Source organism: Rathayibacter sp. AY1A5 (genome assembly GCF_002930875.1).
Classification (GTDB): domain Bacteria; phylum Actinomycetota; class Actinomycetes; order Actinomycetales; family Microbacteriaceae; genus Rathayibacter.
This window is the reverse complement of record NZ_PSTM01000020.1, coordinates 1-55,457: the sequence shown is the minus strand read 5'-3', so window position 1 is coordinate 55,457 and position 55,457 is coordinate 1. Positions and strand designations below refer to the sequence as shown.

Sequence of the window (55,457 nt, the reverse complement as noted above, 5' to 3'; positions counted from 1 at the left end):
AGGTAGAGGCTGGTTCCGGCGGTCAGCAGTGCGATGTCGATGTTGCCCCCGTGCGCACCGGGCGGCACGGAGTGCGGGCGCTCCTCCCCTGCGACGGCGACGCCCATGATCCCGAGGAACGGCCGGAGCGGGAACCGGGCGGCCCGCTCTCCTCCCGGCACCAGCGGGATCACGCCGCGGAGACCGCCCTGCGCGTCCTCGTCGACGCGCGCGAAGACGCTGAACGACCCCTCCTGCAGCGGGTACTCGCCCGGCAGCGCCCCGCGGCCGTGCCGGTTCGAGACGACTCCGTACGGCACGCGCGGCTCGGCCTCGAGGAGGGTCATCCGGAGCAGGTCCCCCGGCAGAGCTCCCCGGACCGCGATCGGCCCCGTGACCACGTGCGGCCCGTCCGTCCCGCCGTCGCGGAACGGCCCGTCCGCGGCGAGCGCGACCGCGTCGCGCAGCACCCCCTCCGGAGCGACTCCGTTGCGGCCGAAGAAGGCGACCGGATCGCGGCCCTGGTCCTCCAGCACACCCTCGTGGCTGAGCGTGTCGATGACGACCTCGGCCCCCGAGTCGACGGTGAGCACGGGCGCGTCCGCCGCGCACGGCAGGCGCCCCCACAGCACCGAACCCGGCTCAACCGGCAGGTAGTCGACCCCCGGCGGCACTCCCTCACCGGGCTGCACCGCCCACTCCGTCCACCGCATGCGCGTCCGCCTCCCGCGCGGCCCGTCCGCGCCGTCCGACCCTAACCGCGCCGTGTTTCGAGCATGTGCACGCGTGTGCCACGATTCTCCAGACCCGCCCCCGACGACAGGACTCCTGTGTTCCGACGCCTGCGCACCCGCTCCGAGGGCGCGACCCTCGGCCTGATGCTCGCCCTCACCTTCTCGACGGGCATCATCGACGCCGTCGGGTACCTCGGGCTCGACCGCGTCTTCGCCGGCAACATGACCGGCAACGTCGTCATCCTCGGCATGGCCCTCTCCGGCACGGCCGACCTGCCCGTGGTCGGGCCCCTGATCGCGCTGGGCGCCTTCATGATCGGCGCCGTGATCGGCGGCCGGGTGCTCCGCCCGGTGAAGAAGGGCTGGACCTCGCGCTCGACCTGGCTCTTCGCGGTGGTCGGCATCCTGCTCGGCGTCCTGGCGATCGTGCTCGCGGTCGTGCCCGAGCACCCCGAGCCGCTCGCCTTCACCGTCACCGGCGTGCTGGGCGGGGCGATGGGCCTCCAGGCCGCGACCGCCCGCCACCTCGCCGTCAAAGACGTCACGACGGTCGTCGTCACCTCGACGATCACGGGCCTCGCTGCGGACTCCCGCCTGGCGGGTGGTTCCGGTCAGCCGTGGTTCCGCCGCGCGGCGGCGATCGTCCTGATCGCCGCGGGTGCCGGAGTCGGCGCGCTCGCCCTGCTGGTCGGGCTCTGGCTCGGCCTCGCGATCGCCGCCGTCATCACGCTCGTCGCGACGCTGCTGGGCGAGCTCGTCGTCCACTCCCGGTACGCTCCGGCGCCCGCCGACGCCGCCGCCTGAGGCGGCGCCTCCCGGCGCGTCAGCGCGGCAGTTGCTGGCAGTGCGGGCAGAGGTGCGACGAGCGGTTCATGAACGGCACCCGCACGATCGCCGCGCCGCACCGGGCGCACGGCTTCCCCGTCTGCCCGTAGGCGTGCAGGCTGTGCGAGAAGTAGCCGGAGCCACCGTTCACGTTCACGTACTGCGCATCGAAGCTGGTGCCGCCCTCGGCCAGCGCCCGTTCGAGCACCGAGCGCACCTCGGCGAAGAGGCGGCGGATGCGCGCCTCGCCGAGCGACGAGCTCGGCCGCTCCGGGTGCAGCTCCGCCGCCCACAGCGACTCGTCCGCGTAGATGTTCCCGATGCCGCTCACGAGCGTCTGGTCGAGCAGCGCCCGCTTGATCCCGCTGCTCCTCCTCGCCAGCGACGCGACGACCGAGCCCAGGTCGAAGGAGGGGTCGAGCGGATCGCGGGCGATGTGCGCGACCTGCGAGGGCACGGCGCGCAGCCAGCCGCCTCCGCGGACCTCCTCGCCCGCGTAGCCGCCCGGCGCTCCGTCCGGGGTCGGCACCAGAGCGTCGACCGCCATCGAGCCGAAGATCCGCTGGTCAACGAAGTGCAGGGCGAGCTCGCCGTGCTCGGGGTGCTCGATCCCGATCCGGATGCGCGCCAGCCGCGGCAGCGCCGCATCCGCCGTGCGCAGCAGCACCTGGCCGCTCATGCCGAGGTGCACCAGCAGCGCCTCGTCGCGGCCCGCGGGCAGCCAGAGGAACTTCCCGCGCCGCACCGCCGCTTCGAGCCGGCGCCCGACGAGCAGGCGCTCGAAGGTCCCGTGCGGATGCACGTGCCGCTTCAGCGAGCGCTCGTCGACGATCTCGACGCCGGTCACCAGGGAGCCGGTGACCGCGGGAGCGAGACCCGCCCGCACCACCTCGACCTCGGGCAGCTCGGGCACGGTCAGTCCGAGACCGTGGGAGCGGCGGGTGCGCCGGGGGCCGCAAGACGCGTCCACGCGTCGAGCGCGGCGGCCATCTCGGCCGCCTTCTTGCTCGTCCCCTCGCCGCGGGCGGTGACGAGTCCGCCGACGATCACGGTGGCGACGAACACCTTGTTGTGGTCGGGGCCGGTGGCGGCGATCTCGTAGCGCGGGGCCGGCGCACCGCGCTCGGCGGCCGCCTCCTGGAGGCTCGTCTTCGGGTCCATCGAGACGCCGAAGCGGAGCGGATCGGCCCGCAGAGGTGCGATCAGGCGCAGCACCAGGTCGCGGGCCGCGTCGGGACCGGTGCCCAGGTAGACGGCGCCGATGATGGCCTCGACGGTGTCGGCGAGGATCGACGCCTTGTCGCGGCCGCCGGTCAGCTCCTCGCCGCGTCCGAGGCGGAGGAACTCGCCCAGGCCGATGCCGCGGGCGATCTCGGCGAGCGCGACGGTCGAGACGAGGCTCGCCCGGCGTTTGGCCAGGTCGCCCTCGCTGAGGGCGGGGTACTCGGTGTAGAGCATGACGGTCACGGCCTGCCCGAGGATCGAGTCGCCGAGGAACTCGAGGCGCTCGTTGTGCGGGATGCCGCCGTGCTCGAAAGCGAACGACCGGTGCGTCAGGGCGAGCTCGAAGAGCTCACCGTCGAGGCTCACGCCGAGCGTGGCCTCCAGACGCGACCGGTCGTCGCTGGAGGGTAGTGCGGAGGTCTGGTTCACCATGGACCGCGGTCCGTTCGTCGAGAGGCGGTGCGCCCCGCGCCGTGCGGACCAGGAGCGGGATCAGACGTCGGCGACCTTGCGGCCCTTGTACTCGAGGAACAGCGCGGTGCCCGCGGAGTCCTCGACGACCTTGGCGCGGTGGGGAAGGCTGTAGACGACCTTGCCGTTCTCGATGGTCTTGACGAGGGTGGGGACCTCGGCCTTCCACTGCGAACGACGGGCGTGGGTGTTCGCGCGGGACTTCTTCCTCTTGGGAACAGCCATGATTCTCTCTTCTCTACCTCTAGTCGGATTCGGTGCGGGCGGTCGCGCCCTCACCGCTGTCTGCGGAAGCTCTGTCGGTGGAAGCTCCGGGCGCTGCGGCCCCGCCGTCCTCCTCGCTCAACCCTGCGAGCGCGGCCCACCGGGAGTCGCGCGGCGCCTCGGGTTCGGGCGTGGAGGTATCGGCCAGCCGCTCCCCCGTGACGGGGTCGAGGCCCGGACAGTCCGGCCGGCAGACCGGCTGGAACGGCAGCGACAGAACCACCGCATCCCTGACCAGAGGTTCAAGATCCACGTGGTCGTCGTGAACCTCATAGTCGAAAGCTTCGTCAGAAGAGTACGCGAAAAGTTCCTGGAACTCGACATCGACAGGCAGGGAGATGTCGGTCAGGCACCGGCTGCACTCGCCGTCGGCCCTCGCCGACACCTCGACACTGGCCAGGATCCCCTCGTGCACGGACTCGAGCCGGACGTCGAGATCGACGGCCGATCCCTTGCGGACCGCGACGATCCCCTCGCCGAACTGCTCCGGCGCCTCGAGCTCGAGGCGGTGCTCGCGCATCTCGCCCGGTCGCCTCACGAGGTCGCGCACGTTCACGGTGAACGGCGTCTTCTTGAAAGTAGTCACGAGGGTCCAGCCTACCCCTCCCGGCCCCCTCCGGGGCCGGAGGGGCCGGGAGGAGCCGGGAGGGGCGGAGTCCGGGCTCAGGCGCCGCCGGCCTCCAGCGTCACGTCGATCGGCGCGTAGTCGGCACCGCTCGTGTCCACTCCCTCGTCGGCGAGCTCCGCGAGCGCCTTCTCGATGTACTCGTTCGAGTAGGCGGTGGCGGGCGGGTCCGCGCTGATGATCGTCGCGCCCGTCTCGTTCTCCGTCTCCTTCGCGATGTCGACCGTCTGCTGCCACGCGGCCTCGTCGATCATCCCGACGCCGCTCGTCGAGGGCCAGATCAGCTTGTTGACCTCGTTGGTCATCCAGAGCTGGTGGCTGGTGCCGAGCGTGGATCCGGCCGCGGTGACGATGTCGGCCGCCGCCTGCGGGTCGTCCTTCGCGAAGATCCAGCCCTTGATCGAGGCCTTGATGAAGGCGACCGTCTGCTCGGCGTACGCGTCGTCGTCGGCGAGCCTGCCCGCGTCCGCCCAGATCGCGTCCTGGAGCATCGCGGTGCCCACGTCGTTCCAGCTGATGACGTTCAGATCGTCCGGCCGGTACAGCTCGCCTGTGGCGGGGTTCACGGTCTCGAGGACCTGGGCGTACTCGTTGTAGGTCATCGCCTGGGCCGCGTCGATGTCGCCCGCGAGGAAGCCGTTCATGTCGAACTGCTGCTGCACCAGCGAGATGTCGTCGAGGGAGACGCCGTCCTTCTGCATGCCGGCGAACAGCTCCCACTCGTTGCCGTAGCCCCAGCTGCCCACGCTCTTCCCGGCGAGGTCGGCGGGCGAGGTGATCCCCTTGTCCTTGAAGGAGATCTGCGTGGTGGCGCTGCGCTCGAAGATCTGCGCGACGTCGGTGATCCCGGCCCCCTGCTCGATCGAGCCGAGGACCTTGGGCACCCAGGAGATCGCGTAGTCGGCGTCGCCCGAGGCGAGCACGTCCTGGGGGACGATGTCGCCTCCTCCCTCGGCGATCGTCACGTCGAGGCCCTCGTCCTCGTAGTAGCCCTGGTCGAGCGCGGCGTAGTACCCGGCGAACTGCGCCTGGGCCACCCACTGCAGCTGCAGGGTGACCGGCGTGAGGCCGCCGGAGCCGGAGTCCGACCCCGGGTCGGAGCCGCCGGAGGCGCTGCAGCCGGTGAGCGCGAGGCCCACGGCCGCGAAGGCGGCGGTCGTCGTCAGGGTGATGCGGGTGCGTCTGGTCACGGGTCCTCCTGGTGCGGTCTGCGGGGTCGCCGGTGCGGCGCGCCCGTGGTGCGGCGGTGCAGGTGGTGCTGTGGTGCAGGTGGTGCTGTGGTGCAGGTGGCGCCGATGATGCGGGCGGTGCGGATGGTGCGTCGGGTGGAGTCGGGAATCGGGAGTCGGGAATCGGGAGGACCGAGGAGGGTGCGGGGACGCGCGGCGCCGCGCTCAGCGCAGCCGGCTGCGGCGCAGCGCGAACGCCTCGAGCGCGGCCGTCACGCAGTAGAACGCGAGGCCGACGAGCACGGCGCCCAGGACGTAGGCGTAGGCGAGCGCGTAGTCGCTGCCCGAGGCCGCCGTCGTGATCGACTTGCCGAGCCCGCCCACGGGTTCGCCGAAGTACTCGGCGACCAGCGCCGAGATCACCGCGAGCGAGGAGGCGATGCGGAGCCCCGTGAAGACGTAGGGCACCGCTCCCGGCAGCGTGATCGTGCGGGCGGTCTGCCAGGGGGTCGCCGCGTAGGCCTTCAGCAGGTCGCGGTGCACCGGAGCGGCCTGCCGCAGCCCGCGCAGCGTCGTCACGTACACCGGCACGAACACGGCGAGCGCCGCGACGAGCTGCCTCGCGGTCTCGGCGTTCGCTCCGAACATCGTGTAGAGCACCGGAGCGAGGGCGACGATCGGCACGACAGCGGCCGCGGCCACGATCGGCGCGACCAGTCCGTCGAACACCCGCGCGAGCGCCGAGAGTCCGGCGACCACGACCGCCAGCACTGCGCCGACCAGCAGGCCGACCAGCGCGTTGCGGCCGGTCACCGCGCTGCCCTCGGCGACGGAGCCGAGGTTCGCGGCGAACTCCCGTCCGATCGCCAGCGGCGACGGGAGCACGAACGGCTGGATCGCCAGAGCGGTGACCCCGGCCTGCCAGAGCAGGACCGCGGCGATCCCGAGCACGACCGGCGCGAGCACGCTGCGCGCCAGCGCCGTCGTGCTCACCGGCTCTCCACTCCGCGCGGCACGGCGGCGGGATCGCCGTGCAGCAGCTCGCGCACGGCGCTCACGTCGCGGAAGAACGCCGTGTCCTCCCTGACCGCCGCGTCGCGCTCGGATGCTCCGGCGAGTCCGACCGGGAGGACGTCGCGGATCCTGCCCGGCCGCGGCGACATCACCACGACGCGGTCCGAGAGGAACACCGCCTCCGGGATCGAATGGGTGACGAAGACGACGGCGGCGCCGGTCTCGCGCCGGATCCGCAGCAGCTCCGTCTGCATCCGCTCGCGGGTCATCTCGTCGAGCGCCCCGAACGGCTCGTCCATGAGGAGCAGACGCGGGCTCTCGGCGAGCGCCCGCGCGATGGCGACGCGCTGCTGCATCCCGCCGGAGAGCTGGTCCGGGTAGGAGTCGGCGAAGTCGCCGAGCCCGACCAGCGCCAGCAGCTCGTCGACGCGCGAGCGCCGGGCGGTCGCGGCGACGCCGTGCAGCTCCAGCGGCAGGGCGATGTTCGCCCGGATCGTGCGCCACGGCAGGAGGCCCGCCTGCTGGAACGCGATCCCGTAGTCCTGGTCGAGCCTCGCCTGCCGGGCCGTCTTGCCGAACACGGCGATCGAGCCGGAGTCCGGCTCGTCGAGGTCGGCGATCAGCCGCAGCAGCGTCGACTTGCCGCAGCCGGACGGGCCGATCAGCGAGACGAACTCCCCCGCGGCCACCTCGAGCGAGACGTCCTGGAGCGCCGTGACGCTCGCGGCGCGGGCGGTGGTGAAGGTCCTCGTGACGGAGTCGACGACGACCGCGGATCCTGCAGGGCTCATGCGGGCTGCTCCCCTCGGCGGTACGGACGGAGGAGGGTGCCGAGCAGAGCGACGGAGCCGGCGGCCGCGAGGCCCACCAGCACCGCCCCGAGGATCGGCGCCCAGGGCTTGGCGGGGTCGCCCCCGGCAGCGGAGGCGAACTCGATGATCATGCGGCCGATCCCGCCGCGCAGGCCGATCGAGACCTCGGCGACGATCGTGCCGACGACGGCGCTGACCGCTCCGAGCCGGAGGGCCGGCAGCAGGTAGGGCACGCTCGCCGGCAGCCTCAGGCGCACCAGCGTCTTCCACCAGCCGACGCCGTAGACGTGCATCAGCTCGACCTGGTGGGCCGTCGGCGAGCCGAGCCCGCGGAGCGCCCCGATCGAGACGGGGAAGAACGCGAGGTAGGAGGCGATCAGGGCCACCGACATCCAGTTCTCCCAGGTCACCGGTCCGAGCTCGAGCTGCGACCCCCAGCGCCGCACCAGTGGGGCGATCGCGATCAGGGGCACCGTCTGGCTCAGCACGATCCAAGGCAGCACCGCCGACTCCGCCGTGCGGAACCGCTGCATCAGGAGAGCCAGGAGCAGCCCCACGACCGTGCCGACGACCCAGCCGACCGCGGCGATCCCGAGCGAGAAGGCGCTCGCCCCCAGGACGGCCGACCAGAGCGCCGGGGCGTTCCGCGCTCCGGTGACCGGCTCGCCGAGCCGGGCCGCGATCTCCCAGAGGTGGGGCATCGCGATGGCGCTCGTGCGCGGGAGCACCGTGACTCCTCCGACGACCACCCCGGCCTCGGGCCCGAGCGCCTTCCAGCCCTCCCACACGAGCGCGAGCAGGAGGAGCCCGCCGGCGCCGAGCACGAGCCCGCGCGCGAGGGCCGGTCTCATGCGCGGGCCACGATGTGCTCGCGCAGCTCCGGGATGACCCGCTCGCCGTACACGCGCAGCGTCTCCTCCTTGTTGTCGTGCTGGAGGTATCCCGCGAACTGCGTCACGCCGATGTCGGCGAGCGCCCGGAGCTTCTCGATGTGCTCGTCCGCCGTGCCCAGCACGCAGAAGCGCTCGACGATCTCGTCCGGCACGAAGGCGGTGTGGCTGTTGCCCGCGCGGCCGTGCTCGTTGTAGTCGTAGCCCTCGCGCCCGGCGATGTAGTCCGTCAGCGCCTGCGGCACCGCTCCGGAGGCGCCGTAGCGGCCCACGATGTCGGCCACGTGGTTGCCGACCATCCCGCCGAACCAGCGGCACTGGTCGCGCATGTGCTCCCGGTCGATGCCGATGTACATCGGCGCCGCGACGCAGAACTGCAGCGACTCGGGATCCCGGCCGGCGTTCGCCGCCGCCTCCTTGACGGCGCCGATCATCCAGCGCGCGATGTCCACGTCGGCCAGCTGCAGGATGAAGCCGTCGCCGACCTCGCCCGCGAGCTTCAGGGCGAGCGGGCCGTAGGCGGCCACCCACATCTCCAGGGACGAGCCCCGGCTCCACGGGAACTGCAGCGTCTGGCCGTTGTACTCGACCGGACGGCTGTTGGCGAGCTCGCGGATGACGTGGATCGACTCCCGCAGCGTCTTGAGCGTCGTCGGAGCTCCTCCGGTCACCCTCACCGCCGAGTCGCCGCGTCCGATCCCGCACACCGTGCGGTTCCCGTACATCTCGTTGAGCGTCGCGTGCAGCGAGGCGATGACCGTCCAGTCGCGCGTGGCGGGGTTGGTGACCATCGGGCCGACCGTGATCCGGTGCGTCCTCTCGAGGATCTGCGAGTAGATCACGTAGGGCTCCTGCCAGAGCAGGTGCGAGTCGAAGGTCCACGCGTAGTCGAAGCCGTGCGTCTCCGCGAGGACGGCGAGCGCGACGGTGCGCGAGGCGGGCGGGTTGGTCTGGAGGACGACTCCGAAGTCCATGGGGTTCCTTCTGCTCGATCAGGTGCTGGCTCGGATCGGGTGCCGGCTCAGATCAGGTACTGGCTCAGACCGCGCGGGATGTACGCCCCGTCGCCCTTCGTGCCGACGTAGGAGCCGTCGTCGACGACGACCCTGCCGCGGGAGATCACCGTGTCGACGTGGCCGTCGATCTCGAAGCCCTCCCAGGCCGAGTAGTCCATGTTCATGTGGTGGCTTCGGCCCTCGCCGATCCCGATCGAGGTGTGCCCGCTCGGGTCGTAGACGACGACGTCGCCGTCGGCCCCGGGCTGGATGACGCCCTTCCTCCCGTACATCCCGAACATCCGCGCCGGGGTGGTCGAGGTGAGCTCGACCCAGCGCGGCAGGGAGATCTGCCCCGACACCACGCCCTGGTACATCAGGTCAATCCGGTGCTCCACCGAGCCGATGCCGTTGGGGATCTTCGAGAAGTCGCCGATCCCCATGTCCTTCTGGCCCTTCATGCAGAAGGGGCAGTGGTCGGTCGAGACCATCTGGATGTCGTTGGTGCGCAGCGACTGCCACATGTGGTGCTGATGCCCCTCCGCCTTCGAGCGCAGCGGCGTGGAGCACACCCACTTCGCGCCCTCGAAGCCCGGCGCGCCGAGCTGCTCCTCGAGCGAGAGGTAGAGGTACTGCGGGCAGGTCTCCCCGAAGACGTTCATGCCGCGGTCGCGGGCCTGGGCGATCTGCTCCACCGCCTGCTTCGCGGAGACGTGCACCACGTACAGCGGCGCGCCGGTGAGGTCGGCGATCATGATCGCCCGGTGCGTCGCCTCCTCCTCCGCCTGCCAGGGGCGAGAGGTGCCGTGGAAGTACGGCGCGGTGTTCCCGGCGGCGAGGGTCTGCTTCACCAGTTCGTCGATGAGGGCGCCGTTCTCGGCGTGCATCATCATCATCGCGCCGTTCTCCGCGCCCTTCTGGAACGCCCGGAGGATCTGCCCGTCGTCCGAGAGGAACACGCCCTTGTAGGCCATGAACAGCTTGAAGCTGGTCACCCCCTCGCGCATCAGCTCGTCCATCGCGACGAGCGAGGAGTCCTGCACGTCCGAGAGGATCTGGTGGAAGCCGTAGTCGATCGCGCAGTTGCCGGCCGCCTTCTCCTGCCACGCCTGGAACCGGTCGACGACGCTCTCGCCCGGGTACTGCACTACGAAGTCGACGATCGACGTCGTGCCGCCCCAGGCCGCGGCGCGCGTGCCGGTCTCGAAGGTGTCCGAGGCGGAGGTGCCGCCGAACGGCATCTCCATGTGCGTGTGCGCGTCGATCCCGCCCGGGATGACGTACTTGCCGCGCGCGTCGATCACCCGGTCGACGTGGGCCGCCAGGTCGAAGCCCAGCAGCGTGGAGCCGGGGGCGAGGACGGCGGCGATGGTCTCGCCGTCGATCAGGACGTCTGCGGCTCCGGTGCCGGTCGCGTTGACGACCGTCCCGCCGGTGATGAGGGTCTTCATCGGTCTTCCCCGTCTCGGTCTGCGGTCACGGCTTCGGGATGCTGGTGTACGACTCCGGCCGGCGGTCCCGGTAGAACTGCCAGTCGTCGCGCATCTCCTGCACCATGTCCATCTCGAGGTCGCGGATCAGGATTTCCTCGGCCTCGCCCGAGCCCCGCTCCCCGACGAACTCCCCCCGCGGATCGATGATCTGGCTGGTGCCGTAGAAGTCGACCGCGAGGTCGCCGTACTCGTTGTCCTCCCGGCCGACGCGGTTGGGCTGCAGCACGAAGTAGCCGTTCGCCACCGCGGCCGCCGGGCCCTCGACCTCCCAGAGGCGGTTCGACAGGCCGGGCTTGGTGGCGTTGGGGTTGAAGACGAGGTGGGCGCCGTTCAGGCCCAGCTCCCGCCAGCCCTCCGGGAAGTGGCGGTCGTAGCAGATGTGGACGCCGACCTTGCCGACCGCGGTGTCGAAGACCGGGAAGCCGAGGTTCCCGGGCCGGAAGTAGAACTTCTCCCAGAAGCGGTCCAGGTGCGGGATGTGGTGCTTGCGGTACTTGCCGAGGATCGTCCCGTCGGCGTCGACCACGACCGCGGTGTTGTAGTAGACGCCGGTCTGCTCCTCCTCGTAGATCGGGAGGATCATCACCACGCCCAGCTCCTTCGCGAGGGCCGCGAAGCGCTGCACGATCGGCCCGTCGGCGGGCTCGGCGTAGCGGTAGTACTTCTTGTCCTGGGTGATGCCGAAGTACGGGCCGTAGAACAGCTCCTGGAAGCAGACGATCTGCGCGCCGTCGGCTGCGGCGTCCCGGGCCATCCGCTCGTGCTTGTCGAGCATCGACTCCTTGTCGCCGGTCCAGGTCGTCTGGGTGATCGCTGCGCGGACGATGGTCATCGGTACCTCCATGCTCGGGCGTCCCTGTCCGACTCCGGTGTGCTCCGCCGGGCGGTGCGGAGCCGGGGACGTGGACCCACTGTGGTCCCCGCCGGGCCCGAAGGCAATGACGGACCGTCAGGCTCCGGGGACAGGGCTTCATCGTCGGGGTTCGACGTTTCCCCGGTGTTTCCGGCGCGGATCCGCAGCATTAAGGCTCGCCGGGGGAGGAATCCGTCGGTGCCGCTAGCGTGGGCGGATGCGCATCACGATCCTGGCCGGAGGCGTCGGCGGCGCCCGCTTCACCTCGGCGGTCCGCGAGCACCTCCGCGATCTCGAGGCCGCCGGCGGCGAGGCGAGCGAGATCACCGTCGTCGTCAACACCGGCGACGACATGTGGCTCACCGGCCTCAAGGTCTGCCCCGACCTCGACTCGATCACCTACGCGCTCGGCGGAGTGAACGACACGGAGCGCGGCTGGGGGCGGGCCGGCGAGAGCGAGCGGGTCTCGGCCGAGCTCACCGCCTTCGGCGTCGGCTGGCCGTGGTTCACCCTGGGCGACCTCGACCTCGGCACCCACATCGCCCGCAGCTCGATGCTGCGCGACGGCCTCACCCTCTCGGAGGCGACCGCCCGGATCACCGCCCGCTGGCCGCTGGGGGTCCGCCTGCTGCCGATGTCGGACCAGGACGTCGAGACCCACGTCGAGGTCGACCTTCCCGGCGAGGGCGTGCGGCTCCTCCACTTCGAGGAGTGGTGGGTGCGGCTTCGGGCGTCAGCGCCCGCGCGCCGCTTCGTCCAGCAGGGGGTGGAGAGCGCCCGCCCCGCCCCGGGCGTGCTGGAGGCGATCGCCGACACCGACGCGGTGCTCGTCGCCCCCTCCAATCCCGTCGTCTCGATCGGCACGATCCTCGGAGTGCCCGGGATCGCGGACGCCCTCCGCCGGACCTCCGCACCCGTCGTGGGCGTCTCCCCCGTCATCGGAGGCGCGGTGGTGCGCGGCATGGCCGACGCCTGCCTCAGAGCGATCGGCGTCGAGACCTCCGCCGAGGCCGTCGGCCGGCACTACGGAGCCCGGAGCGGGGGCGGCCTCCTCGACGCCTGGCTCGTCGGCGAGGAGGACGCGGACGCGGTCCCGGCGCTCGATTCGGCGGGGCTCCGCGCCCGCTCCGTGCCGCTCTGGCTGACCGGCCGAGACGCCTCCGTGCGGCTCGCCGCCGACGCTCTCGCCGCCGCGAGGGGCTGAGCGGGGCCTCCTCCCCCGGGCCGCGCACCGCCTGTCGCAGCGCGGATGCGGTCACGCCTCCCACGGGGCGCCCCGTTCCCTTGTACGGTCGGAGGCGGACGAACTCCCCGATTCACCCCCGCATCGGATCCGGAGCCCCTCGGTCGCGCGCCCGACCGCGTCCTCACCACGTCTCCGAGCCCTGCGGAACCGCGTGCCGTCCCGTCAGGAGGACACCATGGAGCCCAGCTCGAGGATCAGCACCGAGCGGATCGAGCCCGACATCGTGGTGATCCGCCCCGTCGGCCGGCTCGACCTGTCCACGGCGTGGGAGCTCGAAGCGGTCCTCCAGCGCGCGCTCGAGGCGGGAGAGGTCCGCGTGGTCGTCGACCTGGCGGCCGTCGAGTTCCTCGACTCGTCCGGGCTCGGCGTCCTCGTCGCCGGACTCAAGGAGGCGCGTAAGGCGGGCGGCGAGCTGCGCGTGGCCGCCGCCGGCGAGCAGCCCGCCATGGTGCTCGGCCTGTCCAACCTCGACCGCCTGCTCGGGAGCGCCGAGACCGTCGAGGAGGCCTACCGTGCCTGAGCGCTCCTTCGTCGTGCGCACGCCGCCCGAGGACGGCGTCACCGCCGTCCACGAGGCGCTCGAGGAGCTGTGGCTCGAGGAGCCGGGCGTCGCGCCGGTCGACCGGATGTCGTTCGAGACCGCGCTGGTCGAGCTGACCTCGAACATCGTCCAGCACGCCCGGTCGTACCGGCACATCATCTGCCTGGTCGAGATCCGCGTCGACGCGACCGAGCTGCGCGCCTCGCTCAACGACTCCGCCGAGGAGGCGCCCGCCGAGGTCGCCGATCCCCGCGACATGCCGGACGAGTGGGACGAGGCAGGCCGCGGGATCCCGTTCATCCACGCCCTCGTCACCGAGTTCTCCTACCGCCGTGTCGACGGGCAGAACCTCTGGGCACTCGCCCGGACCCGCACGTGAGCGAGCCGACCGAGCGCGCCCGCCTCGCCGCGATCGCCGAGCTCGGGATCGGCCTGAGCACCCCCCAGGAGCGCTTCGACAGGATCACCCGCATCGCCCGCCGGCTCCTGCGCGTCCCCCTCGCCGAGATCAACATCCTCGAGGAGTCGACGCAGTTCACGAAGTCGCCCCAGCGCTCGGCGCGGGCGAGCAGGATGCTGCGCGCCGACTCGATGTGCGACGTCACGGTCCAGCAGGGCGACATCCTCGTCGTCGAGGACGCCACCGCCGATCCGCGGTTCGCCGACCGCGGAGTCGTCACCGGATCCCCTCACGTGCGCTTCTACGCGGGCCGCCCGCTCGTCGTCGGGGACGGCCTCCGCGTCGGCACGATCTGCATCATCGACAGCGAGGTGCGCGGCTTCTCGGAGGAGGAGCGCGAGATCCTCGAGGACCTCGGCCGGTGGGCCGAGCGGGAGCTGCGCGAGATCGCCTTCTCCGGACGCGCGAGCGAGACGCAGGAGCGGCTCCGGCCCCAGCGCCTCGACCTCGGCGAGTGGAGCCTCGACTCGCTGACCACGCCGCTGCACGACGTCGCCGGCGACTACACGGCGTGGCGCCGCAGCGGGGACGACCTCTCCCTCGAGCTGGTCGACGTGATGGGCAAGGGGGTCTCGGCGGCGATCGTCGCCTCCGCGATCCGCTCCGCGTTCCAGGCGCGGCCGGAGCTCCCTCCCGCGGCAGCCGTCGAGGCCGTCAACCGCCAGCTCCTGCCCGACCTGACCGCGACCGGGATGTTCGCGACCGCGCTGATCGCCCGGGTCGACCTCGCGAGCGGCGCCGTCGCGTTCGTGGACAGCGGCCACGGCCTCACCCTCCTGCTGCGCGCCGACGGCACCTCGGAGCGGCTCGCCTCCACCGGCGTCCCGCTCGGCATCGCCGCCGACGTCTCCTGGGAGGAGGAGCAGCGCGTGCTCGCCCCCGGCGACGCGCTCTTCTCCTGCAGCGACGGCCTGCTCGACGTCTTCGGCGGGCGCCTCGACGCGCTCGACCGTCTCGCCGAGCTGGTGCGGAGCAACGACGACCCCGCTCTCTTCGAGCGTCTGCATGCTCTCGCAGACGACGCGCACGACGATGTGACAGCGTTGGTGCTGCGGCGCTCCGCAGCGCCCGCCCCCTCCTGATCCTGATCGAAAGGACCTCCCCCATGCCTGGTGCACTCGTCCTCGCCGGCGGCGGCCTCGCCGGAATCGCCTGGGAGCTCGGCGTCCTCCGCGGCCTCGCCGACGCCTCCCCCGAGGCGGCCCGCCTCCTGCTCGATCCGTCGACGACCTTCATCGGCACCTCCGCGGGCTCCGCGGTCGCCGCGCAGCTGAGCACCGGCACCGGCCTCGACGAGTCGTACGAGGCCCAGCTCCAGGAGGAGTCCGCCGAGATCGGAGCGGACGTCGACGGTGAGCGCCTCCAGGCCCTCTTCGCCGCGGCCGTCGAGGGCGCGACCTCGCCCCAGGACGCGCGGCGCCGCATCGGCACCCTCGCGCTCGAGGCCGAGACGCTCCCCGAGGACACGCGCCGGGCCGTCATCTCGGCCCGCGTGGGCGACGCCGACTGGCCCGAGCAGCGTCTGCTCATCACCGCGGTCGACACGGCCACCGGTGAGCTGCGCGTGTTCGACCGCGAGAGCGGTGTCGGCCTCGTCGACGCGATCTCCGCCAGCTGCGCCGTCCCCGGGGTCTGGCCTCCCGTCAGCATCGACGGCGTCCGCTACATGGACGGCGGCGTGCGCTCCGGCAGCAACGCCGACCTCGCCGCGGGAGCCGACTGGGTCCTGATCGTCACTCCGCTGCCGGGAGTCGGCACGCCCGGCGCGGGCCTGATCCCGACCGGCGAGCTCGACGCCCTCGCGGACTCGCGGGTCGAGGTGCTCTACGCCGACGAGGAGTCGGTGCGCGCCTTCGGCCCGAACTCGCTCGACCCGGCCGTCCGCGCCGCCTCCGCCCGCGCCGGACGCGCTCAGGGCGCCCGGCTCGCCTCGCGGATCGCCGCGCTGGTCGGCGCCGAGTAGCCGGTCTCAGCGCCGCACGCTGTAGCGCGTGAAGACCGTGCCGTCGGCGAAGCGGTGCTCCTCGCGCAGGTCGAGGCGCGCGTGGAACCCGCACGGGAGGAAGTGGGTCCCGCCGCCCACCGCCACCGGCACCGTGTAGACCTGCACCTCGTCGACGATCCCGGCGAGCAGCGCGTGCCGGGCGAGGGTCGGCCCGCCGATCGAGACGTCGTGGTCGGCGGCGCTGACCTGCGCGGCGACGACGACCGGGTCGAACCCGCCCTCGACGCGGGTGCGGCGGGTCTCGGCCGACTCCAGTGTCGTCGAGTACACGACCTTGTCGGCCGCCCGCCACATCTCCTGGAAGTCGCGGATGAACGCGAACTCCTCCGCGAGGGCCCAGGTCTGCTCCCACGCGCGCATGACCTCGTACATGCGCCGCCCGTACAGGTACGTGCGCACCCGCCCCTCGCGCTCCGTGATGAAGCGGTGCACGGCGGGTCGCGGCTCCGCCCAGGCGAATCCGCCGTCCGCGTCGTTCACGTAGCCGTCGAGCGACGCGATCGAGCTGTAGATGAGCGCGCCCACGTCGGCCTCTCTCCGTGGCCGGCTTCGGGACCGCCCACGGGCGCGACCGTAGGCCTCCCGCCTCCGTCCGGCAATGTCCGCCGGGGCCTCTGGCGCGGATCGACGGGTCGCCGCTGCTCCCGACGGCGCTCCCGGCGGTCGGCGCCCCCTCCCGGACCGCGTACCGTGGTCGTGCCGCAGGGAGCGGCCGTGAAGGGTTCGGGATGAAGATCAGCCAGCTGCGCCACTTCGTGGCGGTCGCCGAGGAGCTGCACTTCGTGCGCGCCGCCGAGCGCCTCGGCATCTCGCGGCAGAAGCTCGACTCCTCCGTCGCCGCCGTCGAGCTCGACCTCGGCAAGCCGCTCTTCGAGCCCGGTGCCGCCGCCACGACCCTCACCGCGGCCGGGCGGCAGCGCCTCGCCTCGGCCCGCGAGGAGCTCGCCGCGCTCGGCGACGAGCCGGAGGCGGCCCCGAAGTCGGGAGGCAAGGCCAAGGCCTCCAAGGGGACCGGGCGCGCCCCGATCGTCAAGGGCCAGCCGAAGCCCTACAAGCGCCGCCAGTCCCGCTGACGCGCAGTGTCCGATCGTCGGATGTGGTGGGCCCTACCGGGCTCGAACCGATGACATCCACGGTGTAAACGTGGCGCTCTACCAACTGAGCTAAAGGCCCCCGTCGCGGGAGCACCCGCGGACGATCGACTCGATCCTACGGCAGGCGGAGCGGCCCCCTGCGGGCACTAGCCTCGGCACATGACCGCCGACAGCGACTCCCGGGCGAGGCGGCGCGCCGAGAGCCGCTGGCCCGCCTCCGCCGCGATCCTCGTGGCCGTCGCCCTGAACGTGGCCGGCCACAGCGCCGACACCTCGGTGGTCCGCCTCGTCGCCGCCGGCATCACGCTCGCGCTGCTCGTGCCGCTGTTCGTCGTCAACCCGCACCGGCTCGACAGCGAGACGCGCTGGTCGCGCGGGGTCTCCATCGCCCTGGCGGTCGTGCTCGCCGTGGCGAACCAGGTGAACGTGGTCGCCGTGGTGATCGACCTCGTCGACGGGACGGCCGACGGCCCTCCGCTGCTGCTCACCGCGCTCCAGGTCTGGGTCACCAACGTCGTCGCGTACGCGCTGCTGTTCTGGGAGCTCGACCGCGGCGGTCCGGTCGCCCGCGGAACGCTTACCCGCACCGAGCTGCCGGCGGCCGACTTCGCCTTCCCGCAGGACACCTACCGCGACACCGCGCCCGAGGTCGCCGCGACCTCCTCCGAGCGCGCCGACTGGCGGCCCGGCTTCGTCGACTACCTCTCGGTGTCGACGACGAACACCATGGCGTTCAGCCCGACCGACACGATGCCGCTGTCGAGCCGGATGAAGCTCCTGATGATCGCCGAGGCGTTCACCGGATTCGTCCTGCTGGCCCTCGTGATCTCCCGGGCCGTCAACATCCTCAGCTGACGACCGGGGCGGTCCGCCTCCGGAGGGTCAGACGTGCGCGGGGGCGAGCGCGTCGATGGCGGCGCGGTAGGCGTCGATCGAGCGAGGCTCGCCCGGGGCGGTCATGAACGTGTCCCGGATGACGCCGGCCTTGTCGATGAGGAAGGTCGCGCGGGTCGCGTAGCCCTTCGCCTCGGTGAACACGCCGTACTGCTTGGCGACGTCGCCGTGCGGCCAGAAGTCGGAGAGGAGCGTGAAGTCGTAGCCCTGCTTCTCGCCCCAGGCGCGCAGCGTGTGCTTGGAGTCGACAGAGATGCCGATCAGCTCCACGTCGGCGTGCTCGAAGAGGGAGAGGTTCTCGCGCAGCGCGCAGAACTCGCCCGTGCAGGTGCCGGAGAAGGCGAGGGGGAAGAACACCAGGGCGACGTTGCGCCGCCCGTGGAAGTCGCCCAGCTGGATGCGCTCGCCGTACTGGTTCGCGAGTTCGAAGTCGGGAGCCAGGGTCAGCTTCTCGAGAGCCATCGGTCCGATGTCCTTCCGTGCGCACGAGAGTCGCGCGAGCACGAGGGGCAATGCTAGACCCGCTCCGCGCAGACTCCAAGGAACATCCCGTCTCCCCCGATCACGGGCCGGTCGACGCGTCCCGTCTGGCGCTCTCCTACAGTCGTCGGCGCTCATTCCTCGTGGATCACCACAGTGCGATTCCAGGTTCGGGGCACGGGAATCGCTAGGCTGACGGAGGTGCCCGCGCGCGGCTCGTCATCCGAGCCCCGGATCCGCGGATCCGCACCGCTTCATGAGAGTGATGTCTCGGGCACGATCTGCCCCCAGAGAGAGGTCGAGGGTGACTGTTAACGATCAGGACCCGTATTCCGTCGGTCACGTGGACTCGGACCCCGAGGAAACGTCGGAGTGGAACGAGTCGCTCGATGCGCTCGTCGAGGAGCGGGGCCGGGGTCGCGGGCGCGACGTCATGCTCAGCCTCCTCAAGCGCTCCAAGGAGCTCCACCTCGGCGTGCCGATGGTGCCCACCACGGACTACATCAACACCATCGCGCCCGAGAACGAGCCCGACTTCCCGGGCGACGAGGACGTCGAGCGCCGCTACCGCGCGTGGATCCGCTGGAACGCGGCCATCCTCGTGCACCGCGCGCAGCGTCCCGGCATCGGGGTCGGCGGCCACATCTCGACGTACGCGTCGAGCGCCTCGCTGTACGAGGTCGGCTTCAACCACTTCTTCCGCGGCCAGGACCACCCGGGCGGCGGCGACCAGGTCTTCATCCAAGGCCACGCCTCCCCCGGCCCGTACGCGCGCGCCTTCCTCGAGGGACGCCTGAGCGAGCACCAGCTCGACGGCTTCCGCCAGGAGAAGTCGCACCGGGGCGGCGGGCTCTCCAGCTACCCGCACCCGCGGCTCATGCCGGAGTTCTGGCAGTTCCCGACCGTGTCGATGGGCCTCGGCCCGATCAACGCGATCTACCAGGCGCAGGCGAACAAGTACCTCACCAACCGCGGCATCAAGGACGCCTCCGACCAGCAGGTCTGGGCGTTCCTCGGCGACGGCGAGATGGACGAGGTCGAGTCGCGCGGTCAGCTCCAGGTCGCCGCGAACGACGGCCTCGACAACCTGAACTTCATCGTCAACTGCAACCTCCAGCGCCTCGACGGACCCGTCCGCGGCAACGGCAAGATCGTGCAGGAGCTCGAGTCGTACTTCCGCGGCGCGGGCTGGAACGTCATCAAGCTCATCTGGGGCCGCGAGTGGGACGACCTGCTCGCCCGCGACACCGAAGGCGCGCTGCTCGACCTGATGAACAAGACGCCCGACGGCGACTTCCAGACCTACAAGACGGAGGACGGCGCCTACGTCCGCGAGAACTTCTTCGGCCGCGACCCGCGCGCCAAGAAGCTCGTCGAGGGCTACTCCGACGAGCAGATCTGGGGCCTGCGCCGCGGCGGCCACGACTACCGCAAGATCTACGCGGCCATGAAGGCCGCGACGGAGCACAAGGGCCAGCCCACCGTCATCCTCGCCCACACCATCAAGGGCTACGGTCTCGGCCGCAGCTTCGAGGGCCGCAACGCGACCCACCAGATGAAGAAGATGACGCTGGACAACCTCAAGTCGTTCCGCGACACCATGCGCATCCCGATCACGGACGCGCAGCTCGAGGAGAACCCCTACCTCCCGCCGTACTACCACCCCGGTCAGAACGACGAGGCGATCGAGTACCTGCAGGAGCGCCGCCGCGCGCTCGGCGGCTACCTCCCCGAGCGCCGCTCGAAGTACACGCAGCTGAACCTTCCCGAGGACTCGGCCTACGCGGTCGGCAAGAAGGGCTCCGGGACGCAGGAGATCGCCACCACCATGGCGTTCGTCCGCATCCTGAAGGACATCCTCCGCTCGAAGGACTTCGGCAACCGCGTCGTCCCGATCATCCCGGACGAGGCGCGCACCTTCGGCATGGACGCGTTCTTCCCGAACGCGAAGATCTACAACCCGCGCGGCCAGCACTACACGTCGGTCGACCGCGAGCTCCTCCTGGCCTACAAGGAGAGCCCGCAGGGCCAGATCCTCCACGTCGGCATCAACGAGGCGGGCGCCCTCGCGGCGTTCACCGCGATCGGCACCTCGTACTCGACGCAGGGCGAGCCGCTCATCCCGGTCTACGTCTTCTACTCGATGTTCGGGTTCCAGCGCACGGGCGACGCGATCTGGGCGGCCGGCGACATGATGTCGCGCGGCTTCATGATCGGCGCCACCGCGGGACGCACCACGCTGACCGGCGAGGGCCTCCAGCACGCGGACGGGCACTCCCCGATCCTCGCGGCGACCAACCCCGCCGTCGTGAGCTACGACCCGGCCTACGGGTACGAGATCGCGCACATCGTGCAGTCCGGACTCGAGCGCATGTACGGCGGGAAGCACACCGACCCGAACGTCATGTACTACATCACGGTCTACAACGAGCCGATCGTGCAGCCGAAGGAGCCGGAGGACGTCGACGTCGAGGGCATCGTCCGCGGCATCCACCGCATCTCCTGGGGCCAGTGGGACGGGCCGAAGGCCCAGCTCCTCGCCTCGGGCGTCGCGGTGCCGTGGGCGATCGAGGCGCAGAAGCTCCTCGCCGAGGACTGGGGCGTCTCGGCGGACGTCTGGTCGGTCACCTCGTGGAACGAGCTGCGCCGCGACGGCATCAAGGCCGAGCAGCACAACTTCCTCCACCCCGAGGACGCCGAGCAGGTGCCGTACGTGACGCAGAAGCTGGCCGACGCGAAGGGCCCCTTCGTCGCCGTCTCGGACTTCTCGCACCAGGTCCCCGACCAGCTGCGCCAGTTCATCCCGGGCGACTTCGCGACGCTCGGCGCGGACGACTTCGGCTTCTCGGACACCCGTGCGGCGGCGCGGCGCTACTTCCAGATCGACGGCCCCTCGGTCGTCGTGCGGACGCTGCAGCTGCTCGCCAAGCGCGGCGAGGTCGACCCCTCGCTCGCCGTCCAGGCGATCGAGAAGTACCGCCTCCTCGACGTCAACGCCGGCACCACCGGCAACGCGGGCGGCGAGAGCTGACGGACGAGTCCGTGCTCTCGCAGGAACCCGCACCGTCGAGTGCGCGGGGTCCTGCTCCTGCGGCGGAGCGTCCGGCCACCCGGCCGGACGCTCCCCGCACGAAGGAGCAGACCCTCGCCTGGCTGCGCACCCTCGCCGGTGAGCTCTCGACGCAGACGATCAAGCGACTCGAGGACACGCTGCCCTGGTACGGCAGCATGCCCCCCGGTCGGCGCTCGGCGGTCGGCCTCGTCGCCCAGGCCGGCATCACCTCGTTCATCTCGTGGTTCGACGACCCGTCGGCCACGCCGTGGATCGCGGCGGACGTGTTCGGAGCCGCTCCCCGCGAGCTGCTGCGCTCCGTCTCGCTGACACAGACGCTGCAGCTGATCAAGGTGACGGTCGAGGTCGTCGAGGACCGGATCAAGAACGGCGGGGAGGACCTCCGCGAGGCGATCCTCCTCTACTCGCGCGAGATCGCCTTCGCCGCGGCCGACGTCTACGCGCGCGCCGCCGAGGCCCGAGGACTCTGGGACGCGCGCCTGGAGGCGCTGGTCGTCGACTCGATCCTCACGGGCGAGGCCGACGACGAGCTGCCCAGCCGGATCGCCGCCCTCGGCTGGCACGGCCACGGCGAGGTCGCCGTCCTGGTGGGCACCGCCCCCAAGATGCTCGACGTCGACCAGCTGCGCCGCACGGCCCGGCACATGGACGCCGACGTGCTGATCGGCGTGCAGGGCAGCCGGCTCGTCCTGGTCATCGGCCGCGCCGAGCCGAGCGAGAACGCCACGGAGGAGACCGGTCCACCGGTCGCGTTCCTCGAGATCGCGGAGGCGCTCGAGACCGGCTTCGGGACGGGCCACCTCGTCCTCGGCCACGAGGTGCCGACCCTGGTCGAGGCGTCCCGCAGCGCCCGCGCGGCCCTCGCCGGGTTCGCGGTCGCCCGCTCCTGGCGGAACGCGCCGCGACCGGTCAACGCCGACGACCTCCTTCCCGAGCGCGCCCTCGCCGGCGACCCGCTCGCCCGCCAGAGCCTCATCACGCAGATCTACCGGCCCCTGCAGAAGCACTCGACCGAGCTGCTGACCACGCTGTGGGCCTACCTCGACAACGGCCGCTCGCTCGAGGCGACCGCCCGCGAGCTGTTCGTGCACCCGAACACGGTGCGCTACCGCCTCAAGCGGGTCGCCGAGGTGATCGGCTGGGACGCGACGGGCGCCCGCGAGGCGCTCATCCTCCAGTCCGCCCTCATCCTCGGCTCCATGAGCGACCCGGACGGCGCCGTCCGCCGGAAGCCGTCCCGACGCTGAGGCCCTCCGCTCGCCGAACCCCTCCCGCCCCTGAACACTTGTAGACCCGCGACAAGCTCTTTGTGCTTTGTCAGTGGCTCCACGCGCCGCACGTGCGAGCGCAGATCGGAAGACTGGATACCGTGATCGTCGTCGTCGCCCCGGGTCAGGGCTCCCAGACCCCCGGATTCCTCGCCCCCTGGCTCGAGATCCCCTCCGTGGCCGAGCAGGTCGCCGCGCACTCGGAGGCGGTCGGCATCGACCTCGCCGCGCACGGCACCGTCTCGGACGCGGACACCATCCGCGACACCGCGGTCGCTCAGCCCCTGATCGTCTCCGCGGGACTCGTGAGCCTCGCCGCCCTCCTCGAGGGTGGACGGCGCGATCGCATCGCGGGCATCGCCGGCCACTCCGTCGGCGAGATCACCGCGGCCGCCGGAGCCGGAGTCCTCACCGAGGCCGACGCGCTGGTGTTCGTCCGCGAGCGCGCCCGTGCCATGGCCGCTGCGGCCGCCGCCGAGCCGACCGCGATGAGCGCGGTCCTCGGCGGCGACGAGCAGGCCCTGATCGCCCGTCTCGACGAGCTCGGCCTCGAGCCGGCCAACTACAACGGCGGCGGGCAGATCGTCGTCGCCGGCGCGGTCGACGCGCTCGAGGCACTCAAGGCGGAGCCGCTCCGCGGGACCCGCGTGATCCCCCTGCAGGTGGCCGGCGCCTTCCACACCCGCTACATGGCGCCCGCCCGCGACTCCCTCGCCGGCGTCGCCGCCGGGCTGACCCCCTCCGACCCGACGCTCCGGCTCTGGACGAACCGCGACGGGTCGGTCGTCGACTCCGGTGCCGCGTTCCTCGAGCTGCTCGTCGGCCAGGTCGCCTCCCCCGTCCGCTGGGACCTCTGCATGGCGGCCTTCGCCAACGCGGGCGTCACCGGGATCATCGAGCTGGCACCCGCCGGCGCGCTGGTCGGCCTCGCCAAGCGCGGCCTCAAGGGCGTGCCGAGCATCGCCATCACGACCCCCGACGACGTGGACGCCGCCCGCGCCTTCCTCGACGAGCACGCCGCCTAGCAGGAGAGACCCCATGACGACCCCTTCCCTCACCCAGTCCAGCGGCAGCGCGTACACCCGGATCCTCGGCATCGGCGCGGCACGCGGCGACCTCGTCGTCCCGAACGACGACCTGATCGAGCCGATCAACTCCTCCGACGAGTGGATCCGCCAGCGCACCGGCATCATCGAGCGCCGCCGCGCCTCCGCCGACATCCACGCGGTCGACCTCGCGACCACCGCCTCCCTCGAGGCGATCGAGAAGGCGGGCATCCGCCCGGACCAGATCGGCGTCGTGCTCGTCTCCACGATCAGCAACACCGTGCAGACCCCGTCGCTGGCCGCGCTCCTCGCGGACCGCATCGGCGCGAACCCCGCCCCGGCGTACGACATCTCGGCCGCCTGCGCCGGCTACACCTACGGCATCGCCCAGGCCGACTCCTTCATCCGCTCCGGCCTGGCCGAGTACGTGCTCGTCGTCGGAGCCGAGAAGCTGTCCGAGCTGGTCAAGTCGACCGACCGCAGCATCTCCTTCCTCCTGGGCGACGGCGCGGGCGCCGCGGTCGTCGGCCCCAGCGACACCGCCGGCATCTCGAAGACCGTGTGGGGATCCGACGGCTCCAAGTGGGACACCGTCGGCATGGACAACCCGCTCGCGGCCTACCGCGACGGCACCGCCGAATGGCCCACCCTCCGCCAGGACGGCCCGTCGGTCTTCCGCTGGGCGGTCTGGGAGATGGCCAAGGTCGCCAAGCAGGCGCTCGCGGAGGCGGGCGTCCAGCCCGAGGACCTCGCCGCGTTCATCCCCCACCAGGCGAACATGCGCATCATCGACGAGCTCGCGAAGCAGCTGAAGCTCCCCGAGACCGTCGCTATCGGCCGCGACATCGAGACCACCGGCAACACCTCCGCCGCGTCGATCCCGCTCGCCACCCACCGCCTGCTCGAGGAGCACCCGGAGCTGCACGGCGGACTCGCGCTGCAGATCGGCTTCGGCGCCGGACTGGTGTTCGGCGCGCAGGTCGTGGTGCTCCCGTGACCGGCGCGACCCCACCCCTAAACTGACCTACGGTCACTGACGAACACCCGAAGAACCCCCAAGGAGAGAACCATGGCACTGTCCAACGAAGAAGTCCTCGCCGGCCTGGCCGAGCTTGTCAACGACGAGACGGGCATCGCCACCGACTCCGTCGAGATGGACAAGTCGTTCACCGACGACCTCGACATCGACTCCATCTCGATGATGACCATCGTCGTCAACGCCGAGGAGAAGTTCGACGTGAAGATCCCCGACGACGAGGTCAAGAACCTCAAGACGGTCGGCGACGCGGTCCGCTTCATCGTCAAGGCGTCCGAGTAGTCGTCGCCCGCGCACCCCGTCCTCGTGGCGGACACCCCGGCCGGCGATCGTCGGCCGGGGTGAGCCCGGCACCCACCCACACGGAACAGAGAAGCTCGTCATGACCAAGAAGATCGTCGTCACCGGAATCGGTGCCAGCACTCCCCTCGGCGGGACCGCCCGGGAGTCCTGGAACGCACTCCTCGCCGGCGAATCAGGCGTCCGCTCCCTCGAGCAGGACTGGGTCGCCCAGTACGACATCCCGGTCACCTTCGCCGCCCAGGCCAAGGTCCGCCCGGAGGAGGTGCTCTCCCGCCCGGAGGCGAAGCGCCTCGACCCCTCCAGCCAGTTCGCGCTCATCTCGGCCCGCGAGGCCTGGGCCGACTCCGGCATCACCGACGTCGACCCGCTCCGCGTGGGCGTCGACTACTCGACCGGCATCGGCGGCCTCTGGACCCTCGTCGACGCGTGGGACACCCTCCGCGAGCGCGGTCCCCGCCGGGTCCTCCCGATGACCATCCCGATGCTCATGCCCAACGCGGCCGCCGCCGCGATCAGCATGGCCATCCCCTCCCGCGCCTACGCCCGCACCGACGTGTCGGCCTGCGCCTCCAGCACCGAGGCCCTCGCGAACGCCTACGAGCACATGCAGCTCGGCCTCGCCGACGTGGTCGTCGCCGGCGGCACGGAGTCGGTCGTCCACCCGCTCCCGATCGCCGCCTTCGCGTCGATGCAGGCCCTCTCGCGCCGCAACGACGACCCGGCGACCGCCTCGCGCCCCTACGACGTCTCCCGCGACGGCTTCGTCCTCGGAGAAGGCGCCGCGACACTCATCCTCGAGACCGAGGAGCACGCCCTCGCCCGCGGAGCCCGCATCTACGCGGAGCTCGCCGGCGGCGCCGTCACCAGCGACTCGTACCACATCACGGCGCCGGACCCCGAGGGCTCCGCCGCCGCCCGCGCCATGATCGGCGCCCTCGAGCAGGCCGGAGCCGCGCTCACCGACGTCACCCACGTCAACGCTCACGCGACGAGCACCCCGGTCGGCGACATCGCCGAGTACCGCGCCCTGCTGCGCGTCTTCGGCGACCACCTCCCGAACATCGCCGTCTCCGCGACCAAGGCGTCCACCGGCCACCTCCTCGGCGGCACCGGCGCGCTCGAGGCCATCTTCACCGTGCTCGCCCTCCACGAGCGCACCGCACCCCCCACCATCAACCTCTTCGAGCAGGACCCCCAGATCCCCCTCGACGTCGTCACCAGCCCCCGCGCCCTCGGCGACGGACCGCTGGTCGCCATCTCGAACTCGTTCGGGTTCGGGGGGCACAATGCTGTTGCCGCTTTCCGGACGGTGTAGCGGGGCGTAGCCCCGCTCCACCGTGCGGAAAGCGGGCTGCGCCGCTCCTTGCGCGGCGCAGGCGCGTCCGCTGGGGAGGGGGGCGGGGTTTCCGAGGGCCGGTGCGGTGCGGCGACGGTGATCCGCTGGAACGCGGATCCCCGGATACGCCTCGTGCCGCGAGGCATCTGCGCCGCCGTCTGGTGCGGGCTGGTGAGCACGCCGTGCTGGTGGGGAGCGCGGGCTTCGCCGCGGCTCGGGTCGGATGCTCGGATCAACGAAGCTGTCCGGGTGGGAGCGCGGGCTTCGCCGCGACTCGCGTCGGATACTCCGATCGCGGAAGCTGTCCGGGTGGGAGCGCGGGCTTCGCCGCGACTCGGGTCGGATGCTCGGATCAGGGCGGCTGCGCTCGTGGGGAGCGTGCGACTCGCCATTACTCGGGCCGTCGGCGTCGTGCGCGACAGAGGTGCGGGCGGGTCCACGAGTCTTCCGACGCCCTCCGCCGGAACGCGGTGCTCCGCCGACCGTCTGGTCGACGTGCCAGCGAGCGGCAACCGTAAGGCGACGACGCGCCTTCGAGGCGGACCTCTGCCGGAACGGAGGGTCCGCTGGCCGCCTGGTTCAGGGAGGCGGGAGCGAACGATTGCCGCGAGGCGTATCCGCCGATCCGCGTGCCAGCGGATCGGCGTCGCCGGACGCCGGCCGCTCCACGGAACCCGACCACCCGACCGAGCCGACTGCGCGACGCCGCGCGAGGAGCGGCGTCGAACGAACTCAGCCGACCCCGTGCATCCAGACGACGGGGGCGAAGTCGCCGCCGTAGCGGAAGGGCTCGAGCTCGTCCTCCCAGGCCTGGCCGAGGGCGAGGCGCAGCTCGCGGTGCAGCTCGATGGGGTCGGCGCCGGCGAGCTCCATGGCGGAGCGGATGCGGTCCTCGGGCACGACGGTGTTGCCCGCGCTGTCGGTCTGGGCGTAGAAGATGCCGAGCTCGGGCGTGTGCATCCAGCGGCCTCCGTCGACGCCGGGCGAGGGCTCCTCGGTGACCTCGTAGCGGACGTCGGCCCAGCCGCGGAGAGCGGACGCGATGACGGCACCGGTTCCGACCGGGCCCTCCCAGGCGAACTCGGCGCGCAGTGTGCTGCGGAGCACGGGCTGCTCGATCCAGGCGAAGTTCACGGCACGACCAAGAGCGCGACCTGTCCCCCACTCGAGGTGGGGGCAGAGCGCGCGGGGGGCGGAGTGCACGAAGAGCACACCCCGAGTCTGCTGCGCCACCATGGTGTCCTCCGTTCGTCCCGGTGCGTCTTCCCCAACGACCCGGACCACGGAACACTCTGCGGTGCGCCTTCTTCGATTATGACGGTGGACGTGCCACCACGCCCGATCATGCAGGAGCGGCGGACCTCCGTCAAGGCGGCTCGCCGCGCCTGCTCGACCGGCCGTGGGCGGCTCCTGCCTATACTCAGGTCGTCCGCGCCGCCGGACGCCGCACACCGCCAGACGCCCGCCGGGAGGAGCACCGTGTCCGTCCGCGACGGCCTGCTCGCCCTGCTCACGCTCGGCCCCGCCTACGGCCTCCAGCTGCACGCCGAGCTCCTCGACCGTGCCGCGCACCGGCCCCGGGTCAACGTCGGCCAGATCTACTCGACGCTCGACCGCCTGCGCGAGCGGGGCCTCGTCGTCTCGGCCGGGTCCACCGACGACGGCCTCCCCCTGCACGCGCTCACCGACGAGGGCCGCGCGGAGGCGGCCGCCTGGCTGACGGGTGACGGAGCGTCCCCGGAGGAGGACTGGGACGACGTCCTCGACCGGGTGCTGCTGGCCTCGAGCCTGTCCGGCGCCGACCTCGCCGCCGTCCTCGACGCGTACGAGAGCTCGCTGCCCGCCACCGCCGACGAGCAGGCGGAGGAGGAGGAAGCGCACCCGCAGCGCCGCCTCGCCGCGATCGCCGCCCGCGTGCGGGAGGAGGCCCTGCGGCGCCTCCTCGAGGCGGCCCGCGACGAGCTCACGGGCGACGGGCCGGGACGGAGCGTCCGCGGATACGCTCTCGAGCGTCCCCGCCGGGGCCGTCGAGCCTCGAGCTAGGACGAGACAGGCGCGGGTGCCGTCGCCTAGGGTGGTTCGCATGTCCCGCACCCCCCTCGGTCTCCGCGTCCCCTCCCGGGCGCGCCGGCGCCTCGTCGCCGCCGGAGCGGGCACGGTCCTCGTCCTGTGCGCCGCCCTCGCCGCCCCGCTCTCCGCGTCCGCCGCCTACGACCCGTCCGACTACCCTTCGTGGTCCGATGTCGAGGCCGCGAAGTCGAGCGAGAGCGCAACCGCCGCTGAGGTCGACCGCATCACCGCCTTCCTCGCCGACCTGCGCGACCAGGCCGCCGCCCTCACCGACGCCGCCATCAGCCGGGCCGCCGAGGCGGACGCCGCGCAGAGCGCTCTCGACGAGGCGACCCAGCGCGTGAGCGCCCTGGAGGAGCGAGCCTCCGCCGCCCGCTCGGACGCCGACGCAGCGAAGGAGCAGGCCGGCCGTCTCGCCGCGCAGCTCTACCGCAACGGCGGGACCGATGCGACGCTCAACCTCCTCATCGGCGGCGACGAGTCGAGCGAGCTGCTCTACCGCCTCGGCACCATGACGCAGCTCACCCAGCAGACCAGCCGGCTCCAGACCGCGGCGCAGTCGACCGAGAACCAGGCCGTCTCCCTCGCCGCTCAGGCCGAGCAGGCCCGGGGCGAGCGCGTCTCCCTCGCCACCGCCGCGGCCGACGCGCTCTCGGTCGCCCGCTCCGCTCAGGCCGAGGCCGACGCCAAGGTCGCCGACCAGGAGAAGTACAGCCAGGAGCTCTACACCCAGCTCGCCTCGCTCAAGAACACCACCGCCGAGATCGAGCGGGAGTACGCCGACGGCCAGGACGCGAAGTCGGCGTTCGAGGAGCAGCAGCGCCTCTCCCGCCTCGCCGCCGAGGCCGAGGCCGCCCGCCAGCGCGCCGCGTCGGCTCCCGCCGCGGCCGCTGCTCCGGCAGCGCCCTCCAACAGCGGAGGCGGAGGCGGCGGAGGAGGCGGCCCGGTCGAGCTCGGCGACGACGACCCGACCGGCGCGCGCAACAGCTCCGCCAAGACCATCGCCGCCCTCGGCACCTACGCCGGACGCACGGACGGCCTCTCCCCCGCGCAGGCCCAGGCCTACGCCCGCACCGCTGTCGGCCGCTTCGGCTGGGGCGCCGACCAGGTCGACCGGTGCCTCATCCCGCTGTGGAACGGCGAGTCGGGGTGGCGCTGGAACGCGCTGAACCGCTCCTCCGGCGCCTACGGCATCCCGCAGGCCCTCCCGGCGAGCAAGATGGCCAACTCGGGAGCCGACTACCAGACGAACGCGGCGACGCAGGTCGACTGGGGTCTCTCGTACATCAAGAGCGCCTACGGCTCGCCCTGCAACGCGTGGTCGAGCTGGAACAACCGCTCGCCGCACTGGTACTGATCCCGCGCCTCACTTCGCCTGGTCGTAGGAGTCGACGACGGCGACGATGACCGGGAAGTCGACCTCGCCCTCTCCGAAGAGCGAGCGTCCGGCGCGGACCGCCGCCTCGCGGACGATCGCGGCGACCCGCTCGCCGACGTCGGCGGGAGCGTGCACGATCACCTCGTCGTGCAGGAAGTAGACGAGGTGCGCGCGGCCGACCGCGCCGCCCTCGGCGCGCAACCGCGCCCGCAGCTCGCCCATCCAGCAGAGCGCCCACTCGGCCGCGGTCCCCTGCACCACGAAGTTGCGGGTGAAGCGTCCCCACTCGCGTGCCCGCGCCGCATCGGCCGAGAGCCCCTCGGGGCCGGGAGGCGAGCTGCGCCCGAGCCACGTCGAGACGCTCTCGCCGCGCTCCCCCGCCCGAGCCGCCGCCTCGACGTGCGCGACCGAGCGCGGGTAGGCACGGGCGAGCCTCGGGAGCAGCCGCCCGGCCTCCCCGCTCGTCGCCCCGTACATCGCCCCCAGCATCGCGACCTTCGCCCTCGGCCGGTCGGGGACCACGCCGGCGTCGACGATGCCCTGGTAGAGGTCGCGGCCCCGCCCGGCGGCGGCCATGGCCGAGTCGCCCGAGAGCGCGGCGAGGATGCGCGGCTCGAGCTGCGCGGCATCAGCGACCACGAGGCTCCAGCCCGGATCCGCGGTGACCGCGGCGCGGATCTGCCGCGGCAGCTGCAGCGCCCCTCCGCCCGAGGTCGCCCAGCGGCCGGTGACGACGCCGCCCACCACATACTCCGGCCGGAACCGTCCGTCGCGCACCCACGCGTCGAGCCAGGACCAGCCGTTGGCGGTGAGCAGCCGGGAGAGCTTCTTGTACTCCAGGAGGGGCGGTACCGCGGGGTGCTCGAGGGACTGCAGCTCCCAGGAGCGCGTCGACTCGACCGGCAGCCCCGCGCGCCGCAGCGCCTTGAGGAGCTCGGCCGGCGAGTCGGGGTTGAGCTCGGGCGCGCCGAGCTCGTCGCGCAGGCGGTCGGCCAGCGCCTCCAACCGGGCCGGGCGGCCGCCGAAGAGCGGGCGGGGGCCGAGCATCCCGGTGAGCACCCGGTCGTGCACATCGGCGCGCCACGGCAGCCCCGCGTGGGCGATCTCGCGAGCGATCAGGGCGCCGACGGATTCGGCGGCGAGCAGCAGGCGGAGCCGGCCGGCCTCGGCGGCGCCGGAGAGCGCCTCCTCCTGCAGGGCCAGCTCGAGGACGGGGTCGAGCTCGTCGGAGCCGCCCGCCGCCTCCTCGAACCCGATCAGCGTGTCCTGCGCGGCGGGGGCCGCGGCTCCCGCGTCCCACGGGTCGAGGGGCGAGCGCGCGAGAGCCGATGAGGCGGCGGAGACCGAGCGGCGGAGGATCGCGCGGGCCAGCCGGAGGTCGTGGCACCGGGCGACGACCACCCCGGCCGACAGCAGTGCGGGGTACCAGCGCGCGGTGTCGTCCCAGACCCAGCGCGGGCGCTCCGGCTCCCGCTCCCGGACGAACGCCGCCAGCTCGGCCGGCCCCCTGCCGCTCCCGGCCTCGGCGCCGCCGACGGGGTCGACCGCCCGCCACGCCCCCGTGGGGCCGCCGACGAGTGCGAGGAGCATCGGGCCATTCTCCCCCGTGGCGGACACGGAGGCCGCCGTCGCGGGGACGGCCGGGCCCCCTCTCGCTGAAGGAGTCACGGCGACGGCCGCGAGGGCGGGTAGCCGGGGAAGGGCTTCTCCTGCGCCGTCGGCGGCTGATGGGCCCACAGGGCGGCCGCGATGGTGTCCATCGAGCGGGAGTAGCCCACGAGCGTCCGCCTCTCCGGCTCGGCCGCCCAGGTCACCGCGCGGAACCAGGTCTCGCGGTACGGGCCGGTCTCGATGCGGCGCACCAGGCCGATCCGGCCGGTGCGCAGGGCGTCGACCATCACCCACTCGTCCTGCCCGCTGCTGCGCAGCATCTGGAGCGGACTCCACTCGATCATCGCGCCTCCCACCGGTCGATCCGCGGCCGTGGCGAGCACGAGCGCCGCGGCGTACACTCGCAGACTATCGAACACATGTTCGAACGGCCAACCGGGTCCGGCGAGTGAACGGGAGCACGACGATGGCGGTGATCGACGAGACGGCGCTGGTCTCGACCGACGGCGAGGGAGTGCCGATCGCGCTCGAGTGGCGGGGCGGGAGCTACCGGGTGACCGACCGGCCGACGGTGTGGACCTGCACGAGCGAGTGGTGGGCGCCCCTCGAGGGGTTCCCGCCGACGTTCGGGCGCACACCGGTGAGCATCGGCGGCTGGCGCTTCCAGGCGACGGACCTCGCGACCGGCGGAGCGTTCGTGCTCGACGTGGTCGCGTCGACGGAACCGCAGTGGAGCGTGGTGCGGATCTACGAGTAGTGCCGGCGCGAGGCCGGCCGGGCGGCTACTTGTCGGCCGACCAGGGCGCCCGCGTCATGGCGATGAGAGCCGCGACTCCGGAGACGAGGCCGACACCGGCGATGGCGGACACGACGAGCCAGAGAACGAGTTCCATGCCACCAGTCTACCGAGCCCCGGAGCGGATCCTCTCCTCCCCGCTTCCATCCCCCGGCTATGGAATAGCCTGGGCAGAGTGACCGACGCCCCCACCCGCGCGAGTGTCGGACTGCGCTCGGAGCGCGGCCCGATCCTGCTGTCCCTGATGATCTCGACCGCTCTGGTCGCCCTCGACGCCACGATCCTCTCGACGGCCGTGCCGTCCATCGTCGCCGACCTGGGGGGCTTCGAGCAGTTCCCCTGGCTGTTCTCGATCTACCTGCTGGCCCAGGCCGTCTCGGTCCCCCTCTACGGCAAGCTCGCCGACGTGATCGGGCGCAAGCCCATCATGCTGATCGGCATCGCCCTGTTCCTGGTCGGCTCGCTCCTGTGCGGCCTCGCCTGGAGCATGCCCGCGCTGATCGCGTTCCGAGCCCTGCAGGGCCTGGGGGCCGGAGCGATCCAGCCGATGGGCATCACCATCGCCGGCGACATCTACACGGTCGCCGAGCGTGCGAAGACCCAGGGCTACCTCGCGAGCGTCTGGGGCATCTCCTCGGTCGTCGGGCCGACCCTCGGCGGCGTGCTCTCGGACCTGGGCGCCTGGCGCGGCATCTTCCTCGTCAACATCCCCCTGTGCCTCCTGGCGGCGTTCCTCCTGATCCGCAGCTTCCGCGAGACCACGCGGGGCGAGAAGCAGCGGATCGACGTGGCGGGCGCCTCCGTGCTCGCCGTGGGCACCGCGCTGCTCATCCTCGGGCTGCTCGAGGGCGGCAGCGCCTGGCCGTGGCTCTCCCCCGCCGGAGTCGGCGTGTTCGTCGTCTCGGCCCTCGCGTTCGCCGGCTTCGTCGCGATCGAGCGGCGCGCGGCCGCCCCGGTGCTCCCCCTCTGGGTCCTCACGCGGCGCGTGCTGATCTCGACCAGCCTGGTCTCGGTGACCGTCGGCGCGATCACGCTCGGCGTCACCTCGTACTTCCCGACCTTCGCGCAGGGCGTGCTCGGCAGCTCCGCCCTCGGCGCGGGCTTCGCCGTCGCGGCGATGACGCTCGGCTGGCCGGTCGCGGCGAGCCTGTCGGGCCGGCTCTACCTGCGCATCGGCTTCCGCAACACGGGCTTCCTCGGAGCGGGGCTCGTCGTGATCGGCACGGCGCTGACCATCCTGCTCGGCGCCTCCTCGACGCTGTGGGAGATCGCCGGCTTCTGCGTGCTGATCGGCGCCGGCATGGGGCTCGTGGCGACTCCGACGCTGATCCGGGCGCAGTCGAGCGTCGACTGGAACGAGCGCGGAGTGGTCTCCTCGACCAACTTCTTCGCCCGGAACATCGGCAGCGCCGTCGCCGTGGCCGTGTTCGGCGCGATCGTGAACGCGAAGGCGGGCGGCGGCGTCCCCGCACCGGCGGACCTCGCCGAGGGCACCCGCTTCGTCTGCATCGCGCTCACGGTCCTCGCCGTGGGCATGCTCGCCGCGGTCTGGGCGATGCCGAAGGAGGGGCGCACCGCGCCCGGAGAGGATCGGGCGGCGGAGGCCGAGCCCGACGCGGCCCGGCCGGACGCGGCCCAGCCCTAGCCGTCAGGCGGCGCCGTCGGTTCTCGTCGTCAGCCGGAGCGGCGCGCCGCGGCCGTCGCTCGCAGGCGGTCGCGGTGGATGCGGCGCACCCGGTGCGTCCAGCGCTGCAGGGACGATCCCATGCCGGGGTGCCGCGCCAGCGTGTGCAGAGCTCGGTCGAACCGGCGGAGCATGTCCGCGAAGGCGCCGAAGGGGCGGGCCGAGATGCCGACTTCGAGGTGGCGGTCGAGCACGATCCGGTGCCGGAGTCCCAGGTGCACGCTGATCTCGACGTCGTCGTGCACGTAGGCGTCGTGCCGGTGCATCTCCTCCGCGATCTCCTCCCACGCCGACCGGCGGACGGCGCAGTTGGAGCCGAAGAGCGGCCAGTTGGCCAGCGCCGACCCCATCAGCACGAAGTAGGCGTCCATGTAGGCGACCCGCGCGATCACCCGGGCGATCGGGCCGAGCTCGTCGAAGCGTCCGGGACCGGTCACCGCTCCGACCTCGGGGTCGGCGAAGTGGCCGGCCAGGCGCGCCAGCCAGTCGGGTCCCGGGCGGGAGTCGGCGTCGAGCCGTGCGAGGACGTCGCCGTGCGCCTCGTCGAAGCCGTGCGCCGTGCTCGCCGGGATCCCGGCTCCGTCGTGCCGCACCACCCGCGCGCCCGCCGCTCGCGCGACGGCGGCGCTGTCGTCGGTGCTCCCGTCGTCGACGACGACGATCTCGAACGGAGCGAGCGTCTGCTCGCGGAGGAGCTCGAGCAGCTGCTCGAGGTGGCGGGCGTCGTCCTTCACGGGGACGACGACCGAGATGCGCCGGTGATCCATCCGACCAGTCAACGCGATCGGGGCGCTCAGCGGGGACACCGCCACGCGTCTCGCGCGAGCCCGGACCTGTCAACCGGCTCCCGAGCGCGCCGGATCCGCTGATGGGATCGACCCGTGTCCGCCGGATCGGCGGCCCGATCGAGACAGGAGACGACATGACACAGGGACCTCGAGACTTCCGGCCCACCCGTGCACTGGTGACCGCCTCTGACTCCGGCATCGGCCGGGCGACCGCGGTGGCACTGGCCGAGGCGGGCATGGACGTCGGCATCACCTGGCACAGCGACGAGGAGGGCGCGCAGGGCACGGCGGAGGAGGTGCGCTCCCTCGGCCGGCGCGCCGAGATCGCGCGCCTCGACACGACGGATCTGGAGGGCGCGGGCGACGTGATCGACGACCTCGCGGATCGCCTGGGCGGGCTCGACGTCGCCGTCAGCAATGCGGGCGGAGGCGGAGGCGAGCCCTTCCTCGAGCAGAGCCTCGACAGCTGGCGCTCGACCGTCGCCCTGAACCTCGACGGAGCGTTCGTCTGCCTCCAGCGCGCCGCGCGGCGCATGGCGGCCCAGGGCACGGGCGGCAGGATCATCGCGGTCACCAGTGTCCACGAGCACCAGCCGCGGGTCGGCTCCGTCGCCTACACCGCTGCCAAGCACGGGCTGGGCGGCCTGCTGAAGGTGGCCGCACTCGAGCTCGGCTCCCTCGGCATCACCGTCAACGCCGTCGCCCCCGGGGAGATCGCGACGCCGATGAACGACGCCGAGGATGTGGACCCCGTCACGATCGACCGCCCCGGCATCCCCCTCGGCCGCCCCGGCGACGCCCGCGAGATCGCGGCGGTGGTCGCCTTCCTGGCCTCTCCCGCCGCCTCCTACATCACCGGATCCTCGTACGTCGTGGACGGCGGGATGCTGCAGATGGGGCCGCAGGCCGGCTCCCACCTCCGGCAGGACGACTGGCGCGAGGCCTGAGCCGCCGACCACGGCGCCCGCCCGCCGGGTACTCTCGAAGAGGTGCTCCGGCGGGCGGGGCGCCTGCTCCGGGATGTAGGTGACGCACGTGTGGTTCCGGCGTCGACGCAGGTTCAAGATGGAGCCGTACGACCCCGATGAGAACCCGTCGCGCGAGCCCGCCTCCGTCGAGGAGGCCGCCGAGGAGGGCCTGATGCTCGCGCAGTACGCGAGCCGGATGGCCGTGAAGAACCGTGTGCTGATGGACGGCCTCGGTGCTGACGTCCCCTTCGACTCGGGCCGCTACTCCGTCGTCGCCGCGGAGGAGCTCGAGAAGCTGGCGCGCGAGTCCGAGGCAGCCGCCGAGCGCCTGCGCGGCATCGCCGCCGACGTGACCTCGGTGGGCGGCCGCTCCGACCACGTGCACGACTACCGCTCGGCCGACGTCGTCAACCTCGACCACCGCGAGCGGCTCTCGCTCCTGGTCGCCGACTCCCTCCACAGGCGGGCGCAGGACGAGGAGTACCTCGCGACGCTCGTCGACGACGCCCGTCAGGACGCGTGGCGCGAGCTCGCGCAGTCGATCGAGGAGACCCTCGACCGCACCTCGCGGATCGACCCGGACGACGAGGAGTACCGCCGCGACCGCTCGGTGCGGATGGCGCTCGTGGTCGTCGACGACCTGGTCAAGCTGGCGGAGGAGCGCGGCGTCAGCCTCGAGGACTGACGGGCTCGTCGTGGGACGCCGGGACGGGGCTCAGGCCCAGCCGGCGCGGAACGACTCGGTCGCCTCGGCGGAGCGCTCCCGGACCGACTCCAGCAGCTCCTCCATGGTGGAGCTGCGGAGGAACGCGAGGCGGTCGAGCTCGGTGACCGGTGCGACGCCGGCGAGCTGCCAAGCGTGCGCGGCCGGATCCTCGGCGAGCTCGACGACCGCGCCGTAGCGCTGCTCGACGAACTCGCTCGCGACCGCCAGTGCCGTGCGGACCGCCGACTCCGCCGCAGCCAGCGCGGGGGCGTGCTTCTCGTCCCACTCCAGATCGGGCAGCAGGCGGACCTCGGCGCGCGGGTACGGGTCGTCCTCGTACCAGCGGACGACCTCGAAGCGCTCCTCGCCCACGGAGTCGAGCGTGACGAACGACTCCGCCCCGTCGATGTTCAGGATGCGCGCGCGGGCGCCGACCGCGAACCGCTGGTCGCCGCCGCCCACCTCCTGGCCGCGCTCGATGAGCACGACGCCGAACGCGAGGGTCTCGTCCTCGAGGACGTCGCCGAGCATCCGCAGGTACCGCGGCTCGAACAGCCGGAGCGGGAGCGGCATGTGCGGCAGGAGCACGGAGCCGAGCGGGAACATCGGAAGATCAGGCACAGGATCAGGCAATCACGTCGAGCGGGGAGCGGCCAGTACGGGCGCGGCGCGTCGGGACGTGCTAGCGCATCGCGCCACCGTGTCGTCCGCTCGCGGATGCTCGCCACGCCCCGGACGATCTCCGACGGCCCGGACCCACCCGCGAGGCGCCCACTCAGACTGGGAGCATGGATCTCGCTGACCTCCGCGCCGTCGTCCGCGCGGACCTGGCCGCCAAGGGCCACGCCTCCGACCGGCTCACCGTCCTCGTCCTCCGACTCGGGCAGTACTCGAGCTCTCGGAGGACCCGGCTCCCCCTCCACCTCGTCTACCGCCTGGTCGATCTCGTCTGGACCCGCATGATCGTCGGAGCCGAGCTGCCGCCGGCCGCTCAGGTCGGGCCCGGCCTGCGGCTCCCCCACTGGGGCCGCGGCGTGATCCTGCACCCGCGCACGGTCATCGGGAGGAACGCGTTCATCTACCACGGCGTCACCATCGGCGAGTCGAAGGGTCGGACGCCCGTCATCGGCGACGACGTCTACATCGGCGCCCGCGCGACGATCGTCGGGGACGTGACCGTCGGCGACCGTGTGCGGGTCGGAGCCGGCGCCGTCGTCGTCCGCGACGTCGCCTCCGATTCGTCCGCGGTCGGCGTGCCGGCGAGGACCGCGTCGGCGCCGTCCTGAGGCACGGCCCGTCGGCCTGACGGGGCCGGACCGTCCGCTCCGACGAGAACGACATCAGGTGGAGGCCCGACCCGGCGCTGGAGAGGAGGAACCACCGCGGGTGGAGCGGAGTAGGGCGTACGGGACTTGAACCCGTGACCGACGGATTATGAGTCCGCTGCTCTGACCGGCTGAGCTAACGCCCCGCGGCGGCCGTCCGAGCGGCCGTCAGGTGGCGGCGGGTGCGGACGCTGCGTCGGAGGCCGGATCGGCCACCGGCTCCCCACGATACAGGCTCTCGAAGGTGCTGATCGTGCGGTTGATGTCGTGCGCGGCGACGATTTGGAGGGAGGCGCGCTTCATCGCCTCGAGGTCCTCCTGGTCGGCCGTGAGCACGGCGGTGAGGCGGTCGGCGAGGGCCTCGGCGCTGCCCGGCGCGAAAAGGTAGCCGTTCTCGCCGTCGTGGACGAGGTGCGGGAGGGCCATCGCGTCGGCGGCGACGACGGGGAGGGCCGAGGCCATCGCCTCCATCGTCGCGATGCTCTGCAGCTCGGCGATGGACGGCATGGCGAACACGGTGGCGCGCGTGTACGCCTCCTTGAGCTCGGCGTCCGAGACGTAGCCGGTGAAGCGCACGCGGTCGGCGATGCCGAGGGTCGCGGCGAGCTGCTGGAGGTTGCGCATCTGGTCGCCGCCGCCGACGATCTCGAGCTTCGCGTCGAGCGCCGGATCGAGCAGGGCGACGGCGCGGAGCAGGACGTCGATGTGCTTCTCGCCGGTCACGCGGCCGACGAAGAGGATCGAGTCGCCGGCGCGGGCCGAGAAGTCGGGCGTGTAGTTGTCGGCGTCGATGCCGCAGGAGATGGCGTGGACGCCCCGGAGGCCCGTGTACTTCTCGAGGAACTGCGCGGCCTTGCGGGTCGGCGTGGTGACCGCCTCCGCCCGGCCGAAGGTGCGGCGCGCGGCCCGCCACGCCATTGCCACGGCCTTGGCCTGCACGGCCTTCGGCAGGAGGGTGAACTCGAGCATGTTCTCGGGCATGAAGTGGTTCGTGCCGACGATGCGGATGCCGCGCTTGGCCGCCTCGATCCCGAGGCCGCGGCCGACGATGATGTGCGACTGGAAGTGCACGACGTCGGGCTTCACCTCGTCGAGGATGCGCGCGCTGTTCTGCCGGATGCGCCACGGCATCGCGAAGCGCAGCCAGTCGTGCGGGTACCAGCGCCAGCTGTAGAGCCGGTGCACGATGATCCGTTGGCCCTCGTGCGTCTCGACCCGGGTGCCGCTCCAGCCGTCGGCCGAGGGGGCGACGACGTGGACCTCGTGGCCGCGCTGCGCGAGACCGGCGGCGAGGCGCTCGGCGAACTTCGCGGCTCCGTTCACGTCGGGAGCGAAGGTGTCGCAGCCGATCACGACCGTCAGCGGTCGGGAGTCGGGCGATCCCGGTCGGGACGCGTCGCGGGGATCTGACACGGGAGGTCCTATCGGTGTCGTGCCGCTCGGGGAGAGAAGGGAGCGATCGGCGGAGGTCGGTCGGTTTCGTGGCTCTCGGCGCGGACCCATTGTAGGCAGAGGAGTCCTCACCACTCGGGATCCCGCGCCGTCAGCGCGCCTGCGGGTGGTGCTTGGCGAGGAGGAAGACGCCGTAGATGGCGACGGCACCGGCCGCGATGAAGAGCGGGATCGCCCACGGGGCCGCGTACTGCGCCTCTCCGAGCACGACGATGCCGATCGCGACGGCGACCAGCGGGTCGATGACGGTGAGGCCCGCCACGACGAGGTCCGGCGGGCCGGAGGAGTAGGCGTTCTGAACGAAGTACCCGCCGAGCGCGGTCGCGGCCAGGAGCGCCACGATGCAGACCACCGTCAGCGGGTCGAACTCGCCGTACTTGATGCGGTTGAGCACGACCTTCGCGAGAGTCGCGACGAAGCCGTAGACCACTCCGGCGCCCACGATGTAGAAGATCGCCTTCGCTCCGCGGCGGAAGACGCGGAAGGCGATGACGAAGACCGTGAGCACTACGGCGAGGATCACGAGGATCGTGATGAGCTCGGGCGTCTGGATGGACTTGTCGACCGCGTTGAACGCCGCTACGAGGACGAACGTGCCGACGCCTCCGACGCAGAGCACGATCGCCCGGATCGACGCCGCGTTCAGGCGCACCCGGCTGACCCGCGCGTTGACGACCGCGGTGATCACGAGCGCCACCGCTCCGAGCGGCTGCACCACGATGAGCGGGGAGAAGCCGAGGCTCGTCAGCTGGAAGACGATCGCGAGACCCAGGAGCAGGGTGCCGATCACCCACGAGGGGCGCGAGAGCAGCGCGACCAGCTGGCCGCCGCTGAGCCCGGAGGAGCCGGAGCGCTTCGAGAACCGCTCCACCTTCGCCACTCCCCGGTGCTGGAACTGCGCGCCGAGGGAGAGGAACACCGCGCCCACGAGAGCGATCGGGATGCCGATGAACTTCGCCGGGTCGTTGAGGAGTTCGGCGAGATCGGCGGGCATGGGTCGACCCTACCCAGAACGCCTCCGGGAGTCCTCCGACGCACGGGTGAGGGGCTGAGCCCAGCGGATGATCCTCGCGGACCCGGTCGGCGGCCCCGCGGTACCCTGTCCACCATGGCCGTCCTCCCCATCCGCATCGCCGGCGACCCCGTCCTGCACTCCCCCGCCGCCCCCGTCACCGAGTTCGACGATGCGCTGCGCACTCTCGTCGCCGACATGTTCGAGACGATGGACACCGCCCCCGGAGTCGGCCTCGCCGGCCCGCAGGTCGGCGTCCCGCTGCGCCTGTTCGTCTACGACTACGCCGACGACGACGGCACACCCCGCCGCGGCGTCGCGATCAACCCCGAGCTGTTCGTCACGCCGACCCCGCTCGGCGAGGCGGACGAGGACACGGAGTCGGAGGGGTGCCTCTCCTTCCCCGGCGAGCGCTTCCCGCTCCGCCGCTCCGAGCGCGCGATCCTCCGCGCGGTCGACCTCGAGCAGGAGCCGTTCGAGATCGTCGCGGACGGCTGGTTCGCCCGCGTGTTCCAGCACGAGTTCGACCACCTCGACGGCGTGCTCTACATCGACCGCCTCGAGCACGACTACCACAAGCCGGTCGCGAAGATCACCCGGAAGCGAGGCTGGGGCGGCCCCGGCGTCTCGTGGCTGCCCGGCGTGGAGCACCTCGAGGACTGACTCAGGCCAGGTCGACCCCGTGCACGCCGTTGTGGTGGCGGATCGCGGGGAACGAGGCGGTGACGCTCCGGCCGACGCCGGGCGTCCGCTTCTCGGTCACGTCACCGCCGAAGAGGGCGGCCCGCTCGCGCAGCTCGGCGAGCGCGGGGCTGTCGATGCGCTCGGTGAGCGAGCGCAGGTCCGCCTCGAGAGCGCTGGCGTCCTGCTCCGCCGCGCCGTGCTGCTCGCGGTCGTCGTCGACCTCCACCCGGAGGCCCGTGGTCGTCCATCGGGAGCTGATGCGGACCTCGGTCCCCGCGCCGCCGGTCTCCAGCGCCGAGTCGAAGGCGTACTCGAGCACCCGGAGCACGGCCACCTCGGCGCCGTCCTGCAGCGGGAACGGCTCGCCGAACGACTCCTCGCGGACGCTCAGGCCTCGCTCGCGGGCGCCCTCGATCAGGGGGACGGAGCCGCCGGTGCGCGGCAGCTCCCCCGGATCGACGGAGGCGACGGTCGCGATGCGGCGCAGCTGCGCCAGCGAGGCCTCGGCCGCCCGCACGGCCCGCTGAGCCGACCGCGCGGCTGCGGCGGGGTCGCGGTCGATCGTGAGCCGGACGCTCTCGGCCTCCTCGACGACGTGCGCGGCGCTGCGGACCGCGAGCTGCTCGAGCTCGCCGACGATGCGGAGCCTCGCCTCCTGTTCGCCGACCGCCAGCTCGAGGCGGACGACGCGCGCCGCCTCCTCCGCACGGCTCTCGGCGGCACGGCGCTCGGCGCCGACGGCGCTGCGCCACAGCACGACGACCGCGACCAGGGCGATCAGGGCGAGGACGAGGACGACTTCGAGCACGACGGCCTCCGGGGGGACGGGACGGGTTCGGCACAGGAGCGCCGGAGAGAGATCGTACCCGCGCCGCGGACAGCGGACCTGAGGCCGCGGAGGGGGTTGCGGAGCCGTACTCAGCCGTCGGAGCGCACGGAGCGGGTGACGGTGAAGCGGCGGTCGCGCGCTACCACCGTGGTCGGCCCGACCGCGCGGCGCAGCTCGGCCGGATGCGCGAGGTGGGAGTTGAAGACCGTCCACAGCACGCCTCCGGGGCGCAGCACGCGGCCGGCCCCGCGCAGCATGCGCCGGGCGACGAGGTCGGTGACGGCACCGTCGGAGTGGAACGGCGGATTGCAGAGCACGACGTCGACGGAGGACGCCTCCAGCGTCGAGGCGTTGTCGTCGCGGAGGACGCGGACGGCGAGCCCATTGGCCGCCGCGGTCGCCCGGGCGGACTCGACCGCGGCACGCGAGGTGTCCGTCGCGGTCACGGCGAGGTCGGGGCGGGCCCGGGCCACCACGGCGGCCAGGACGCCGGTTCCGCAGCCGAGGTCGAGTGCGGTGCCCGCGGGAAGGGAGTCGACATCGAGGGCGGCGAGGAGGGCGCGGGTGCCGAGGTCCAGTCGTGCACCGGCGAAGGCTCCCGGCAGTGCGACGACCTCGAGGTCGAGCTCGTCCAGACGGCGCCGCTCGGGCCCTGGCGCGGGCGGCTGGTCGGGGAGCGCGCCGCTCGCGAGCAGGGCGCGCGACTTCTGCCGGGCGAGGGAGACGTCGATCCGCTCGTAGCGCACGGCGAGCACGTCGTTCATCGTGCGGGTCATGTGCTTGATGCGGCCGGCGCCGATCAGGGTCGCCGCCGGGTTCGCGAGTGCGGTCCCGGCCGCGACGGCGGCCAGCGCGTCGAGCGAGCGCGGCAGGCGCAGGAGCACCGCGTCGGCGTCGCGGACGGCCTCCGCGACGGAGTCGACGATCTCGATCGGCGCGAGATCGACGCCCGACCCCCGCACCGTCTCGAGGTTCTGCGCGAGAGCGCGCTCGGCGGTGATCGAGTCCTGCACGACGCGTACGGCACGGCCGTCGGCGGCGAGGCCGAGGCTCAGTGCCCCGTAGGCGTCCCCGATCACGGCGAGGCGGCCGCGATCGGCGGCGAGGTCGAGCAGCAGACGGTCACTGGCGTCGACGGCGACGAGATCCGGCGCCTCGACGTCGGGGCGGCGGCGCAGGAGAGCGAGCACGTCCTCGCGCATCGCCCCTCCGATCGTCGGTCCGAGCGGGTGGGCCCTCGAGGGCGACCGCTCGCGGGCACGAAAAAAGGGCCCGAGAGTGGAGTCCCGGACCCTTCGCTCCCCGACTTGGACTCGAACCAAGAACCTACCGGTTAACAGCCGATTGCTCTGCCAATTGAGCTATCGAGGATCATCCGACCACCCGGAGGCGATCAGCGCGGTACTACTTTAGCAAACTCTCCGCGAACGCAAAATCGGGCGCGCACTCAGTAGCCGGAGCCCGGGTCGACGCGGCCGACGAACGGCCCGCCGGCGGCACAGGCGGCCACGTTGGCGCGCACGCGCTCGGCCAGGAGCGGCGCGGTGATCTCGGGGGTGTCCGCGCTGTGGGGCGTGATCAGGCACCGGGGCTCGCTCCAGAGCGGATGCCCGTCCGGCAGCGGCTCGGGGTCCGTCACGTCGAGCGCGGCGCCCGCAAGACGGCCTTCGGCGAGGGCCGCGACGAGCGCGTCCGTGTCGACGAGGCTCCCCCGGGCGACGTTGACGAGCACGGCGTGGGCGGGGAGCCGCGCGAGCAGACCCGCGTCGACCATCCGCTCCGTGCCCGCGGTGGCGGCGGCGGCCAGGACCAGCACGTCGGCGTCCGCCGCGGCCTCGGCGAGCCGCGACGCCGGCAGGGTGCGGGCGGCGCCCTCCACCGGCTCGTCTCCGCGGCGGACGATCGTCACCCGGCAGTCGAAGACGGCGAGCAGCCGCAGGAGCTCGCGAGCGATCCCTCCTGCTCCGACGATCACCACGGAGGCGCGGTGCAGCGTGACCGCCTTCTTCGGCCCCCACGACACGGCGCGCGCCCGCTCCGGCAGCGAGCGCAGGAGGGCGAGCACCAGCGCGAGCGCGTGCTCGGCCACCGGCTCCGCGTAGGCGCCCTTGGCGCTGGTCCAGACGACGTCCGCGCGGGACGCGGCGAGCACGGGCGCGAAGACGTCGACGCCGGCCCAGGGCAGCTGCACCCAGCGGATCGACGGGTGCTCCTCCAGCACAGCGGCCAGCTCGTCCGTGCGGCCGTAGGACAGCCAGAGCAGCGCGTCCGGACTCTCGTCGAGTCCGACGACCACTCCACCGCCCGACTCCACCGCCTCGGCGAACACCGGCTTCGGCCGCGGGAGCACCGCGACGCGCGGGACGGTCACTGGTCGGCCGCCTCGACGCGCTGCGCTCGGGAGGCGTCGAAGCGCTCGTACTCGGCGAAGGCCGCTCCGAGCTCGCGCACGTAGGGGTGCCGGGCCTCGATCAGAACCTCCAGCAGCGGCCCGTACGCGACGACCTCGCCGCCGACGAGCACGGCGATCCGGTCGGTCGCCCGGCTCAGCACGTCGATGTCGTGGCTGACCACGACGGCGGCGAAGCCCTCCCGGCGCCGCAGGTCGGCGAGGAGGTCCACGATCGACTCGCGCACCGTCGCGTCGATGCCCGAGGTCGGCTCGTCGGCGATCAGCACCTTCGGCCCGAGCACGAGCGAGCGGGCCACAGCCACGCGCTGGCGCTGGCCGCTGGAGAGCTCGTAGGGGTAGCGGTCGAGCAGGAACAGCGGCAGGTGCACGGAGTCGAGCAGCGTCGCCACCCGCACCGCCGCGGCCTTCGGGTCGTAGTGGCGGTCGCGGAGGAAGATCGGCTCGGCGATCAGCTCCGAGACGGTCAGCTCGGGGCGGAGGGTCGCTCCCGCGTCCTGCGCGAGATGCGCGACGTCGACGGTGAAGCGCTTGAGCTCGCGGGCGGGGAGCGAGCGGAGGCGGTGCCCCGCGACCGTCGCGTCCCCTCCGATGATCACCGGACGCGTGCGGCCGCCGTCGTGCCCCAGGCCGTCGCCGCCGAGCACGCGCGCGAGCGTGGACTTGCCCGAGCCGCTGCCGCCGAGGATCCCGAGCACCTCCCCCGGCTCCACGCGGAGGCTCACTCCCCGCAGCGCCGTCCACCGGCGGCTGATGCCGCGCGGCGGGTACTCGACGCTGAGGTCGTCGACGACGATGGGGGCCGGATCCCCGGCGGTCCGGCTCACGCCCGGCGCTCCGCCTCGACGATGCTGCGCAGGAGCTCGCGCCTCGAGGCCTGCTCGACCGGGTCGGGCACGGGCAGGGAGGCGAGCAGGCGCTGCGTGTAGGGGTGCTTCGGCGCAGCGAGCACCTCCGCCCCCGTCCCCTCCTCGACCAGCTCGCCGCGGTAGAGCACCGCGATGCGGTCGGCGAGCAGGTCGACCACGGCGAGGTCGTGGCTGATGAACAGGGAGGCGAAGCCGAACTCGCGCTGCAGCTCGGCGAACAGCTCGAGCACGCGGGCCTGTACCGACACGTCGAGCGCCGAGGTCGGCTCGTCGGCGATCAGCAGCTTCGGCTCGAGGGCGAGGGCCCGGGCGAGGCTGGCGCGCTGGCGCTGGCCGCCGGAGAGCTCGTGCGGGTAGCGGTCGCCGTAGGAGCGCGGCAGTTGCACCGCCTCCAGGAGCTCGTCGACGCGCGAGCGCGCCCCGGCGGCGTCGCCAGCCCGCCCGTGCACGATCAGCGGCTCGGCCACGCACTCCGCGATAGTGAGCAGCGGGTTGAAGCTCGACGCCGGGTCCTGGAACACGAAGCCGATGTCGCCGCGGACCGGCCGGAAGGCGCGCTCGCGGATGCCGCGCATCTCCTTGCCGAGTACCTTCAGCGACCCGCCGGTCACCGGCGTCAGGCCCGCGATGGCGCGCCCGATGGTGGTCTTGCCCGAGCCGCTCTCGCCGACGAGGCCGAGCACCTCGCCCGCTCGGATGCGCAGCGAGACGCCGTCGACCGCGACGAAGCCGGGACGGCCGAGCCGGCCGGGGTACTGGATCCGCAGGCCCTCGGCGGCGACGAGCGTCTCGGCCTCGGGGGCCTCGGCGCGCTCGACGGCGCGGACGCGGGCGCGCTCGACGCCCTGGCCCACGTGCGGGACGGCGGCGAGGAGCTTCCTCGTGTACTCGGCCTTCGGCGCCGAGAACAGCTCGGAGACCGTCGCCTCCTCGACCAGCTCGCCCTGGTACATCACGGCGACGCGGTCGGCCAGATCGGCGACGACGCCCATGTTGTGGGTGATCAGCACGATCGAGGTACCGAACTCGTCGCGGCACCGGCGGAGCAGGTCGAGGATCTCGGCCTGCACGGTCACGTCGAGAGCCGTGGTCGGCTCGTCCGCGACGATCAGGCCGGGATCCAGGACCAGGGCCATCGCGATGACGACGCGCTGCTTCTGACCGCCCGAGAACTGGTGCGGGTAGTAGTCGACCCGCTTCTCCGGCTCCGGGATGCCGACAGTGCGCAGGACGTCGATCGCGCGCTTGCGCGCCTCCTTCTTCGAGACGGAGCCGTGAGCGCGCAGTCCCTCCGCGATCTGCCAGCCCACCGTGAAGACCGGGTTGAGGGCGGTTCCCGGCTCCTGGAAGACCATGGCGACGTCGGTGCCGCGCAGCTCCCGGAGGCGGGCCTTCGGCACGGAGACGACATCGGTCGCCGCGCTGCCGTCCTTCTTCGAGAGCAGGACCACTCCGGAGGCGGTGGCCGTCTCGGGCAGGAGGCCGAGGATGGTCTTCGCGGTCACGGTCTTGCCGCTGCCGGACTCTCCGACGATCGCCAGGACCTCGCCGCGCTCGACGCGCAGGCTCACCCCGGCGACGGCGCGGACGGCGCCGCGGTCGCTCGCGAAGGCGACCTCGAGGTCGGTGATGTCCACGATCGGACGCGCTGAGGCGTCCCGGACGATGCGCTGGTCGCTCATCGCGTCTCCTCCACTCCGGCGACGGGGTCGTGCCCCGGCGTCTCCAGGCCGTCGGCGGCGAGGACGCCGCCCGGCACGACGGACGTCGCGGCGACGTCGCCGGCACCGGCGGCCACCGCGCGCCGACCGCGCAGGCGCGGATCGGCGAGGTCGTTCAGGCTCTCGCCCACGAGGGTGATGCCCAGCACCACGAGCACGATCGCCAAGCCCGGGAAGATCGAGGTCCACCAGATGCCGCTCGTGACGTCCGACAGCGCCTTGTTGAGGTCGTAGCCCCACTCCGCGGCCGACGTCGGCTCGATGCCGAAGCCGAGGAAGCCCAGGCCCGCGAGGGTCAGGATCGCCTCGGAGGAGTTCAGCGTGAAGATCAGCGGCAGCGTGCGCGTCGCGTTCCGCAGGACGTGGCGGAACATGATCCGCGGCGTCGACGCTCCGATGACCTTCGCCGACTCGACGAAGGCGTCACCCTTGATCCGCACTGTCTCGGCCCGGATCACGCGGAAGTACTGCGGGATGTAGACCACGGTGATCGAGACCGCCGCGGCGAAGATGCCGGCCCAGAGGTTCGACTGCCCGCCGGAGATGACGATCGACATCACGATCGCCAGCAGCAGGGTCGGGAACGCGTAGATCGCGTCGCAGATCACGACGAGCACGCGGTCGAGCCAGCCGCCGAGGTAGCCGGAGACGAGGCCGAGGAAGACGCCGAGGAAGATCGACAGGACCACGGCGACGACGATCACGAGGAACGCGGTCTGCGCTCCCCAGATCACTCGCGAGAGGACGTCGTAGCCGCCGACGGTGGTGCCGAGCAGGTGCTCCGCGCTCGGCGGCTCCTGCGCGCCGAACGACTCGCCGCCCGAGCGCAGCTGCGAGTAGCCGTAGGGCGCGATCAGGGGCGCGAACAGGGCCACCAGCAGGAACGCGCCGGTGATGATCAGGCCGGTGACGAGCATCCCCCGCTGGAGGCCGACGCTCTGCCGGAGCTGGTGGACGACCGGCAGGCGGTCGACGAGGCGGCGGCGCGGACGCGCCGGGGAGGTGGTGCTCATGCTCAGTACCTCACTCGCGGGTCGATGAGCGCCGCGATGACGTCGACGATGAAGTTGGTCAGCGCCACGATGACGGCGAGCAGGGCGACGATGCCCTGCACGGCCACGAAGTCGCGGGCCTGGAGGTACTCGGCGAGCTGGAAGCCGAGGCCCTTCCACTCGAAGGTGGTCTCGGTGAGGACGGCGCCGCCGAGCAGCAGGGCGATCTGCAGGCCGATCACGGTGATGATCGGGATGAGCGCCGGCCGGTAGGCGTGGGTGCGGACGAGCCGGAACTCGCTGACGCCGCGCGAGCGCGCCGCGTCCACGTAATCGGTGCCGAGCGTGCCGATCACGTTGGTGCGCACCAGGCGCAGGAAGATGCCCGCGGTGAGCAGGCCCAGCGCGACGGCGGGGAGCACCGCGTGCGAGAGCACGTCCGAGATCGCGGCCGGGTCGCCGGTCTGGATCGCGTCGATCAGGTAGATGCCGGTCTTGTTCTCGAGGAACTGGAGCGAGAGCTCGGTGCTCGTCGAGGCGCGCCCGGCGACGGGGAACCACTTCAGCCAGACGGAGAACACCAGCTTCAGCAGCAGGCCCGCGAAGAACACCGGGGTCGCGTAGCAGAGGATCGCGAAGATGCGCAGCACCGCGTCGGGCGTGCGGTCGCGGTGGTAGGCGGCGAGCATCCCGAGCGGGATGCCGACCAGGAACGCCACGATCAGGGCGTAGAAGGCGAGCTCGACCGTCGCGGCGCCGTAGGTGAGGAGCACCTCGGTGACGGGGCGGTTGTCGCTCAGGGTGGTGCCGAAGTCGCCGGTGAGCAGCTTGCCGAGGTACTCGAGGTACTGCACGATCAGCGGCCGGTCGTAGCCGGCGGCGGCCACACGCTCGGCGAGCTGGTCCGCGGTCAGGCGGCCGCCGAGGGCCGCCGTGATCGGGTCGCCCGTGCTGCGCATGAGGAGGAACACCAGCGTCACGAGGATGAAGACGGTGGGGATGATGAGCAGGAAGCGGACGAGCAGGTAGCGCCCGAGTCCGCCCCCGGAGCCGCGCGGTCGCCGGGTGGGCGCCGTCGCCGCAGCCGTCGTGGCTGTCGTCACGTGATGCCTTTCGTGGAGAACGGCCGGCGCCTCCTGTCGGGGAGGCGCCGGCCGCGAGGGGGGTGGATCAGCCCTTGCTGAGTGCCGCGTAGCGGAACTTGAACGAGGCGTCGAGGGTGTCCTCGGCTCCGCTCACGGTGCTGCCGACGACCGCGACCTGCGAGCCCTGCAGGTAGGGGACGGTCGAGAGCTGCGCCGCGACCTTCTCCTGGATCTGCTCGATCAGCGCGGTGCGCGCGTCGGCGTCGGTGGTCGAGACCTGCTGTGCGATCAGGCTCTGCACCTCGGCGTCGTCGAAGTGGTTCGCGAGGAAGTTCTCCTTGATGAAGAACGGCGAGAGGTAGTTGTCGGCGTCGGAGTAGTCGGGGAACCAGCCGAGCTGGTACGCCGGGTAGACGTCGCTCGAGCGGTCCTTCGAGTACTGCACCCACTCCGTGGTCTGCAGGTTCACGGTGAAGAGGCCGGTCGACTCCAGCTGGTCCTTGATCAGCGCGTACTCGTCGCCCGAGGACGGACCGTAGTGGTCGTTCGAGTACTGCAGGTTCAGGGTGACCGGAGCGGTGACGCCGGCGGCCTCGAGGGTCGCCTTCGCCTTGTCCGCGTCGGGCGCGCCGTTGCCGTCGCCGTAGAGCGACTTGAGCGGCTCGACCGCGCCGGTCAGGCCGGCGGGGACGTAGGAGTAGAGGGGGGTGTAGGTGCCCTTGTAGACCTGGTCGGCGATCTCGTCGCGGTCGATCAGGTCGGCGACGGCCTGGCGCACGGCGAGGGCCTTGGCGCTGTCGGCCTCGCCGGTCGTCGCGCCGAAGGGCTGGGTGTCGAAGTTGAAGACGATGTAGCGGATCTCGCCGCCGGGGCCGTCCACGACCTTGACCGTGTCGTTGCCGCGGAGGTCGTCGATGTCCGTCGCCGAGAGGCTGCGGAACGCGACGTCGATGTTCCCCTCCTGGATGTCCAGCTTGAGGTTGGACGAGTCCGCGTAGTACTTGACGTTGACGGTGTCCGTCTTCGCCTCGCCGAGCACGCCCTGGTAGTCCGGGTAGGCCTTGTACTGGATGAGGTTGTTCACGTCGTAGTTCGCGATCGTGTACTGGCCGGCGAAGGCGTCGCCCGAGACGATGTCGGCGTCCGCGGTCAGCTCGTCGGCCGAGAAGACCTCCTCGTCCACGATCGGGCCGGCGGGGCTCGAGAGGATCTGCGGGAAGGTCTGGTCGTTCTCGGACTTCAGCGTGAAGACCACGGTCGTGTCGTCCGGAGCCGCGACGCTGTCGAGGTTCGCCAGGAGCGAGGACGGGCCGTTCTCGGCCGCGATGCCGACCTGGCGGTCGAAGGAGAACTTCACGTCGGAGGAGGTGAGGTCGTGGCCGTTGGCCCACTTCAGTCCCTCCTTCAGCTTCACGGTGTACTCCGTGGGAGCGGTGAACTCCGCCGACTCGGCGATGTCGGGCTCGACGTCCGGGCTGCCGTAGGGGGTGTTCATCAGGAACGGGAACACCTGGTTCATCACGGCGAACGAGCCGTTGTCGTAGGAGCCCGCGGGGTCGAGCGTCGTGATCTTGTCGGTGGTGCCGATGGTCAGGGCCCCTCCGGCGCTGCCGCCGGACGAGTCGTTCCCGCCGGCGGCGCAGCCCGTCAGCACGAGCGCGACCGCGGCGAAGCCTGCGGCGGCGGCCAGTGCACGGGTGCCGCGAGTGGATGCGGAATTCATCTCCGTCTGCCTCTTCCTGTCAAGGATGGGATGCGGGCGCGCTCCGGGCGCGCGGACTCTCGGCGCACAGATCTCCTGTGGGCTGTGGCGTCACGACACTGGACGCCCGCATTGCTGTTCCTCATAGGTAACACAGTTGGAAGCGCTCTCCGAACCGGCACGGGCGTGCGGCCGATTTCTTCACACGACCGCAACACGCTCACTCCGTGCGCAGCGCCCGCTTCTCGCGCTCGAGCTCGACCAGGCGCACCTGCACCGCGCGCGCCATCACCGGATCGGCGGACGCGCGCTGGAGCGCCCCGCGCAGCTCGGCGATCTCGCGGAGCAGGTCGCGCTCGATGAGCGAGATCGCCACGTCGCGGGAGTAGCGGGCGAGCCCCTCCTCGTCGGCGGCCGGGATCGGCGCCACCGCGAGCTGGCGCACCAGCGAGGCGAAGGGGCCGGGGACGTCGTCGGCGACGTGCTCGACCCAGTCGCGGTCCTCCGCCCGCTCGAGGTTCGCGACCACGGCGTCGCGGACCACGCGGAGGGTCTCGTTGGTGACCGCCGCGTGCGCCGCCCGGGCCAGGAGCTCCGGACCCATCGCCTGCGGAAGCTGGAGCATCGCCATCAGCGCCTCGCGCTCGATGCGCGTGACGACGTCGACGGGGAGGTCGGCGATGCGCGCGCCGAGGGGCGCCTCGGCCGCGGACGATTCGCCGCCGCCCCGCCCGCCCTGCTGGTCGCGGCCCTCGGGTCCGGAGGAGCGGGGCCGGGATCCGGCGGAGCGCACGGCGGAGTTGACCTCGGCCATGTCCAGGCCGAGCATCCGGGCGAGCTCGCGGGAGTAGCCGGGCCGCAGCGCCGGGTCGCGGATCTCGGCGACGACCGGGGCGGCCGCGCGCAGGGCCGCGATCCGGCCCTCGACCGTCTCGAGGTCGTAGCGGTCCAGCAGCTGCCGGATCACGAACTCGAACATCGGCTTCTTGTCGTCGATGAGGCGGCGGACGGCGTCGTCTCCGCGGTTCAGGCGGAGGTCGCAGGGGTCCAGGCCCTCGGGCGCGACGGCGACGAAGGTCTGCGCGGCGAAGCGGTGCTCCTCCTGGAACGCGCGCATCGCCGCCTTCTGGCCCGCCGCGTCGGGGTCGAAGGTGAAGACGACCTCGCCGACGCCGCTGTCGTCGCCCAGCACCCGGCGCAGCACCTTGATGTGGTCGACGCCGAAGGAGGTGCCGCAGGTGGCGACCGCGGTGGTGACGCCGGCGAGGTGGCAGGCCATGACGTCCGTGTAGCCCTCGACGACGACCACCCGGTGCCCGCGGGAGATGTCCCGCTTGGCGAGGTCGAGCCCGTAGAGCACCTGGGACTTGTGGTAGACGGGCGTCTCGGGGGTGTTGAGGTACTTGGGGCCCTTGTCCTCCTCGAGGAGGCGGCGGGCGCCGAAGCCGACGGTCTGGCCGGTCACGTCGCGGATCGGCCAGACGAGGCGGCCGCGGAAGCGGTCGTAGACGCCGCCGCGGTTGTTGCTGCTGACCAGGCCGGCCGTGGTCAGCTCCTCCTCCGAGAAGCCGCGGCGCTTGAGCGCGGTGGTGAGCCCGTCCCAGCCGTCGGGTGCGAAGCCGACGCCGAAGCGGTCGGCGGCGGCGCGGTCGAAGCCCCGCTCGCCGAGGAAGCGCCGGCCGACGTCGGCGCCCGGGGTCGCGAGCTGCTCGCGGAAGTACTCCTCCGCGGCGTCGTTCGCGGCGAGGAGGCGCGCTCGCCCGCCGGTCTCGGGCGCGCGGCCGTCGCCGTCCTCGTACTGCAGCGGGAAGCCGATCCGCCCGGCGAGGCGCTCGACGGTCTCGCTGAACGAGCTGTGGTCCATCTTCATGACGAAGCTGTAGACGTCGCCCGACTCCTGGCAGCCGAAGCAGTGGTAGAAGCCGGCCTGCGGGCGGACGTGGAAGCTGGGGCTGCGCTCGTCGTGGAAGGGGCAGAGGCCCTTCAGCGAGCCGATGCCGGCCGACTTCAGCGTGACGTACTCGCCGATCACGTCGCCGATGTTCACCCGCGCCTTGACCTCCTCGACATCTGACTGTCGGATCCGAGGCATGGGGTCCATCGTATCGGCCGCCGGGGCCGCCGAGCCGGGGTGGGGAGAACTGCACCAGGGCGGCGCGGATCACCCCGAGACCTGTGATCCACCCGCACCCCGAGATCAGGGTCATCCCTGATCCGCACCGGCCCGCCGTCTCCGAGAATCGACCCATGCCCCCTGCCGCCTCCCGCCCGCCTCTCCTGCGTGCTCTGCTCGTCGCCCTGCTCGGCGGTCTCGTCCTGGGCGGGCTCACCAGCCTGCTCCAGGGCTCCCTCCCGCCGTCGGTGAGCTCGTTCGCCAACTCCTCCGGGGGCTGGTCCATGCTCGTGTTCGCGCTCGTGCGCCTCGGCGGCGTCCGACCGGCAGCGGGGGCGGCGCTCGGCCTGCTGAGCTTCTGGGCGCTTCTCGAGGGCTACGACCTGGTGACCGCGGCGCGCGGCTTCGGCTACTCGCCTCCCTTCACGGACGTCTTCTGGCTGCTCGCCGTCCCCGCCGGGCCGATCCTGGGCGCCGCCGCCGCACTCACCCTCCACGGCTCGAGGACGTGGCGCGTCCTGGCTGTTGCGCCGCTCTCGGGCGTGCTGATCGGCGAGGGCGTCTGGGCGCTGGGCGCGGTCGCCGACACCACGAGTCCGGTGTACTGGTGGCTCCAGATCGTCCTGGGCGCGGGCTTCCTCGTCCTGGCCGTCGTGCGGAGGAGGCCGCGCGCACTCGTCTCGCTCGCGGCGCTCGGCGTCACCGCGGCGGCCGCCGTCGCCTTCTTCGTCGTCTACTCCGCGCTGTGAACCGTTCGAGAGGGTCGTCGCGGACCCTCCGCGCACTCGCGGGTTCCGCCCTCCTCCTGGCCCTCGCAGGGTGCACCACCACGGCGGACACCCCGGTCGCGCCGCCGTCGTCCGCCTCGGTGCCGTCGTCGACATCCTCCGCCACCCCTCCTCCGATCGACGTCTCCGCCGAGCTGGCCGCGCTCGAGAACGAGTTCGACGCCCGGATCGGCGTCAGTGCCGTCGACACCGGCTCGGGTCGCCGGGTCGATCACCGGGCCGACGAGCGCTTCGGCTTCGCCTCGAGCCTCAAAGTCCTCGCCGCGGCGGAGTTCCTGCGCACCGTCCCCGCCGCCGAGCGGGACGAGGTGGTCACCTGGACCGTCGCCGACGTCGAGGCGGCGGGCTACTCCCCCGTCACGGAGGAGACCACCGCCACCGGCCTGCCGCTATCGCAGCTCGCCGAGGCGGCCGTCCGCCGGAGCGACAACACAGCGCTGAATCTCGTGCTCCGGCGCCTCGGCGGACCCTCCGCCCTCGACCGTGGACTCGAGGCTCTCGGCGACACCACCACCGAGGTGGTGAACGAGGAGCCCGCGCTGAACACGATCGAGCCCGGCAGCACCGAGGACACCACCACCCCGGCCGCGTTCACGGCGGACCTCGCCGCGGTCGCCACAGGTGACGTGCTGTCCGCGGAGGACCGGGCGCTCCTGCTCGACTGGATGAGCGGCAACGCGACCGGCGACACTCTCGTCCGGGCGGGCGCTCCGGCCGGCTGGAGCGTCGCGGACAAGTCCGGGGGCGCCGGCGGGATCCGCAACGACGTCGCCGTGGTGACGCCTCCCGGGCGGGACGCGGTCGTGCTGTCGATCCTCTCGACGCGCAACGACCCCGAGGCGAACTAAGACGACGCGCTGGTCGCCCGAGCCGCGGCCGTCGTGCTGGGAGCCCTGCGGTAGCGTCCGCCCGGCGTCAGCAGTGCCGGTTCACGTAGCCCGCTGCGCCACGGGGGACGACGTCGCGGTCGCGGAGGGTGACCGAGATGCTCCGGCCCTGCGCGGCGCAGGCCTCGGAGTAGGCGGACCGGCCGTTGTCGGTGTACTCGATCTCGTAGACCTGGCGCCCGTAGACGTCCGTGTACGCCGCGCACTCGTCGTAGACCTGGCACTCCTCGACGACGGCGAAGTCGAAGCCGACCGTCCTCTTCCCGGCAGCGGCGAGATCGGCTCCGTTCTTCTGGCCGATCGCCAGGCCGGAGCGGTGAGCGCGCGCCGTCAGGAGGGTGGCGAACGCCAGCGCCTGCGACTTGGTCAGCCTCCCGCCCGAGCGGGTGTAGCTGTCCAGATTGTCGGCCTCGACGGCGTCGAAGCCGTCCTCGGCGCAGCCGTCGATCCAGGCGCCGACGATCGCGAGCAGAGCGGTCCGCTTCGCGGAGGTCGAGACGTCGAAGAGGTACTCGTCCGGCCAGCCCGGATCGGCGAGGGGCTTCCCGTCCGCTCGCCTCACCAGGAGCTCGGGGTGCCGCTTCGCGAAGGCGGCGCTCTCGCCGGGCTGGGTCTGGAAGGCGTTCACGTAGCAGATGCTGTAGCGGCCGGCGGCGGGCGCGTCCGTGCGGTCGCGGTCGACGATGGTGACGCTCGACGCCGGAGCGTAGGCGCCTCCCAGCTGGTAGTCGAGGACGCCGTTCGCGGGAGGGAGCAGCGGTGCCGCCGAGGCCGCGGCGGGCTGGATCAGCAGCAGCCCCGCGACGACCAGGGCGAGGAGGCCGAGACGGGGCCGACGCGGCCTCATCCGGGAGCTCCCGGCGTGCGCCCTGCGGCTCGCACGCCCGTGGCCGCCGGCAGCGCGCCGAGTGCGAGCTCGCCGATGACCGCGATGCGGTCCGCCGGTGCTCCGTCGCGGGCCTGCGTCGACATCCCGCTGAGCACGGCGACGACGAAGGCGGCGACGGATCCGGCGTCCGTCTCCGGCGGCACGTCGCCCTCCTCGATCCCGCGCTCGACTCGTGCGGCGACGAGCGCCTCCATCTCACGGCGACGGGCCTCGAGCCGCGGCTCGCTCAGCACGAAGCAGCCGGCAGGAGTGCCGGGCGCGGAGTACCCCTCCGCACTGACGCGGACGACAGCGGCGACGGCCTCGCGCGCCGTCGGCCGGTGCGAGTACAGCATCGGCTTGCTCATCCCCGACCGTGCCGCGATGCGGTCGACCCGCGCTCCCGCCAGCCCGTGCGCCGCGAACTCCTCCGTCGCCGCCTCGAGGATCCGCTGCCGTGTCCGCTCCGCTCCCACGCCCTCACCGTACCCGCCGCCCCGGTCGTCGCCGAGATCCGCGACCCGGCGCTGCGGCCCGGCTACTCCCGCGAGCTCGCCCGGATGCTCGGCCTGGACATGGCCGAGGTCAA

Annotated in this window: 56 protein-coding genes, 3 tRNA genes and 1 pseudogene (1 of these 60 running past the window's edge); 25 read left to right on the top strand and 35 right to left on the bottom strand. The window is 72.4% G+C overall.

Annotation, left to right across the window (positions count from 1 at the left end; all coding sequences use genetic code 11):
- Positions 1-692: the 5' portion of an acetamidase/formamidase family protein gene (locus tag C5B98_RS13465; protein ID WP_104327931.1), read on the bottom strand. 400 nt of this gene lie to the left of the window's left edge; only the first 692 of its 1,092 coding nucleotides appear in the window; the start codon lies at positions 690-692; its stop codon lies beyond the left edge, outside the window.
- Between the two features lie 117 nt (positions 693-809).
- Here C5B98_RS13465 and C5B98_RS13460 point away from each other — a divergent pair, with 117 nt between their 5' ends.
- Complete coding sequence (locus C5B98_RS13460; RefSeq protein ID WP_258063524.1) at positions 810-1,517, top strand: YoaK family protein; 708 nt, start codon at positions 810-812, stop codon at positions 1,515-1,517.
- A 19-nt stretch (positions 1,518-1,536) separates the two neighbouring features.
- Here C5B98_RS13460 and mutM read toward each other — a convergent pair whose 3' ends face one another.
- The 11 genes from mutM to C5B98_RS13405 form a co-directional block, all read right to left on the bottom strand.
- Positions 1,537-2,451, bottom strand: a complete 915-nt coding sequence (mutM, locus tag C5B98_RS13455; RefSeq protein ID WP_104327929.1) for a bifunctional DNA-formamidopyrimidine glycosylase/DNA-(apurinic or apyrimidinic site) lyase — start codon at positions 2,449-2,451, stop codon at positions 1,537-1,539.
- A 2-nt stretch (positions 2,452-2,453) separates the two neighbouring features.
- Positions 2,454-3,194 (bottom strand): ribonuclease III, encoded by a 741-nt coding sequence (rnc, locus tag C5B98_RS13450; RefSeq protein WP_104327928.1) that lies wholly within the window; start codon positions 3,192-3,194, stop codon positions 2,454-2,456.
- A gap of 60 nt (positions 3,195-3,254) precedes the next feature.
- Positions 3,255-3,458, bottom strand: coding sequence for a 50S ribosomal protein L32 (rpmF, locus tag C5B98_RS13445; RefSeq protein WP_104223482.1), 204 nt, complete (start codon positions 3,456-3,458; stop codon positions 3,255-3,257).
- Between the two features lie 19 nt (positions 3,459-3,477).
- Complete coding sequence (locus C5B98_RS13440) at positions 3,478-4,017, bottom strand: DUF177 domain-containing protein (protein WP_104327936.1); 540 nt, start codon at positions 4,015-4,017, stop codon at positions 3,478-3,480.
- Positions 4,018-4,160: 143 nt separating this feature from the next.
- Entirely contained in the window at positions 4,161-5,312 is a 1,152-nt protein-coding gene (locus C5B98_RS13435) for an ABC transporter substrate-binding protein (protein ID WP_258063523.1), read from the bottom strand.
- A 204-nt stretch (positions 5,313-5,516) separates the two neighbouring features.
- Positions 5,517-6,284 carry an ABC transporter permease gene (locus C5B98_RS13430; RefSeq protein WP_104327927.1) on the bottom strand — a complete coding sequence of 256 codons (768 nt, stop codon included), beginning with the start codon at positions 6,282-6,284 and terminating at the stop codon, positions 5,517-5,519.
- Positions 6,281-7,096 carry an ABC transporter ATP-binding protein gene (locus C5B98_RS13425; protein WP_104327926.1) on the bottom strand — a complete coding sequence of 272 codons (816 nt, stop codon included), beginning with the start codon at positions 7,094-7,096 and terminating at the stop codon, positions 6,281-6,283. The genes C5B98_RS13430 and C5B98_RS13425 overlap by 4 nt, the downstream gene beginning before the upstream one ends.
- Complete coding sequence (locus tag C5B98_RS13420) at positions 7,093-7,968, bottom strand: ABC transporter permease (RefSeq protein WP_104327925.1); 876 nt, start codon at positions 7,966-7,968, stop codon at positions 7,093-7,095. The genes C5B98_RS13425 and C5B98_RS13420 overlap by 4 nt, the downstream gene beginning before the upstream one ends.
- A complete protein-coding gene (locus tag C5B98_RS13415; RefSeq protein WP_104327924.1) occupies positions 7,965-8,981 on the bottom strand; it encodes a TIGR03842 family LLM class F420-dependent oxidoreductase in 1,017 nt (338 codons plus the stop codon). The genes C5B98_RS13420 and C5B98_RS13415 overlap by 4 nt, the downstream gene beginning before the upstream one ends.
- A gap of 47 nt (positions 8,982-9,028) precedes the next feature.
- The gene (gene hydA / locus C5B98_RS13410) at positions 9,029-10,453 is read right to left on the bottom strand and encodes a dihydropyrimidinase (RefSeq protein WP_104327923.1); all 1,425 of its coding nucleotides are present in this window, start codon (positions 10,451-10,453) and stop codon (positions 9,029-9,031) included.
- A gap of 25 nt (positions 10,454-10,478) precedes the next feature.
- The gene (locus C5B98_RS13405) at positions 10,479-11,327 is read right to left on the bottom strand and encodes a nitrilase-related carbon-nitrogen hydrolase (RefSeq protein WP_104223476.1); all 849 of its coding nucleotides are present in this window, start codon (positions 11,325-11,327) and stop codon (positions 10,479-10,481) included.
- Positions 11,328-11,565: 238 nt separating this feature from the next.
- Between C5B98_RS13405 and cofD the strand changes: the two genes are divergently transcribed.
- The 5 genes from cofD (at position 11,566) to C5B98_RS13380 (ending at position 15,558) form a co-directional block, all read left to right on the top strand.
- Positions 11,566-12,552 carry a 2-phospho-L-lactate transferase gene (gene cofD / locus C5B98_RS13400; protein WP_104250955.1) on the top strand — a complete coding sequence of 329 codons (987 nt, stop codon included), beginning with the start codon at positions 11,566-11,568 and terminating at the stop codon, positions 12,550-12,552.
- Between the two features lie 217 nt (positions 12,553-12,769).
- Positions 12,770-13,114 (top strand): STAS domain-containing protein, encoded by a 345-nt coding sequence (locus C5B98_RS13395; RefSeq protein ID WP_104223474.1) that lies wholly within the window; start codon positions 12,770-12,772, stop codon positions 13,112-13,114.
- The gene (locus tag C5B98_RS13390) at positions 13,107-13,514 is read left to right on the top strand and encodes an ATP-binding protein (RefSeq protein ID WP_104223473.1); all 408 of its coding nucleotides are present in this window, start codon (positions 13,107-13,109) and stop codon (positions 13,512-13,514) included. The genes C5B98_RS13395 and C5B98_RS13390 overlap by 8 nt, the downstream gene beginning before the upstream one ends.
- On the top strand, positions 13,511-14,677 hold the full coding sequence (locus tag C5B98_RS13385) for a PP2C family protein-serine/threonine phosphatase (protein WP_181065545.1): 1,167 nt from the start codon (positions 13,511-13,513) through the stop codon (positions 14,675-14,677). The genes C5B98_RS13390 and C5B98_RS13385 overlap by 4 nt, the downstream gene beginning before the upstream one ends.
- Before the next feature lie 23 nt (positions 14,678-14,700).
- The gene (locus C5B98_RS13380; RefSeq protein WP_104238200.1) at positions 14,701-15,558 is read left to right on the top strand and encodes a patatin-like phospholipase family protein; all 858 of its coding nucleotides are present in this window, start codon (positions 14,701-14,703) and stop codon (positions 15,556-15,558) included.
- A 6-nt stretch (positions 15,559-15,564) separates the two neighbouring features.
- Here C5B98_RS13380 and C5B98_RS13375 read toward each other — a convergent pair whose 3' ends face one another.
- A complete protein-coding gene (locus tag C5B98_RS13375) occupies positions 15,565-16,125 on the bottom strand; it encodes a dihydrofolate reductase family protein (RefSeq protein WP_104226668.1) in 561 nt (186 codons plus the stop codon).
- A 203-nt stretch (positions 16,126-16,328) separates the two neighbouring features.
- Between C5B98_RS13375 and C5B98_RS13370 the strand changes: the two genes are divergently transcribed.
- Positions 16,329-16,673 carry a LysR family transcriptional regulator gene (locus C5B98_RS13370; RefSeq protein WP_104223469.1) on the top strand — a complete coding sequence of 115 codons (345 nt, stop codon included), beginning with the start codon at positions 16,329-16,331 and terminating at the stop codon, positions 16,671-16,673.
- A 24-nt stretch (positions 16,674-16,697) separates the two neighbouring features.
- On the opposite strand, the gene C5B98_RS13365 is transcribed toward C5B98_RS13370, so the two are convergent.
- Positions 16,698-16,773 (bottom strand) — tRNA-Val (locus tag C5B98_RS13365).
- A gap of 80 nt (positions 16,774-16,853) precedes the next feature.
- Between C5B98_RS13365 and C5B98_RS13360 the strand changes: the two genes are divergently transcribed.
- The gene (locus C5B98_RS13360) at positions 16,854-17,549 is read left to right on the top strand and encodes a hypothetical protein (RefSeq protein ID WP_104250959.1); all 696 of its coding nucleotides are present in this window, start codon (positions 16,854-16,856) and stop codon (positions 17,547-17,549) included.
- Positions 17,550-17,576: 27 nt separating this feature from the next.
- Here the strand turns inward: C5B98_RS13360 and C5B98_RS13355 are convergent, their stop codons facing one another.
- Positions 17,577-18,050 (bottom strand): peroxiredoxin, encoded by a 474-nt coding sequence (locus C5B98_RS13355; protein ID WP_104238203.1) that lies wholly within the window; start codon positions 18,048-18,050, stop codon positions 17,577-17,579.
- 322 nt (positions 18,051-18,372) lie between these two features.
- Here C5B98_RS13355 and aceE point away from each other — a divergent pair, with 322 nt between their 5' ends.
- The 6 genes from aceE to C5B98_RS13325 all read left to right on the top strand — a co-directional run bounded on the left by aceE (position 18,373) and on the right by C5B98_RS13325 (position 26,109).
- Entirely contained in the window at positions 18,373-21,099 is a 2,727-nt protein-coding gene (gene aceE / locus C5B98_RS13350) for a pyruvate dehydrogenase (acetyl-transferring), homodimeric type (RefSeq protein ID WP_104247522.1), read from the top strand.
- 122 nt (positions 21,100-21,221) lie between these two features.
- A complete protein-coding gene (locus C5B98_RS13345; RefSeq protein ID WP_181065547.1) occupies positions 21,222-22,388 on the top strand; it encodes a CdaR family transcriptional regulator in 1,167 nt (388 codons plus the stop codon).
- 122 nt (positions 22,389-22,510) lie between these two features.
- A complete protein-coding gene (locus tag C5B98_RS13340) occupies positions 22,511-23,434 on the top strand; it encodes an ACP S-malonyltransferase (RefSeq protein ID WP_104327921.1) in 924 nt (307 codons plus the stop codon).
- Positions 23,435-23,447: 13 nt separating this feature from the next.
- Positions 23,448-24,452, top strand: a complete 1,005-nt coding sequence (locus C5B98_RS13335) for a beta-ketoacyl-ACP synthase III (protein ID WP_104223464.1) — start codon at positions 23,448-23,450, stop codon at positions 24,450-24,452.
- A gap of 72 nt (positions 24,453-24,524) precedes the next feature.
- Positions 24,525-24,773, top strand: a complete 249-nt coding sequence (locus C5B98_RS13330; protein WP_104223463.1) for an acyl carrier protein — start codon at positions 24,525-24,527, stop codon at positions 24,771-24,773.
- A gap of 100 nt (positions 24,774-24,873) precedes the next feature.
- Positions 24,874-26,109, top strand: a complete 1,236-nt coding sequence (locus tag C5B98_RS13325) for a beta-ketoacyl synthase (RefSeq protein WP_104226673.1) — start codon at positions 24,874-24,876, stop codon at positions 26,107-26,109.
- A 753-nt stretch (positions 26,110-26,862) separates the two neighbouring features.
- Here C5B98_RS13325 and C5B98_RS13320 read toward each other — a convergent pair.
- Positions 26,863-27,366, bottom strand: coding sequence for a DUF3145 domain-containing protein (locus C5B98_RS13320; protein ID WP_104226674.1), 504 nt, complete (start codon positions 27,364-27,366; stop codon positions 26,863-26,865).
- A 243-nt stretch (positions 27,367-27,609) separates the two neighbouring features.
- Between C5B98_RS13320 and C5B98_RS13315 the strand changes: the two genes are divergently transcribed.
- Together C5B98_RS13315 and C5B98_RS13310 are read left to right on the top strand one after the other, a co-directional pair.
- Complete coding sequence (locus C5B98_RS13315; RefSeq protein WP_181065544.1) at positions 27,610-28,173, top strand: PadR family transcriptional regulator; 564 nt, start codon at positions 27,610-27,612, stop codon at positions 28,171-28,173.
- Between the two features lie 40 nt (positions 28,174-28,213).
- Complete coding sequence (locus tag C5B98_RS13310; RefSeq protein ID WP_258063522.1) at positions 28,214-29,557, top strand: hypothetical protein; 1,344 nt, start codon at positions 28,214-28,216, stop codon at positions 29,555-29,557.
- A gap of 9 nt (positions 29,558-29,566) precedes the next feature.
- Here C5B98_RS13310 and C5B98_RS13305 read toward each other — a convergent pair whose 3' ends face one another.
- Positions 29,567-31,168, bottom strand: a complete 1,602-nt coding sequence (locus tag C5B98_RS13305) for a bifunctional 3'-5' exonuclease/DNA polymerase (protein WP_104327919.1) — start codon at positions 31,166-31,168, stop codon at positions 29,567-29,569.
- 74 nt (positions 31,169-31,242) lie between these two features.
- Positions 31,243-31,533, bottom strand: a complete 291-nt coding sequence (locus tag C5B98_RS13300) for a hypothetical protein (RefSeq protein ID WP_146076962.1) — start codon at positions 31,531-31,533, stop codon at positions 31,243-31,245.
- 104 nt (positions 31,534-31,637) lie between these two features.
- Here C5B98_RS13300 and C5B98_RS13295 point away from each other — a divergent pair, with 104 nt between their 5' ends.
- Together C5B98_RS13295 and C5B98_RS13290 are read left to right on the top strand one after the other, a co-directional pair.
- On the top strand, positions 31,638-31,946 hold the full coding sequence (locus tag C5B98_RS13295; RefSeq protein WP_104226677.1) for a hypothetical protein: 309 nt from the start codon (positions 31,638-31,640) through the stop codon (positions 31,944-31,946).
- A 283-nt stretch (positions 31,947-32,229) separates the two neighbouring features.
- Positions 32,230-33,630: an MDR family MFS transporter gene (locus C5B98_RS13290; RefSeq protein ID WP_104263019.1), complete on the top strand. Its 1,401-nt coding sequence runs from the start codon at positions 32,230-32,232 to the stop codon at positions 33,628-33,630.
- Positions 33,631-33,659: 29 nt separating this feature from the next.
- Here C5B98_RS13290 and C5B98_RS13285 read toward each other — a convergent pair whose 3' ends face one another.
- The gene (locus C5B98_RS13285) at positions 33,660-34,436 is read right to left on the bottom strand and encodes a glycosyltransferase family 2 protein (protein ID WP_104250964.1); all 777 of its coding nucleotides are present in this window, start codon (positions 34,434-34,436) and stop codon (positions 33,660-33,662) included.
- Positions 34,437-34,591: 155 nt separating this feature from the next.
- On the opposite strand from C5B98_RS13285, the gene C5B98_RS13280 reads away from it, so the two are divergent.
- A complete protein-coding gene (locus C5B98_RS13280) occupies positions 34,592-35,404 on the top strand; it encodes an SDR family oxidoreductase (protein ID WP_104226704.1) in 813 nt (270 codons plus the stop codon).
- 118 nt (positions 35,405-35,522) lie between these two features.
- Positions 35,523-36,110, top strand: a complete 588-nt coding sequence (locus C5B98_RS13275; protein WP_104327918.1) for a hypothetical protein — start codon at positions 35,523-35,525, stop codon at positions 36,108-36,110.
- Positions 36,111-36,140: 30 nt separating this feature from the next.
- Here the strand turns inward: C5B98_RS13275 and C5B98_RS13270 are convergent, their stop codons facing one another.
- Complete coding sequence (locus C5B98_RS13270; protein ID WP_244229436.1) at positions 36,141-36,752, bottom strand: LON peptidase substrate-binding domain-containing protein; 612 nt, start codon at positions 36,750-36,752, stop codon at positions 36,141-36,143.
- 167 nt (positions 36,753-36,919) lie between these two features.
- Here C5B98_RS13270 and C5B98_RS13265 point away from each other — a divergent pair, with 167 nt between their 5' ends.
- Positions 36,920-37,417 carry a DapH/DapD/GlmU-related protein gene (locus C5B98_RS13265; protein ID WP_104247517.1) on the top strand — a complete coding sequence of 166 codons (498 nt, stop codon included), beginning with the start codon at positions 36,920-36,922 and terminating at the stop codon, positions 37,415-37,417.
- A 111-nt stretch (positions 37,418-37,528) separates the two neighbouring features.
- Here the strand turns inward: C5B98_RS13265 and C5B98_RS13260 are convergent.
- The 3 genes from C5B98_RS13260 to C5B98_RS13250 all read right to left on the bottom strand — a co-directional run bounded on the left by C5B98_RS13260 (position 37,529) and on the right by C5B98_RS13250 (position 39,902).
- A tRNA-Ile gene (locus C5B98_RS13260) sits at positions 37,529-37,602 on the bottom strand.
- A gap of 22 nt (positions 37,603-37,624) precedes the next feature.
- Positions 37,625-38,869 carry a glycosyltransferase gene (locus C5B98_RS13255; protein ID WP_258063521.1) on the bottom strand — a complete coding sequence of 415 codons (1,245 nt, stop codon included), beginning with the start codon at positions 38,867-38,869 and terminating at the stop codon, positions 37,625-37,627.
- Between the two features lie 130 nt (positions 38,870-38,999).
- Positions 39,000-39,902 carry a DMT family transporter gene (locus C5B98_RS13250; protein WP_104223451.1) on the bottom strand — a complete coding sequence of 301 codons (903 nt, stop codon included), beginning with the start codon at positions 39,900-39,902 and terminating at the stop codon, positions 39,000-39,002.
- A gap of 114 nt (positions 39,903-40,016) precedes the next feature.
- Between C5B98_RS13250 and def the strand changes: the two genes are divergently transcribed.
- Positions 40,017-40,583 (top strand): peptide deformylase, encoded by a 567-nt coding sequence (gene def, locus C5B98_RS13245; RefSeq protein WP_104223450.1) that lies wholly within the window; start codon positions 40,017-40,019, stop codon positions 40,581-40,583.
- Between the two features lies 1 nt (position 40,584).
- Here the strand turns inward: def and C5B98_RS13240 are convergent, their stop codons facing one another.
- From C5B98_RS13240 to dnaG, 10 genes are all read right to left on the bottom strand, one after another.
- Positions 40,585-41,412, bottom strand: a complete 828-nt coding sequence (locus C5B98_RS13240) for a hypothetical protein (protein ID WP_104327917.1) — start codon at positions 41,410-41,412, stop codon at positions 40,585-40,587.
- A 110-nt stretch (positions 41,413-41,522) separates the two neighbouring features.
- Positions 41,523-42,635, bottom strand: coding sequence for a class I SAM-dependent methyltransferase (locus C5B98_RS13235; RefSeq protein ID WP_104327916.1), 1,113 nt, complete (start codon positions 42,633-42,635; stop codon positions 41,523-41,525).
- Between the two features lie 96 nt (positions 42,636-42,731).
- Positions 42,732-42,804 (bottom strand) — tRNA-Asn (locus C5B98_RS13230).
- Positions 42,805-42,880: 76 nt separating this feature from the next.
- Complete coding sequence (locus C5B98_RS13225) at positions 42,881-43,804, bottom strand: NAD(P)-dependent oxidoreductase (protein ID WP_258063520.1); 924 nt, start codon at positions 43,802-43,804, stop codon at positions 42,881-42,883.
- Complete coding sequence (locus tag C5B98_RS13220; RefSeq protein WP_104223447.1) at positions 43,801-44,670, bottom strand: ATP-binding cassette domain-containing protein; 870 nt, start codon at positions 44,668-44,670, stop codon at positions 43,801-43,803. Before C5B98_RS13220 ends, C5B98_RS13225 begins: the two co-directional genes overlap by 4 nt.
- On the bottom strand, positions 44,667-46,394 hold the full coding sequence (locus tag C5B98_RS13215) for an ABC transporter ATP-binding protein (RefSeq protein WP_104226684.1): 1,728 nt from the start codon (positions 46,392-46,394) through the stop codon (positions 44,667-44,669). Before C5B98_RS13215 ends, C5B98_RS13220 begins: the two co-directional genes overlap by 4 nt.
- The gene (locus C5B98_RS13210) at positions 46,391-47,446 is read right to left on the bottom strand and encodes an ABC transporter permease (protein WP_104327915.1); all 1,056 of its coding nucleotides are present in this window, start codon (positions 47,444-47,446) and stop codon (positions 46,391-46,393) included. Before C5B98_RS13210 ends, C5B98_RS13215 begins: the two co-directional genes overlap by 4 nt.
- A 2-nt stretch (positions 47,447-47,448) precedes the next feature.
- On the bottom strand, positions 47,449-48,528 hold the full coding sequence (locus tag C5B98_RS13205; RefSeq protein WP_104223444.1) for an ABC transporter permease: 1,080 nt from the start codon (positions 48,526-48,528) through the stop codon (positions 47,449-47,451).
- A 67-nt stretch (positions 48,529-48,595) separates the two neighbouring features.
- Complete coding sequence (locus tag C5B98_RS13200) at positions 48,596-50,233, bottom strand: ABC transporter substrate-binding protein (RefSeq protein ID WP_104223443.1); 1,638 nt, start codon at positions 50,231-50,233, stop codon at positions 48,596-48,598.
- A gap of 199 nt (positions 50,234-50,432) precedes the next feature.
- Complete coding sequence (gene dnaG, locus C5B98_RS13195) at positions 50,433-52,304, bottom strand: DNA primase (protein ID WP_104269262.1); 1,872 nt, start codon at positions 52,302-52,304, stop codon at positions 50,433-50,435.
- 155 nt (positions 52,305-52,459) lie between these two features.
- Here dnaG and C5B98_RS13190 point away from each other — a divergent pair, with 155 nt between their 5' ends.
- Positions 52,460-53,074: a DUF6518 family protein gene (locus C5B98_RS13190; RefSeq protein ID WP_104327914.1), complete on the top strand. Its 615-nt coding sequence runs from the start codon at positions 52,460-52,462 to the stop codon at positions 53,072-53,074.
- Positions 53,071-53,961 carry a class A beta-lactamase gene (gene bla / locus C5B98_RS13185; RefSeq protein ID WP_104327913.1) on the top strand — a complete coding sequence of 297 codons (891 nt, stop codon included), beginning with the start codon at positions 53,071-53,073 and terminating at the stop codon, positions 53,959-53,961. The genes C5B98_RS13190 and bla overlap by 4 nt, the downstream gene beginning before the upstream one ends.
- A 67-nt stretch (positions 53,962-54,028) precedes the next feature.
- On the opposite strand, the gene C5B98_RS13180 is transcribed toward bla, so the two are convergent.
- On the bottom strand, positions 54,029-54,847 hold the full coding sequence (locus C5B98_RS13180; RefSeq protein WP_104327912.1) for an endo alpha-1,4 polygalactosaminidase: 819 nt from the start codon (positions 54,845-54,847) through the stop codon (positions 54,029-54,031).
- Positions 54,844-55,344, bottom strand: a complete 501-nt coding sequence (locus tag C5B98_RS17335; protein ID WP_104226690.1) for a TetR family transcriptional regulator — start codon at positions 55,342-55,344, stop codon at positions 54,844-54,846. The genes C5B98_RS13180 and C5B98_RS17335 overlap by 4 nt, the downstream gene beginning before the upstream one ends.
- 15 nt (positions 55,345-55,359) lie before the next feature.
- On the opposite strand from C5B98_RS17335, the pseudogene C5B98_RS16685 reads away from it, so the two are divergent.
- Positions 55,360-55,457, top strand: a pseudogene (locus tag C5B98_RS16685) (hypothetical protein); the annotation flags it as partial.

Coding starts and splice junctions, on each gene's coding strand:
- rnc (WP_104327928.1), bottom strand. CDS start 3,194: ATGGTGAACCAGACCTCCGCACTACCCTCCAGCGACGACCGGTCGCGT.
- rpmF (WP_104223482.1), bottom strand. CDS start 3,458: ATGGCTGTTCCCAAGAGGAAGAAGTCCCGCGCGAACACCCACGCCCGT.
- C5B98_RS13440 (WP_104327936.1), bottom strand. CDS start 4,017: ATGCGCGAGCACCGCCTCGAGCTCGAGGCGCCGGAGCAGTTCGGCGAG.
- C5B98_RS13425 (WP_104327926.1), bottom strand. CDS start 7,096: ATGAGCCCTGCAGGATCCGCGGTCGTCGTCGACTCCGTCACGAGGACC.
- C5B98_RS13420 (WP_104327925.1), bottom strand. CDS start 7,968: ATGAGACCGGCCCTCGCGCGCGGGCTCGTGCTCGGCGCCGGCGGGCTC.
- C5B98_RS13415 (WP_104327924.1), bottom strand. CDS start 8,981: ATGGACTTCGGAGTCGTCCTCCAGACCAACCCGCCCGCCTCGCGCACC.
- hydA (WP_104327923.1), bottom strand. CDS start 10,453: ATGAAGACCCTCATCACCGGCGGGACGGTCGTCAACGCGACCGGCACC.
- C5B98_RS13405 (WP_104223476.1), bottom strand. CDS start 11,327: ATGACCATCGTCCGCGCAGCGATCACCCAGACGACCTGGACCGGCGAC.
- cofD (WP_104250955.1), top strand. CDS start 11,566: ATGCGCATCACGATCCTGGCCGGAGGCGTCGGCGGCGCCCGCTTCACC.
- C5B98_RS13395 (WP_104223474.1), top strand. CDS start 12,770: ATGGAGCCCAGCTCGAGGATCAGCACCGAGCGGATCGAGCCCGACATC.
- C5B98_RS13380 (WP_104238200.1), top strand. CDS start 14,701: ATGCCTGGTGCACTCGTCCTCGCCGGCGGCGGCCTCGCCGGAATCGCC.
- C5B98_RS13370 (WP_104223469.1), top strand. CDS start 16,329: ATGAAGATCAGCCAGCTGCGCCACTTCGTGGCGGTCGCCGAGGAGCTG.
- C5B98_RS13360 (WP_104250959.1), top strand. CDS start 16,854: ATGACCGCCGACAGCGACTCCCGGGCGAGGCGGCGCGCCGAGAGCCGC.
- C5B98_RS13355 (WP_104238203.1), bottom strand. CDS start 18,050: ATGGCTCTCGAGAAGCTGACCCTGGCTCCCGACTTCGAACTCGCGAAC.
- C5B98_RS13335 (WP_104223464.1), top strand. CDS start 23,448: ATGACGACCCCTTCCCTCACCCAGTCCAGCGGCAGCGCGTACACCCGG.
- C5B98_RS13330 (WP_104223463.1), top strand. CDS start 24,525: ATGGCACTGTCCAACGAAGAAGTCCTCGCCGGCCTGGCCGAGCTTGTC.
- C5B98_RS13325 (WP_104226673.1), top strand. CDS start 24,874: ATGACCAAGAAGATCGTCGTCACCGGAATCGGTGCCAGCACTCCCCTC.
- C5B98_RS13320 (WP_104226674.1), bottom strand. CDS start 27,366: ATGGTGGCGCAGCAGACTCGGGGTGTGCTCTTCGTGCACTCCGCCCCC.
- C5B98_RS13310 (WP_258063522.1), top strand. CDS start 28,214: ATGTCCCGCACCCCCCTCGGTCTCCGCGTCCCCTCCCGGGCGCGCCGG.
- C5B98_RS13305 (WP_104327919.1), bottom strand. CDS start 31,168: ATGCTCCTCGCACTCGTCGGCGGCCCCACGGGGGCGTGGCGGGCGGTC.
- C5B98_RS13300 (WP_146076962.1), bottom strand. CDS start 31,533: ATGATCGAGTGGAGTCCGCTCCAGATGCTGCGCAGCAGCGGGCAGGAC.
- C5B98_RS13290 (WP_104263019.1), top strand. CDS start 32,230: ATGATCTCGACCGCTCTGGTCGCCCTCGACGCCACGATCCTCTCGACG.
- C5B98_RS13285 (WP_104250964.1), bottom strand. CDS start 34,436: ATGGATCACCGGCGCATCTCGGTCGTCGTCCCCGTGAAGGACGACGCC.
- C5B98_RS13280 (WP_104226704.1), top strand. CDS start 34,592: ATGACACAGGGACCTCGAGACTTCCGGCCCACCCGTGCACTGGTGACC.
- C5B98_RS13275 (WP_104327918.1), top strand. CDS start 35,523: ATGGAGCCGTACGACCCCGATGAGAACCCGTCGCGCGAGCCCGCCTCC.
- C5B98_RS13265 (WP_104247517.1), top strand. CDS start 36,920: ATGGATCTCGCTGACCTCCGCGCCGTCGTCCGCGCGGACCTGGCCGCC.
- C5B98_RS13250 (WP_104223451.1), bottom strand. CDS start 39,902: ATGCCCGCCGATCTCGCCGAACTCCTCAACGACCCGGCGAAGTTCATC.
- def (WP_104223450.1), top strand. CDS start 40,017: ATGGCCGTCCTCCCCATCCGCATCGCCGGCGACCCCGTCCTGCACTCC.
- C5B98_RS13235 (WP_104327916.1), bottom strand. CDS start 42,635: ATGCGCGAGGACGTGCTCGCTCTCCTGCGCCGCCGCCCCGACGTCGAG.
- C5B98_RS13215 (WP_104226684.1), bottom strand. CDS start 46,394: ATGAGCGACCAGCGCATCGTCCGGGACGCCTCAGCGCGTCCGATCGTG.
- C5B98_RS13210 (WP_104327915.1), bottom strand. CDS start 47,446: ATGAGCACCACCTCCCCGGCGCGTCCGCGCCGCCGCCTCGTCGACCGC.
- C5B98_RS13200 (WP_104223443.1), bottom strand. CDS start 50,233: ATGAATTCCGCATCCACTCGCGGCACCCGTGCACTGGCCGCCGCCGCA.
- dnaG (WP_104269262.1), bottom strand. CDS start 52,304: ATGCCTCGGATCCGACAGTCAGATGTCGAGGAGGTCAAGGCGCGGGTG.
- C5B98_RS13190 (WP_104327914.1), top strand. CDS start 52,460: ATGCCCCCTGCCGCCTCCCGCCCGCCTCTCCTGCGTGCTCTGCTCGTC.
- C5B98_RS13180 (WP_104327912.1), bottom strand. CDS start 54,847: ATGAGGCCGCGTCGGCCCCGTCTCGGCCTCCTCGCCCTGGTCGTCGCG.